The organism is Streptomyces sp. NPDC046909 (assembly GCF_040644695.1).
GTDB lineage: Bacteria > Actinomycetota > Actinomycetes > Streptomycetales > Streptomycetaceae > Streptomyces.
The window spans coordinates 735,703-789,929 of the sequence record NZ_JBEYXC010000003.1; the positions used below are offsets into that span (position 1 = coordinate 735,703).

The 54,227-nt window shown below is 70.9% G+C and carries 58 protein-coding genes and 2 tRNA genes (1 of these 60 running past the window's edge); 30 read left to right on the forward strand and 30 right to left on the reverse strand.

From position 1 onward, the window contains the following. From ABZ928_RS12160 to ABZ928_RS12175, 4 genes are all read right to left on the reverse strand, one after another. Window positions 1-1,094: S8/S53 family peptidase (locus ABZ928_RS12160; RefSeq protein ID WP_361517293.1), on the reverse strand; the 1,094-nt coding region annotated here is incomplete at its 3' end. Continuing rightward, window positions 1,091-2,014 carry a DUF692 family multinuclear iron-containing protein gene (locus ABZ928_RS12165; RefSeq protein ID WP_361517295.1) on the reverse strand — a complete coding sequence of 308 codons (924 nt, stop codon included), beginning with the start codon at window positions 2,012-2,014 and terminating at the stop codon, window positions 1,091-1,093. The genes ABZ928_RS12165 and ABZ928_RS12160, both read right to left, overlap by 4 nt. Window positions 2,015-2,025: 11 nt before the next feature. Beyond that, window positions 2,026-2,793 carry a hypothetical protein gene (locus tag ABZ928_RS12170; RefSeq protein WP_361517297.1) on the reverse strand — a complete coding sequence of 256 codons (768 nt, stop codon included), beginning with the start codon at window positions 2,791-2,793 and terminating at the stop codon, window positions 2,026-2,028. 90 nt (window positions 2,794-2,883) lie between these two features. Then, the gene (locus ABZ928_RS12175) at window positions 2,884-3,069 is read right to left on the reverse strand and encodes a hypothetical protein (RefSeq protein WP_361517299.1); all 186 of its coding nucleotides are present in this window, start codon (window positions 3,067-3,069) and stop codon (window positions 2,884-2,886) included. A gap of 178 nt (window positions 3,070-3,247) precedes the next feature. On the opposite strand from ABZ928_RS12175, the gene ABZ928_RS12180 reads away from it, so the two are divergent. Both ABZ928_RS12180 and ABZ928_RS12185 read left to right on the forward strand, forming a co-directional pair. After that, a complete protein-coding gene (locus tag ABZ928_RS12180) occupies window positions 3,248-4,195 on the forward strand; it encodes an intradiol ring-cleavage dioxygenase (protein ID WP_361517301.1) in 948 nt (315 codons plus the stop codon). Window positions 4,196-4,204: 9 nt separating this feature from the next. Beyond that, the gene (locus tag ABZ928_RS12185) at window positions 4,205-5,044 is read left to right on the forward strand and encodes a triphosphoribosyl-dephospho-CoA synthase (protein ID WP_361517303.1); all 840 of its coding nucleotides are present in this window, start codon (window positions 4,205-4,207) and stop codon (window positions 5,042-5,044) included. 123 nt (window positions 5,045-5,167) lie between these two features. On the opposite strand, the gene ABZ928_RS12190 is transcribed toward ABZ928_RS12185, so the two are convergent. From ABZ928_RS12190 to ABZ928_RS12205, 4 genes are all read right to left on the reverse strand, one after another. Further along, the gene (locus ABZ928_RS12190) at window positions 5,168-6,454 is read right to left on the reverse strand and encodes an MFS transporter (RefSeq protein WP_361517305.1); all 1,287 of its coding nucleotides are present in this window, start codon (window positions 6,452-6,454) and stop codon (window positions 5,168-5,170) included. 117 nt (window positions 6,455-6,571) lie between these two features. Beyond that, window positions 6,572-7,918: a PLP-dependent aminotransferase family protein gene (locus tag ABZ928_RS12195; protein ID WP_361517307.1), complete on the reverse strand. Its 1,347-nt coding sequence runs from the start codon at window positions 7,916-7,918 to the stop codon at window positions 6,572-6,574. Window positions 7,919-8,023: 105 nt separating this feature from the next. Next, the gene (locus ABZ928_RS12200; protein ID WP_361517309.1) at window positions 8,024-9,496 is read right to left on the reverse strand and encodes an aminopeptidase P family protein; all 1,473 of its coding nucleotides are present in this window, start codon (window positions 9,494-9,496) and stop codon (window positions 8,024-8,026) included. Window positions 9,497-9,590: 94 nt separating this feature from the next. Beyond that, the gene (locus ABZ928_RS12205) at window positions 9,591-11,111 is read right to left on the reverse strand and encodes a PP2C family protein-serine/threonine phosphatase (RefSeq protein ID WP_361517662.1); all 1,521 of its coding nucleotides are present in this window, start codon (window positions 11,109-11,111) and stop codon (window positions 9,591-9,593) included. Window positions 11,112-11,605: 494 nt separating this feature from the next. On the opposite strand from ABZ928_RS12205, the gene ABZ928_RS12210 reads away from it, so the two are divergent. Both ABZ928_RS12210 and ABZ928_RS12215 read left to right on the forward strand, forming a co-directional pair. Further along, complete coding sequence (locus ABZ928_RS12210; RefSeq protein ID WP_361517310.1) at window positions 11,606-12,271, forward strand: bifunctional DNA primase/polymerase; 666 nt, start codon at window positions 11,606-11,608, stop codon at window positions 12,269-12,271. Window positions 12,272-12,327: 56 nt separating this feature from the next. Next, window positions 12,328-12,858, forward strand: coding sequence for a hypothetical protein (locus tag ABZ928_RS12215; protein WP_361517312.1), 531 nt, complete (start codon window positions 12,328-12,330; stop codon window positions 12,856-12,858). A gap of 255 nt (window positions 12,859-13,113) precedes the next feature. Here ABZ928_RS12215 and ABZ928_RS12220 read toward each other — a convergent pair whose 3' ends face one another. The 3 genes from ABZ928_RS12220 to ABZ928_RS12230 all read right to left on the reverse strand — a co-directional run bounded on the left by ABZ928_RS12220 (window position 13,114) and on the right by ABZ928_RS12230 (window position 15,809). Then, the gene (locus tag ABZ928_RS12220) at window positions 13,114-14,079 is read right to left on the reverse strand and encodes a DUF5926 family protein (protein ID WP_361517314.1); all 966 of its coding nucleotides are present in this window, start codon (window positions 14,077-14,079) and stop codon (window positions 13,114-13,116) included. A gap of 128 nt (window positions 14,080-14,207) precedes the next feature. Then, window positions 14,208-14,846 (reverse strand): ATP-binding protein, encoded by a 639-nt coding sequence (locus ABZ928_RS12225; protein ID WP_361517316.1) that lies wholly within the window; start codon window positions 14,844-14,846, stop codon window positions 14,208-14,210. Window positions 14,847-14,999: 153 nt separating this feature from the next. Further along, window positions 15,000-15,809 carry a glycerophosphodiester phosphodiesterase gene (locus ABZ928_RS12230; protein ID WP_361517318.1) on the reverse strand — a complete coding sequence of 270 codons (810 nt, stop codon included), beginning with the start codon at window positions 15,807-15,809 and terminating at the stop codon, window positions 15,000-15,002. A 270-nt stretch (window positions 15,810-16,079) separates the two neighbouring features. Here ABZ928_RS12230 and ABZ928_RS12235 point away from each other — a divergent pair, with 270 nt between their 5' ends. Both ABZ928_RS12235 and ABZ928_RS12240 read left to right on the forward strand, forming a co-directional pair. Beyond that, window positions 16,080-17,594 (forward strand): trypsin-like peptidase domain-containing protein, encoded by a 1,515-nt coding sequence (locus ABZ928_RS12235; RefSeq protein ID WP_361517319.1) that lies wholly within the window; start codon window positions 16,080-16,082, stop codon window positions 17,592-17,594. Window positions 17,595-17,665: 71 nt separating this feature from the next. Beyond that, window positions 17,666-17,752: transfer RNA gene (locus ABZ928_RS12240), tRNA-Ser, on the forward strand. A gap of 11 nt (window positions 17,753-17,763) precedes the next feature. On the opposite strand, the gene ABZ928_RS12245 is transcribed toward ABZ928_RS12240, so the two are convergent. From ABZ928_RS12245 to ABZ928_RS12260, 4 genes are all read right to left on the reverse strand, one after another. Next, a complete protein-coding gene (locus ABZ928_RS12245; RefSeq protein ID WP_361517320.1) occupies window positions 17,764-21,012 on the reverse strand; it encodes a tetratricopeptide repeat protein in 3,249 nt (1,082 codons plus the stop codon). Beyond that, on the reverse strand, window positions 20,895-21,962 hold the full coding sequence (locus tag ABZ928_RS12250; RefSeq protein ID WP_361517322.1) for a toll/interleukin-1 receptor domain-containing protein: 1,068 nt from the start codon (window positions 21,960-21,962) through the stop codon (window positions 20,895-20,897). Before ABZ928_RS12250 ends, ABZ928_RS12245 begins: the two co-directional genes overlap by 118 nt. Before the next feature lie 284 nt (window positions 21,963-22,246). Continuing rightward, window positions 22,247-22,678, reverse strand: coding sequence for a hypothetical protein (locus ABZ928_RS12255; protein ID WP_361517324.1), 432 nt, complete (start codon window positions 22,676-22,678; stop codon window positions 22,247-22,249). A gap of 164 nt (window positions 22,679-22,842) precedes the next feature. After that, window positions 22,843-23,712 carry a bifunctional DNA primase/polymerase gene (locus ABZ928_RS12260; RefSeq protein ID WP_361517326.1) on the reverse strand — a complete coding sequence of 290 codons (870 nt, stop codon included), beginning with the start codon at window positions 23,710-23,712 and terminating at the stop codon, window positions 22,843-22,845. 346 nt (window positions 23,713-24,058) lie between these two features. Between ABZ928_RS12260 and ABZ928_RS12265 the strand changes: the two genes are divergently transcribed. The 6 genes from ABZ928_RS12265 to ABZ928_RS12290 all read left to right on the forward strand — a co-directional run bounded on the left by ABZ928_RS12265 (window position 24,059) and on the right by ABZ928_RS12290 (window position 29,886). After that, window positions 24,059-24,373 carry a hypothetical protein gene (locus ABZ928_RS12265; RefSeq protein WP_361517328.1) on the forward strand — a complete coding sequence of 105 codons (315 nt, stop codon included), beginning with the start codon at window positions 24,059-24,061 and terminating at the stop codon, window positions 24,371-24,373. A 275-nt stretch (window positions 24,374-24,648) separates the two neighbouring features. Further along, window positions 24,649-25,692 carry a bifunctional MaoC family dehydratase N-terminal/OB-fold nucleic acid binding domain-containing protein gene (locus ABZ928_RS12270; RefSeq protein WP_361517330.1) on the forward strand — a complete coding sequence of 348 codons (1,044 nt, stop codon included), beginning with the start codon at window positions 24,649-24,651 and terminating at the stop codon, window positions 25,690-25,692. Continuing rightward, complete coding sequence (locus tag ABZ928_RS12275) at window positions 25,679-26,167, forward strand: MaoC family dehydratase (protein WP_361517332.1); 489 nt, start codon at window positions 25,679-25,681, stop codon at window positions 26,165-26,167. Before ABZ928_RS12270 ends, ABZ928_RS12275 begins: the two co-directional genes overlap by 14 nt. After that, window positions 26,164-27,330, forward strand: a complete 1,167-nt coding sequence (locus ABZ928_RS12280; protein WP_361517334.1) for a lipid-transfer protein — start codon at window positions 26,164-26,166, stop codon at window positions 27,328-27,330. The genes ABZ928_RS12275 and ABZ928_RS12280 overlap by 4 nt, the downstream gene beginning before the upstream one ends. Before the next feature lie 184 nt (window positions 27,331-27,514). Then, complete coding sequence (locus ABZ928_RS12285; RefSeq protein ID WP_361517335.1) at window positions 27,515-28,087, forward strand: SigE family RNA polymerase sigma factor; 573 nt, start codon at window positions 27,515-27,517, stop codon at window positions 28,085-28,087. A 119-nt stretch (window positions 28,088-28,206) separates the two neighbouring features. Beyond that, window positions 28,207-29,886 (forward strand): long-chain fatty acid--CoA ligase, encoded by a 1,680-nt coding sequence (locus ABZ928_RS12290; RefSeq protein ID WP_361517337.1) that lies wholly within the window; start codon window positions 28,207-28,209, stop codon window positions 29,884-29,886. A gap of 37 nt (window positions 29,887-29,923) precedes the next feature. Here the strand turns inward: ABZ928_RS12290 and ABZ928_RS12295 are convergent, their stop codons facing one another. After that, window positions 29,924-34,291 carry a PAS domain-containing protein gene (locus tag ABZ928_RS12295; RefSeq protein ID WP_361517339.1) on the reverse strand — a complete coding sequence of 1,456 codons (4,368 nt, stop codon included), beginning with the start codon at window positions 34,289-34,291 and terminating at the stop codon, window positions 29,924-29,926. Between the two features lie 291 nt (window positions 34,292-34,582). Further along, the gene (locus ABZ928_RS12300) at window positions 34,583-35,062 is read right to left on the reverse strand and encodes an SSI family serine proteinase inhibitor (protein WP_361517341.1); all 480 of its coding nucleotides are present in this window, start codon (window positions 35,060-35,062) and stop codon (window positions 34,583-34,585) included. Between the two features lie 172 nt (window positions 35,063-35,234). Between ABZ928_RS12300 and ABZ928_RS12305 the strand changes: the two genes are divergently transcribed. After that, window positions 35,235-35,328, forward strand: a tRNA-Ser gene (locus ABZ928_RS12305). Between the two features lie 60 nt (window positions 35,329-35,388). Here ABZ928_RS12305 and ABZ928_RS12310 read toward each other — a convergent pair. Beyond that, window positions 35,389-36,897 carry a site-specific integrase gene (locus ABZ928_RS12310; protein ID WP_361517343.1) on the reverse strand — a complete coding sequence of 503 codons (1,509 nt, stop codon included), beginning with the start codon at window positions 36,895-36,897 and terminating at the stop codon, window positions 35,389-35,391. Next, window positions 36,894-37,691, reverse strand: a complete 798-nt coding sequence (locus ABZ928_RS12315; RefSeq protein ID WP_361517345.1) for a hypothetical protein — start codon at window positions 37,689-37,691, stop codon at window positions 36,894-36,896. The genes ABZ928_RS12310 and ABZ928_RS12315 overlap by 4 nt, the downstream gene beginning before the upstream one ends. A 107-nt stretch (window positions 37,692-37,798) precedes the next feature. Here ABZ928_RS12315 and ABZ928_RS12320 point away from each other — a divergent pair, with 107 nt between their 5' ends. From ABZ928_RS12320 to ABZ928_RS12380, 13 genes are all read left to right on the forward strand, one after another. Next, the gene (locus ABZ928_RS12320) at window positions 37,799-37,987 is read left to right on the forward strand and encodes a helix-turn-helix domain-containing protein (protein WP_361517347.1); all 189 of its coding nucleotides are present in this window, start codon (window positions 37,799-37,801) and stop codon (window positions 37,985-37,987) included. After that, entirely contained in the window at window positions 37,987-38,337 is a 351-nt protein-coding gene (locus ABZ928_RS12325; RefSeq protein WP_361517348.1) for a helix-turn-helix domain-containing protein, read from the forward strand. The genes ABZ928_RS12320 and ABZ928_RS12325 overlap by 1 nt, the downstream gene beginning before the upstream one ends. Window positions 38,338-38,484: 147 nt before the next feature. After that, window positions 38,485-38,742: a hypothetical protein gene (locus tag ABZ928_RS12330; protein WP_361517350.1), complete on the forward strand. Its 258-nt coding sequence runs from the start codon at window positions 38,485-38,487 to the stop codon at window positions 38,740-38,742. Next, window positions 38,739-39,089: a hypothetical protein gene (locus tag ABZ928_RS12335; protein WP_361517352.1), complete on the forward strand. Its 351-nt coding sequence runs from the start codon at window positions 38,739-38,741 to the stop codon at window positions 39,087-39,089. The genes ABZ928_RS12330 and ABZ928_RS12335 overlap by 4 nt, the downstream gene beginning before the upstream one ends. 46 nt (window positions 39,090-39,135) lie before the next feature. After that, window positions 39,136-41,838, forward strand: a complete 2,703-nt coding sequence (locus tag ABZ928_RS12340; RefSeq protein ID WP_361517354.1) for a hypothetical protein — start codon at window positions 39,136-39,138, stop codon at window positions 41,836-41,838. Between the two features lie 225 nt (window positions 41,839-42,063). Continuing rightward, entirely contained in the window at window positions 42,064-42,318 is a 255-nt protein-coding gene (locus tag ABZ928_RS12345) for a hypothetical protein (protein WP_361517356.1), read from the forward strand. A 185-nt stretch (window positions 42,319-42,503) separates the two neighbouring features. Continuing rightward, a complete protein-coding gene (locus ABZ928_RS12350; protein WP_361517358.1) occupies window positions 42,504-42,764 on the forward strand; it encodes a hypothetical protein in 261 nt (86 codons plus the stop codon). 14 nt (window positions 42,765-42,778) lie between these two features. Next, window positions 42,779-43,156, forward strand: a complete 378-nt coding sequence (locus ABZ928_RS12355; RefSeq protein WP_361517360.1) for a helix-turn-helix domain-containing protein — start codon at window positions 42,779-42,781, stop codon at window positions 43,154-43,156. Further along, complete coding sequence (locus tag ABZ928_RS12360) at window positions 43,153-43,347, forward strand: hypothetical protein (RefSeq protein ID WP_361517362.1); 195 nt, start codon at window positions 43,153-43,155, stop codon at window positions 43,345-43,347. The genes ABZ928_RS12355 and ABZ928_RS12360 overlap by 4 nt, the downstream gene beginning before the upstream one ends. 13 nt (window positions 43,348-43,360) lie before the next feature. Then, complete coding sequence (locus ABZ928_RS12365; RefSeq protein WP_361517364.1) at window positions 43,361-43,876, forward strand: hypothetical protein; 516 nt, start codon at window positions 43,361-43,363, stop codon at window positions 43,874-43,876. 18 nt (window positions 43,877-43,894) lie between these two features. After that, the gene (locus ABZ928_RS12370) at window positions 43,895-44,143 is read left to right on the forward strand and encodes a hypothetical protein (RefSeq protein WP_361517366.1); all 249 of its coding nucleotides are present in this window, start codon (window positions 43,895-43,897) and stop codon (window positions 44,141-44,143) included. 61 nt (window positions 44,144-44,204) lie between these two features. Further along, window positions 44,205-44,702, forward strand: a complete 498-nt coding sequence (locus ABZ928_RS12375) for a hypothetical protein (protein ID WP_361517368.1) — start codon at window positions 44,205-44,207, stop codon at window positions 44,700-44,702. A 396-nt stretch (window positions 44,703-45,098) separates the two neighbouring features. Further along, the gene (locus ABZ928_RS12380; protein WP_361517370.1) at window positions 45,099-45,314 is read left to right on the forward strand and encodes a hypothetical protein; all 216 of its coding nucleotides are present in this window, start codon (window positions 45,099-45,101) and stop codon (window positions 45,312-45,314) included. A gap of 295 nt (window positions 45,315-45,609) precedes the next feature. Here ABZ928_RS12380 and ABZ928_RS12385 read toward each other — a convergent pair whose 3' ends face one another. Genes ABZ928_RS12385 through ABZ928_RS12395 form a run of 3 tightly spaced genes read right to left on the reverse strand, consistent with a single transcriptional unit; the run spans window position 45,610 to window position 46,444 of the window. After that, window positions 45,610-45,822, reverse strand: coding sequence for a hypothetical protein (locus tag ABZ928_RS12385; RefSeq protein WP_361517372.1), 213 nt, complete (start codon window positions 45,820-45,822; stop codon window positions 45,610-45,612). After that, window positions 45,819-46,229: a DUF6415 family natural product biosynthesis protein gene (locus tag ABZ928_RS12390; protein WP_361517374.1), complete on the reverse strand. Its 411-nt coding sequence runs from the start codon at window positions 46,227-46,229 to the stop codon at window positions 45,819-45,821. The genes ABZ928_RS12385 and ABZ928_RS12390 overlap by 4 nt, the downstream gene beginning before the upstream one ends. After that, window positions 46,226-46,444, reverse strand: coding sequence for a hypothetical protein (locus tag ABZ928_RS12395; protein WP_361517376.1), 219 nt, complete (start codon window positions 46,442-46,444; stop codon window positions 46,226-46,228). The genes ABZ928_RS12390 and ABZ928_RS12395 overlap by 4 nt, the downstream gene beginning before the upstream one ends. A 172-nt stretch (window positions 46,445-46,616) precedes the next feature. On the opposite strand from ABZ928_RS12395, the gene ABZ928_RS12400 reads away from it, so the two are divergent. Next, window positions 46,617-47,366 (forward strand): DUF6879 family protein, encoded by a 750-nt coding sequence (locus ABZ928_RS12400; protein ID WP_361517378.1) that lies wholly within the window; start codon window positions 46,617-46,619, stop codon window positions 47,364-47,366. 10 nt (window positions 47,367-47,376) lie between these two features. Continuing rightward, on the forward strand, window positions 47,377-48,228 hold the full coding sequence (locus ABZ928_RS12405) for a helix-turn-helix transcriptional regulator (protein ID WP_361517379.1): 852 nt from the start codon (window positions 47,377-47,379) through the stop codon (window positions 48,226-48,228). A gap of 9 nt (window positions 48,229-48,237) precedes the next feature. Here ABZ928_RS12405 and ABZ928_RS12410 read toward each other — a convergent pair whose 3' ends face one another. Then, a complete protein-coding gene (locus ABZ928_RS12410) occupies window positions 48,238-48,816 on the reverse strand; it encodes a DUF4352 domain-containing protein (RefSeq protein ID WP_361517381.1) in 579 nt (192 codons plus the stop codon). Between the two features lie 249 nt (window positions 48,817-49,065). Between ABZ928_RS12410 and ABZ928_RS12415 the strand changes: the two genes are divergently transcribed. Then, a complete protein-coding gene (locus ABZ928_RS12415) occupies window positions 49,066-49,272 on the forward strand; it encodes a hypothetical protein (protein WP_361517382.1) in 207 nt (68 codons plus the stop codon). 76 nt (window positions 49,273-49,348) lie between these two features. After that, window positions 49,349-49,597 carry a hypothetical protein gene (locus ABZ928_RS12420; RefSeq protein ID WP_361517384.1) on the forward strand — a complete coding sequence of 83 codons (249 nt, stop codon included), beginning with the start codon at window positions 49,349-49,351 and terminating at the stop codon, window positions 49,595-49,597. A gap of 73 nt (window positions 49,598-49,670) precedes the next feature. Here ABZ928_RS12420 and ABZ928_RS12425 read toward each other — a convergent pair whose 3' ends face one another. The 7 genes from ABZ928_RS12425 to ABZ928_RS12455 all read right to left on the reverse strand — a co-directional run. Continuing rightward, a complete protein-coding gene (locus ABZ928_RS12425; RefSeq protein ID WP_361517385.1) occupies window positions 49,671-49,859 on the reverse strand; it encodes a hypothetical protein in 189 nt (62 codons plus the stop codon). A gap of 211 nt (window positions 49,860-50,070) precedes the next feature. Then, entirely contained in the window at window positions 50,071-52,236 is a 2,166-nt protein-coding gene (locus ABZ928_RS12430) for a cell division protein FtsK (RefSeq protein ID WP_361517387.1), read from the reverse strand. Window positions 52,237-52,334: 98 nt separating this feature from the next. After that, complete coding sequence (locus ABZ928_RS12435) at window positions 52,335-52,523, reverse strand: DUF6257 family protein (RefSeq protein ID WP_361517389.1); 189 nt, start codon at window positions 52,521-52,523, stop codon at window positions 52,335-52,337. Window positions 52,524-52,527: 4 nt separating this feature from the next. Next, complete coding sequence (locus ABZ928_RS12440; RefSeq protein WP_361517390.1) at window positions 52,528-52,743, reverse strand: hypothetical protein; 216 nt, start codon at window positions 52,741-52,743, stop codon at window positions 52,528-52,530. Window positions 52,744-52,837: 94 nt separating this feature from the next. Further along, window positions 52,838-53,269, reverse strand: coding sequence for a hypothetical protein (locus tag ABZ928_RS12445; protein WP_361517392.1), 432 nt, complete (start codon window positions 53,267-53,269; stop codon window positions 52,838-52,840). Next, window positions 53,266-53,439: a hypothetical protein gene (locus ABZ928_RS12450; protein WP_361517394.1), complete on the reverse strand. Its 174-nt coding sequence runs from the start codon at window positions 53,437-53,439 to the stop codon at window positions 53,266-53,268. The genes ABZ928_RS12445 and ABZ928_RS12450 overlap by 4 nt, the downstream gene beginning before the upstream one ends. Continuing rightward, window positions 53,439-54,227, reverse strand: the 3' portion of a protein-coding gene (locus tag ABZ928_RS12455; RefSeq protein WP_361517396.1) for a conjugal transfer protein. 345 nt of this gene lie beyond the right edge of the window; the window shows 789 of its 1,134 coding nt (coding positions 346-1,134); its start codon lies off the right edge, out of view; it ends in the stop codon at window positions 53,439-53,441. Before ABZ928_RS12455 ends, ABZ928_RS12450 begins: the two co-directional genes overlap by 1 nt.

The following is a 54,227-nucleotide window of genomic DNA, read 5'->3' on the forward strand; positions in this document are numbered from 1 at the left end:
TCCGAGACGGCAGCCTCCTCGGCGGTCACGGCGACGGCATCCCCGCCGACCGCCACCTGGGCCGCGCCCGAGCACTCGACGGTCGCCTCGCCCCGGGCCTCCGTCACCAGCCACCCGGTGCCGGACACCCGCTCCGTGCCCGTCACGGACACCTCGGCCGCGGGCGGCAGCCACAGGGGCCGCCCGGCACCGGATACGACCTCTTCGGGACTCTCCGCGACCACGGCCACCCGCGTCCGCTCGCCCTCGCCGACCCGCAGCCGCAACGCCCCACCGCTCAGGGCGAACACGCGGACGCCGGCGCCCTGCGCGGCCAGCGTCTCCAGATCCTCCGGCCCGCCCTCCAGCACGCCCCCCGGCCCGGCCGCGGCGAGCAGCACGGCCCGCAGCAGCCCCGAGGGAACGGGTTCCTCTTCGCCCCGCGCGACCCCCGGGGCGGCGCCCCCTTCCGCACCCCGCGGCAGCGCCGACGGCGGGACTCCCGCCGCCTCCCGCAACCGCCCCAACACCCGGGCCGCCCACCCCGCGACCACCCCCACCGCCGCGGACGTCCCGCGCATCGGCTCGAACCCCCCGGAGGCGGACTCCGTCGGATACGCCCCGTCCGGGACCAGCAGCTGCGGCTTGCGGCCGACCAGGTCCGTGCCGCAGTACGAGGTCGGTGTGCCGTCCGGTCCGGTGACGCCGACCGCCAGCACCGACGTACAGGAGGCGGGGAAGCGCAGTCGCCCCGGTCCGTCGTGACCGGCGGCGGCGACGAGCAGCGGCATGCCAGGGCCCCGCGCCGCCTCCTCGAAGGCGCGTCGCACGCCGAGGCGTTCGGCGTCCGGTTCCGGGGAGGACCAGGGCATGGCGAGGATGTCCCAGCCGTCGGCCATGCGGCGCAGGTCGGCGGCGAGCGTACGGGCCTTCAGGTCACCGGCGGAGGCGTACCCGATCTCCGCGTCGGGTGCGAGCCGCGCCGCGAGCCGGGCCACGCGTTCGGTGTGGGTGTCGGTCTCGGAGCCCGCCGCGGGCGGCACGGACCCGTCGCTCACGACGAGGAGCCGCACCCGCTGGGGCATCCGCTGGGGTATCCGCTGGGAGTCGCTCATGCCCCACCCGCCGTGGCGAGGCCAGCCGGCCGGGCGACCGACGGAGTCCAGTCGGCCTCCGCGAGCACCGCCTCCACGCGCCCGAAGTCGTCGTCGAGGTTCCCGGCGTCCAGGCCCACCCCGATCTCGTACGTCACCGCGCGCAGCCGGGACGAGGCGGTCACCGCCTCCTGGAGCAGGTCGATGACGGCCGGGGCCACCGCGTGGCTGTGCGTGTCCAGATAGCGGTTGTCGAACGTGGGGTCGATATAGCCGCCGGCCACATGGATCTCCACCACCCGGTCCAGGGGCAGCGAACGCAGCACCTGCTCGTAGGGGCGGCCCACGGCGACGGCGTACGAGAAGACATGGGCGACGTCGAGCAGCAGATCGCAGTCGGCGCCGTCGGTGACGCGGTGGAAGAACTCACCGAGGCTCAGCCGGCCGATCGCCAGGGTGCACGAGGGGATCTCCGGGACGAACGGACGGCTGCCCAGGGCGTGCAGCGTGCGGATGCCCTCGACGACGTGGTCGGCGATGTCGCGTTCGAAGAGGGGCGGGGTGAAGTACGGCAGCGGATACGGGCCGATCGACCACAGGCCGATGTCCTCGCAGGTCCACACCGCGTCCAGGATGTCGCTCACCGGTTCGAGACGCTGGTAGAGCTCAAGGTTGGGGCCGCCGGGCGCGGCCGGTGCCACGCCGGGCAGATGGTGCACCACGGGCAGCCCGCGGGCGCACTCGTCCATGAAGACCCGCGCGTCCGCGGCGCTGGGCAGGGACACGCACGAGAGATGGCTGAGCCGGCCGTCGTACTTCGTGCGCAGCTCGGCCATGCTCTGCGGATAGTTGTCGCGGTACTGCCAGTCGAGCCCGAAGCCGAGCCGGGCGACGGCATCCGTGCTCGCCGGCGTCCGCGCCGATGTCTTTGCTGATGTCATGCTGACCTGCTTCACAGCGGGAGGGCCGCGGCCGACACTCGGTGGCCGGGGAAGGCGGCTACGACGATTTGGTGGTCACCGGGTGCGAGCGCGCCGGGCTCGACGGACCGCGGCAGCCGGCCCCGCTCGTCCACCAGGCGCCAGGCGGAGCGGAACGACTCGACCTGGAGCGCGCCGGGCACGACCGGCGGCACGAGGCCCGAGTCGTCCCAGGGGGAGAAGGCCGACTTCGTCAGGTCCATGCCCTCGCCGGGGATCCCGGTGGTGCAGGCGCACACATCCTCGGGCGGGGCGACCAGTTCGGGCGCAGAGAACCGGCTCACCAGGCCGAACAGCTGGAAGACGTCCGCGAGCAGGGCGGACCGGGCGCCTACGACCCCGTGCGCGTACAGGCAGAAGTTCTCGAACAGGGTCCGGCCCGTGCTGCGCCAGAAGGCGTCGGCGTCCGCGTACCCCTCGACGAGCCCGGTGAGGGTCTCCTGGTCGAGGCACTCCCACAGTGCCGGGCAGGTGCGTTGCAGCTGACGGCCCAGGTTCCGCAGCCGTGCCGTGCGCTCCACGGTGAGGGCGTGGAAGTCGACGGTCGCGAGCACCGCGGCCGTCTCGGCGCTCACCCGCCCCGAGGGAGCCGCCAGCGCGTCGGCCACCACCGCGGCGGACGACTTCGAGTACAGCAGGCGGAGCAGCAGCTCCGTACGGGCCTCCCGGTCGTCGCGCAGCAGGAGCGCGCCGGTGGTACCGGACCCGACGGCACACGCGTCGGGAGTGAGGGTGGGCAAGACGATCACCGCCGTTTCGACGTCGACGAGGGCGTGGCAAAAAAGGGGCGGCCGGGTTCCCGCGAGGGGAACCCGGCCGGCACGGCCTGACTACTCCTGCCACTCCTTGTTGGAGTTGACGGCGCCCAGCGAAATGTCGTCGTTGCCGCCGAGCTCGGCGCGCAGCGGGTTGACGATCTCCTGCGCGTGGGTCGTGGCGAGGTGCTGGATGACCGCCGAACGCAGCGTCTTGTCACCGTCGAGGGCGGCGAGGATGGCGGTGGTCTTGTCGGACATGAGGTCTCCCGATCACAGTTGAGAGCGTCGTCTCTCTGGCGGATCAGAAGCTAGGAGCCCGAACTCGAGTCCTGTCGGAGCACGGCTTTTCAAGCCGTCTTCAGCTTCCTCAGCATTCACAGGCCACTCTCAGCCTCCCCCCACCTCCCTGACGGACACCGTCCATAAGTTCCCGATCATGACGGGAAACCACAAAAACAAGACGATCACCCGGCGCCGCGCGATCGCGGTGACGGGCGGGACGGTCGCCGCGGGCGGCCTCGCCATCGCCGGCTACCAGTCGGCCTTCGCCGACGACGCCACCACCACCGCGGACGCCACGGCCTCGGCGTCCGCCACGAGCACCAGCAGCGAGTGCATGACGCTCATGACGAGCGTCACCGAAGGCCCGTACTACCTCGACGGCGCCCTGGTGAGAAAGGACATCACCGAGGGCAAGAGCGGTGTCCCGCTCACCCTGCGCCTGACCGTCGTCGACGCCACCGACGGCTGCACACCGGTCCCCGGCGCGGCCGTGGAGATCTGGCACTGCGACGCCTGGGGCTACTACTCCGGCTACACCACCGCCAACCCCGGCGGCTCGGCCCCCGCCGAGAGCGAGGACGGCTCGACCGCCAACGACGCCACCTATCTGCGCGGTTACCAGATCGCCAACGCCAACGGGGTCGTCAAGTTCGAGACGATCTTCCCGGGCTGGTACACCCCGCGCACCTGCCACATCCACGTCAAGGTCCACACCGGCGGGGAGAAGGAGGACGGCACCTACGAGGGCGGCAAGGTCAACTACACCGGCCAGTTCTTCTTCGACGACGACATCGCCCAGGAGATCTTCACGCTGGAGCCCTACTCGAAGCACTCCGGCAGCTACACCACCCTCGACAACGACATGGTGTACGACGGCGGCGGCGCGTCCAGCGGTCTGCTCACCCTCAAGGCCGTCCACAAGAAGGACCCGTCCAAGGGCTACAAGGGCTTCCTGACCCTCGGCATCGACCCCGACGCCGAGAGCACCGGCGCGGGCAGCGGCGGCGGTGGCGGCACGCCCCCGAGCGACGCGCCGACCGGCGAACCGCCGTCCGACGCTCCGTCCGAAAGCGCCACTGCCTCGGCCTCGGCGTCCTCGTAGGGTACGGCCATGAGCAGCCGCGAGGACGAAGCGCTGGCGCAGGCCGCCGTGACCGCGCTGACCGGGCAACTGGCCCTGGCTCCCAAGCCGGGGCTGCCCGATCCGCGTGACCTCGACGCCCGCGTCACCCGCAGGGACCACAGTGCCCTGCGCTGGTCGGCCAAGGCACTCGTGCCCGGCCTCGCGGCGATGGCCGCCGCCGCCCGCCGCACCGGCGAGCCGACGCCCGGACTCCGCGCGGAGCTCGGCGCGATCGGCCGCTGCACCGAACACTCGGTCCACCTGGCGGGCGGCGGCCACCGCGGCGCCACCTGGGCCCTCGGCCTGCTCGTCGCCGCGGCCGCGCTCGACCCCCGGGCCCCGGCGACCGACATCGCCGCGACCGCCAAGAGCATCGCCCGCCACACCGACAAGCGCGCCCCGCGCAGGCCCTCGCACGGCTCGTCGGTCTCGGCGAAGTACGGTGCCGCCGGCGCGCGCGGCGAGGCCCGGGCCGGATTCCCGCACGTACGGCGGGCGTTGGACGCCCTGGCCGCGGCCCGCATGGCGGGCGCCACCGAGGGCCAGGCCCGCCTCGACGCCCTCCTCACCGTGATGTCCACCCTCCAGGACACCGAACTCCTCTACTCCGCGGGCCCGTTGGGCCTGCGCCACGTCCAGGCGGGCGCCCGCGGCATCCTGGAGGCGGGCGGCACCTCCACCGAGGCCGGCGCCGCGGCCCTGACCGCCTTCGACAAGGACCTCCACACACGCGCGTGGAGCCCCCGAGGCAGCGCCGGCCTCCTCGCGGGCGCCCTGTTCCTGGACTCGCTCCCGGTGACGAGGGGTTCACTGGTACGGGCCGCTTGAGCGGACCGCGCTCCGGGGGCGAGGCGTTCACCGGTTGGGTTGTTCAGCGGTACGAGGCCTCCTGTGTGGACCGGCGTTCCGGTGACGGCCGGTCCACGCGCGCGGCGTGCTGTGCGGCGGCGGTCACTTCACGAGCACCGGCCGCGACCGCACCTCCACCCGGGGCACGTCGGACCCCCGCCGCGCCACCGCCCCCATGGCGTACGACGCCACCAGCGTCGCCCCGCCCAGCAGCAGCCACCCCGCCGCACCCCACCCGAGCAACAGGGTGGTCAGGACCAGCGGGCCCAGCGTCCGCGCCACCGTCACGCCCGTTCCGAAGAACCCCTGGTACTCGCCGACCCGGTCGGCCGGGGCCAGATCGAAGGACAGCTGCCATGACCCGGCCGACTGCCCCATCTCCGCGACGACCTGGAGGACCGCTCCGGCCACCAGCACCCCGGCGGCCACCCACGGCGACGCACCGGCCGACAGCGCGAACACCCCGCACGCCGCGAGCATGACCCACCCCGACCGCCGCACCGCACCCACCGCCGACCCGATCCCCCCGACCCCGCGCGCCATCCGCACCTGGAACACCATCACGGCCCCGGTGTTGAGCACGAACAGCGCGGACACCAGCCACGCGGGCGCGGCGGTCCGCTCCGCGATCCACAGCGGCAGCGCGAGGCTCAGCAACGGCATCCGCAGCAGCAGAACGGTGTTGAGGAGCGTCAGACCGACATAGCGGCGGTCCCGCACGACCCCGAGCCGCCGCCGAGCCCTCCGTACGCCCGCCGAGGCCACCGTCGACCCAGGTGCCTCAGGCACCCCCGGCACCCCCCGCACTCCCGGCATGCCAGAAGGCAGCCGCAGCAGCACCCCCGCACACCCCACGAACGTCACCGCGTCCATCGCGAACACCCCGAGATACGCCCCCCGCGTCCCGGCCTGGATCGCCAGCCCGCCCAGCCCCGCCCCCACCGCGAGCCCCGCGTTGAACGCCGACTGCAGATACGCCAGCGCCCCGGTCCGCTCCCCGGCGGACACCAGCCCCGCCAGCAGCGACTGCCGGGCCGCCGCCAGCCCCGACTGCGCGGCGGCGTACGCGCACGCGGCCAGCACGAACGGCAGGAACCCCCGGACGAAGAGAAACGCCGCCACCGCGACCCCCGCCGCCGACGCCAGCAGCACCGCCGTACCCCGTGCCCCGCGCCGGTCCGCGAGCCGGCCCAACGGCACTCCCGCCACCGACCCGACCGCCCACCCCACGGTCAGCCCGAGCCCCACGCGCGCGGGGGCGAGCCCGACGACCTCGGTGAAGTAGAACGCGGAGGTCACGAGGTAGGCCCCGTCACCGACGGCGTTGGTCAACTGGGCGAGGGCGAGGACACGTTGCGGCCCCGAGGGCGGGACGAGGGAGTTCGTCATGCCTACGACGCTAGAAGCGAACTGGACCCTGAAACAGACCCAATGGCCAGCACTTCCATTGGCCCAATTCCACGCGACTTGCGCACCTGCGCGACCTGGGCGACCCACGCGCCCCCCTCAGCCCAACCCGTCCAGCACCTTCCCCAACACCTCCAGCGCCTCCGGATACACCCGCTCCCGAGGCGTCCCGTACCCCACCACGAGCCCCTGAGGCCGCCCAGGAGCGTCCGGCGCGTGCCAGTGGTCCCCGAGGTGCCCGACGGCGAGCCCGGCCGCCTCCGCCCGCGTCAGGGCCTCCTTCTCGTCGGCGACCTCCACCAGCGCGTGCAGCCCGGCCGCGATCCCCCGCACCGCCCGCCGCGCCCCGAGCCGATGCAGCAGCTGGTCGCGCCGCCGCCGGTACCGCAGCCGACAGGCCCGCACATGACGGTCGTACGCGTGACTCTCGATGAGCTCGGCGAGCGCCAACTGCCCGATGGACTCGGTGTGGTGATCGCTGTGCAGCTTGGCGTCGGCGACCGCGTCGACGAGCTGCGGCGGCAGCACCATCCAGCCGAGCCGCAGTGCGGGCCCCAGCGTCTTGGAGGCGGTCCCGAGATACACGACATGCCCCGGCGCCATCCCTTGGAGCGCGCCGACGGGCTGCCGGTCGTAACGGAACTCCCCGTCGTAGTCGTCCTCGACGATCAGCCCGCCCCGCGCGCGTGCCCAGTCGGTGAACGCCCGCCGCCGCTCGGGACGCAAGGTCACCCCGGTCGGGTACTGATGCGCGGGAGTGAGGACGACGGCTCGCGCGTCCCCCAACTCCTCGGCGCGGGCGCCCTTCTCGTCGACGCCCACGGGCACGACGTTCCCGCCGCCCCGCCGCACGACCTCCCGGTGGAAGCCGAGCCCCGGATCCTCCATGGCGATCTCGCCGCCGTCCAGCACGCGCGTGAGCAACGCGAGCCCCTGCACATACCCGGAGGTGATCACGATCCGCTCGGGCGGCGCGATGACCCCACGCGCACGCCCCAGATACCCGGACAGCGCGGTCCGCAGCTCGATGCGCCCCCGCGGATCCCCGTAGTCGTACGCCAACGAGGGCGCCGTGGCGATGGCCCTGCGCAGCGCCCGCAGCCAGGCCGCGGCCGGGAACGCCCCGACGTCCGGGCTACCGGGCCGCAGATCGAATCGCGGCGCACGCGCGCGTGCGGCCGCTTCCGGCGCGTCCTGACTCATCGACGGCAGGGAGGCGACCTCGGTGCCCGACCCCTGCCGAGCGGTCAGATACCCCTCGGCGACGAGCTGGTCGTAAGCCGACTTCACGGTCCCGCGCGATACCCCCAGTTCGGCAGCCAGCCGCCGAGTCGCAGGCAACCGAGCCCCAGGAGCAAGCCGCCCGTCCCGCACGGCATCCCGAAGAGCACGCTCAACCCCGGCCCGCCGCCCCTCAAGAGAGCCCAACTCAATATGCAGGTCCACACCAACCCCCCAGGGGCGCGGGGAACTGCGCGACAAGCCCCCACAACCCGCAGACCGCAACGAAAGGCCGGGCACCCCACCGGTACCCGGCCATCAATCCAACCGTCAGCCCTTAAGACCCTTAAGAGAGGCCATCCAAGCCTCGACCTCATCCGACCGCCGAGGCAGCCCAGCGCTGAGGTTCCGGTTCCCGTCCTCCGTCACCAGGATGTCGTCCTCGATCCGCACACCGATACCCCGGTACTCCTCGGGCACGGTCAGATCGTCGGCCTGGAAGTACAGACCCGGCTCAACCGTGAGCACCATCCCCGGCTCCAGCGTCCCCTCGACATACGTCTCGGTCCGCGCGGCAGCGCAGTCGTGCACGTCCATCCCGAGCATGTGCCCGGTCCCGTGCAGCGTCCACCGCCGCTGAAGCCCCAGCTCCAGCACCCGCTCGACGGGCCCCTCGACCAGACCCCACTCGACGAGCCGCTCGGCCAGCACATGTTGCGCCGCGTCATGGAAGTCGCGGTACTTGCCGCCCGGCTGCACGGCCGCGATACCGGCCTCCTGGGCGTCGTACACGGCGTCGTAGATCTTCTTCTGGATCTCGCTGAAGCGCCCGTTGACCGGCAGCGTGCGCGTGACGTCCGCGGTGTACAGCGTGTGCGTCTCGACACCGGCGTCGAGGAGCAGCAGGTCCCCGGAGCGCACGGGTCCGTCGTTGCGCACCCAGTGCAGCGTGCACGCGTGCGGTCCGGCCGCGCAGATGGAGCCGTAGCCGACGTCGTTGCCCTCGACCCGCGCGCGCAGGAAGAACGTGCCCTCGATGTAGCGCTCGGAGGTCGCCTCGGCCTTGTCGAGCACGCGTACGACGTCCTCGAACCCACGGACCGTGGAGTCGACCGCCTTCTGGAGCTCGCCGATCTCGAACTCGTCCTTGACCAGCCGCGCCTCGGACAGGAAGACCCGCAGCTCCTCGTCCCGCTCGGCGGTGACCTTGTCGGTCAGCGCGGCCTCGACGCCGGCGTCGTAGCCCCGTACGACCCGCACCGGGCCGGTCGCCTCGCGCAGCGCGTCGGCCAGCTCGCGGACGTCGGAGGCGGGGATGCCGTAGAGCTTCTCCGCCTCGGTGAGGGAGTGCCGGCGGCCCACCCACAGCTCGCCCTGCCCGGACAGCCAGAACTCGCCGTTCTCGCGGTCGGAACGCGGCAGCAGGTAGATCGTGGCCTTGTGGCCGTCGGCGGCCGGCTCCAGGACGAGCACGCCGTCCTCGGTCAGGTTGCCGGTGAGGTACGCGTACTCGACGGAGGCCCGGAAGGGGTACTCGGTGTCGTTCGAGCGGGTCTTCAGGTTGCCCGCGGGGATCACCAGCCGCTCGCCCGGGAAACGCGCCGACAGCGCCGCACGGCGGGCCGCGGTCTCGGCGGCCTGGGGGATCGGCCGCAGGTCGTGCAGCTCGGTGTCGGCCCAGCCGGACTTCATGCTCTCGGCGAGCTCGTCGGACACCCCCGGGTACAGCCCGTTCTTGCGCTGCTTGATCGGCTCTTCGGTCTCTTCCGGGGTCTCCGGGTTGAGCTCCTCGGCCACGGTCATCCTCCTAGATACGGCACTGGACCCCCTCCATCGTACGGTCGTACGGAAGGGGGCCCAGGGCCGGAAGACCTGTTACCGAGCGCTCATCGAGGGGCTACTCGAAGTGCGCGGCGAGCAGCACGACGTCCTCGTCGGAGTCCGCCGCGTCGAGCCCGTCCGGCAGCACGGTCCGCAGGACGTGGTCGGCGACCGCGTCCGGGTCGCGCCGCAGCGCCTTGGGGACACCGGCCGCGGCCGCGTGCAGCCGCGCGAAGGCCCGGTCGGTGGGGTCGCCGGTACGGTGCAGCAGTCCGTCGGTGTACAGCAGAACCGTCTCTCCCGGCTCGGCCTGGAGCTCCACGCTGGGCGCCTCCCAGCAGGCGAGCATCCCGAGCGGCGCCGACACGGACGTCTCCACGAACTCGGTGCGCCGCTCCCCGACCAGCAGCGGCGGGCAGTGACCGGCACCGGCCAGGGTGATCTTGCGCAGCGCGGGTTCGCAGTAGGCGAACAGGGCGGTCGCGGAACGGGCCGGCTCGGTGAGCCGCAGCAGCAGTTCCAGGTCGGACAGGACGGCGACAGGGTCCTCGCCCTCCATCACGGCGTACGCGCGCAGGGAGGCTCTCAGTCGTCCCATCGCGGCGACCGCGCTCGGCCCCGAGCCGGTCACCGAGCCCACCGCGAGTCCGAGCGCGGCGTCCGGCAGCGGCAGCGCGTCGTACCAGTCGCCGCCCCCGCGCGGGCCGGTGCGGTGCCGGGCGGCGAGCTGGACGCCGGCGACGCGGGGGAGCCGGGACGGCAGCAGCTCCTCGGACATCGTCGCCATGCACGCGCGCGTGCGCTCGACTTCGACCAGGCGCGCGAGGTACTCGGTCGCGTAGCGCGCGTACAGGCCGACGAGGTGGCGCTGGCGCTCCGCGGGTTCGGCGGGCTCGTCGTACAGCCACACCGCGGCGCCGATCCGGCCGGCGGCCTCGGAGGCGAGCGGGAGCGCGTAGCAGGCCGCGTAGCCGAGGCGGGCGGCCACTTCGCGGTGGCGGGGGTCGAGGCCGTCCTCGGCGAAGAGGTCGGGTTCGGCGATCTCGCCGTCGGCGCCCGGCAGTCCGTCGAGGATCTTGCCGTACGACATGGCGCTGCGCGGCACGGTCTCGATGTGACCGAGATCGGCCCGGGCCAGGCCGAGGCCGATGGTGGTGTCGGGGCCGAGTCCGTCGCCGGGTTCCAGTACGACGAGACCGCGCCGGGCGCCCACCAGGGCGGCTCCGGCGCGCAGCAGCTCCGTGAGGGCGTCCTGGAGCGCGTCTGTGCGGGCCAGGCGTTCCGTGAGTTCGTGGAGGGTCGTGAGGTCGGAGACCCAGCCTGCGAGCCGGTCCTGGAGCAGGGCCCCCGGTGCGTTCGACGCGTCGGGTGGAGGGACCGGAGAGGCGTCCGGGGCGGCGGGCGCGGGCGCGACAGTGTGTGCGGGCGAGGGAACCGTTGAATCGATTCCGGCCACTTTCGGAGGGTGAGGGGCGTTCATGGCGTCCGGCTTTCCGACCGGTGCGTATTGCTCAAAAGCATCGCAAACCCCCATGTCATTCTGCGCCGCTAGCAGTGTCTCCACATGTACACGCACTCGTGAGGGGATGTCCAGCATTGTCCTGCCGGGATTCCTGGTGTCCATGGGTCACCGGTGCCCCTCTTGCCGAAAAGCAAAGTTGGCTTAAAACTGACTCGGGTAACGGCCTATTGCGGTCGACTGGCCTTGCTCCACTGAGCGTCACAGCGGTCGTGATGGGTACGTACTCGGAGAAGGCCAGGGGTGGTTGACAACCACCCGGAACCTGGTGGCGGACCCGGGCGTCTTAGCCACCGACGACCGAGCCCCATCCTCCGTGGCGGAGGCGAAGAGAAACACGCGGGACGGCAAAAACGCCAGACTTCGCCACCCCCACGCCACGCCCATGCTTTTGATAGACGCAGTGTGGGTCAGGCTGCCGCGGACGCAGCCAACGCTCGGCCCATATGGGGTTCCCCTTGTCTCGGACAAGGGTGTGATGCGCCAACAGGTACGCACAGTGCAGTGATCGACACATGGTGTGATGTGGCCCACGGTGTTGCCAGCGGTGCAACGGAAAGGAACGAGCGCTCATGCGCGAGATCCTCGGAAAGGCACGCAGGCTCCTGTCCAAGCGGAACGACGGGGGGCCTGAGTTGATCAGCGCGGCCCTGACCTTCGCGACGGAATGGCAGTGGCCCGTACTCCCCGGCGCGGCACCGGACCCGCAGGGCCGGGCCCGCTGCAGCTGTCCGGACCCCGAGTGCACGGTGCCAGGCGCGCACCCGTTCGACCCCGGGCTCCTCGCGGCCACCACCGACGAGCGCATGGTGCGCTGGTGGTGGACCAACCGGCCCGCCGCGCCGATCGTCCTCGCCACCGGCGGCAAGGCCCCCTGCGCGGTCTCCCTGCCCGCCCTCGCGGCCTCCCGCGCGCTGACCGCCCTCGACCGTCAGGGCATGCGCCTGGGCCCGGTGATCGCCACGCCCAACCGCTGGGCGATCCTCGTCAAGCCGTACTCCATGGAGCAGTTGGGCGAACTGCTGTACGCCAAGGACTTCGTCCCCGGCTCCCTCCGCTTCCACGGCGAGGGCGGCTACATCGCGCTGCCCCCGTCCGAGACGGGCCACGGCGCCCTCCGCTGGGAGCGCGCCCCCCTGCCCGGCTCGGCCTCCCCCTGGGTGCCCGATGTCGAGGCCGTGGTGGACGCGGTGGTGGACGCCCTCACTCGTACGGGTGTGAGCGCGCCCGAGTTGTAAGGGTGTCGGGCGCGGGCGGAACCAGCCGCCCGCGCGCGCTCGTTATCGTCCCCTTCATGAACCTTCGTCTGCTCGCCCTCGCGGGCGTCGCGGCATGCGCCGTCGCGCTTCCTCTGGCCGTGGCCTCCGCGGGACAGGTGGGCGACGAGGTCGTACGGGCTCTGCCGCACGACGACCACAAGGCACCCGTCGCCTCCGCCGAGCCCTCCCGCTCCCCCTTGCTGCTCGGCCTGGGCCTGGCCACCGCCGCCCGCTGCGGCCCCGAACTCACCTCCCCCGAGGGCATCGAGGCGCAGACCTGTGTGCTGACGCAGGGCGAGGAGACGTGGGCCCGCACCTACTACCGCAATGTCACCGGCGGCGGGCTTGACTCCGTGCTCAGCCTCATGGGTCCCGGCGGCCGCACTGTGCAGATGCACTGCGCGGTGGGCGCGGACGACGAGCCGGGGACCTGTGAGACGCCCAGGGAGCGCACCTTGGGCGAGCCCGCCGCGTACACGGCGATCGCGGAGTTCGCGGGGCAGGGCGGTCAGGGGCCGCTTCTGCTGCGCTCCGGCAGCAACTCCGGGGCGGCTACGGGCAGTTGACGCCCGGCGGCAATCCGTAAAGCTGAGCGGGCACAGAAAGACCCGGTTGCTGGCGACGGGGGATGCACCAGCAACCGGGCTACTCGAACGGTAACAAGAGATCGGCTGTTCGCAAATTCGATCTCGGTTTTTCATCGGCTTTCCGGACACCGACTCACTTGATCCCGAAGGGAGTTGTGAGCGGATCCGGCCGCTCCGTCAGCCCGGGGTCGACTGACCGACCGGTCAGCCCACCCCGGGACTCGAATCTGTGTTTCAGCTGAGCGTGACCTGTCGGTTGGTCAGGCCCCCACGCGCGCGCCGCTCGTCCGCGGTGAGCGGAGCGTCCGAGGCCAGCGCGGCGGAGAGCCGCTCGGCGAACTCGGCGGCCGGCTTCTCCACGTCGTCCGCGGTGACCCCGCTCGGCAGGTCCCAGACCGGCACGGTGAGCCCGTGAGCGCGGAAGGAACCCACCAGCCGGGTGCCCTCGCCGAGGCTCGACTTCCCGGCCGCGTGCAGCCGCGCGAGCGCGTCCAGAAGCTGCTCCTCGGGATACGGCATGACCCAGCGCAGGTGGTTCTTGTCCGGGGTCTCGCACCAGTAGGCGGCGTCCACGCCCTGGAGCTTGGCGGTCGGGATGGCCGCGGCGTTGGCCCGCTCCAGGGAGGCGGTCACCTCCGGGGTGGCGTTCTCCGCGTCCGGCACCCAGAACTCGAAGCCCGCGTGCACGACTGGCTCGAACACGCCTTCGGGGTCGAGCAGATCCTGGAGCCGCGGGCCCTCGGCGGGCGCGCGGCGGCCCTGGACGGGGGTGCCCGGGTCGGCGGTGAGGGCGCGCTGGAGGGTGTCGGCGAGGTCGCGGCTGATGTCGCCCGAGGCCGTGTCGTTCTGTAGGCCCAGCAGCACCGAGCCGTCGTCGCGGCGCAGGGCCGGCCAGGCCATCGGCAGCACGGTGGCCAGCGTGACCGACGGGACGCCCTCGGGGAGGCCGCCCTTCAGGGGCAGTTCGACCGTGGCGGCCGGGACCAGCTCGCGCAGGGCCACCCAGTCGCCCTCGCCCGGCAGCCCCTCGAAGGGGCGCTGCACCAGCTCGGTCACCGCGTGCGCGGCGGCCCGGCCGTGGCAGGCCTTGTAGCGGCGGCCGCTGCCGCACGGGCAGGGCTCGCGGGCACCGACGACCGGGACCTCCCCGTCGGTGATCTGCGGGCGCTTGGCCTTCGTCTGGGGTCGCTTCTTGGCCATCGTGAGGTCTCCCGGTTACGGCTGGTCTCGTACGGCGGGAGCCTAGCCGTTCACGGGGTGCGCGACGGGAGCCTGTGGACAACGTGGGGGTGTGTGCCGACCTGCGGTCGACGTGGGCGCGCCGGCCGTCAGTCGAGGTCGGTGAACGCCTCCGCGAAGTCCAGATCGGCGATCGCCGACACCGAGGGGGCCGTCACGCGCGCGGCGAAGTCCTCGCGGCGGTGACCGGCGTCCGGATCATGGACGTCGTCGTGGACGACGACCCACACCGTGACCTCGCCGCGGGCGTCGTTGCGTACGCCCCAGTCGTCGGAGAGCGCGCTGACGATGTTCAGCCCGCGGCCGCCGTGCGCGGTGACCGAGGGTGTGGCCGGAGCCGGGCGGGTGGGCCCGCCGCCGTCCGTCACCTCGACCGTGAGTCTGCCGCCGGTGTCCACCCGCCAGGCGGCGCGGACATCGCCGTCCCCGGCCAGGGCGTCGCCCAGCGGCCGGCCGTGCTTGCACGCATTGCTCAAGAGTTCGGAAAGAATCAGTACGGCGTCGTCGATGACCGCTTCCGACACGCCACCCGTGCGCAGCTGAGAACGCATCCGGTGTCTTGCTTCCCCCACGCCCGCAGGGCCATGGGGTACGGCCATGCTCGACGACGTGGGCACCTCCTGTGCCACCACCAACGCCACCCCCGAGACCTCCTTTGCCCCACGCCACGGTGTGGATGCCCCATTGGCCTGTACCGGAAACCGGCCAATCGCGGTCCGCTGACGCATTCGTAACGATCGAATACGGTCCGAACGCGCCGGAGCACTCCCTGTAACCGTGTGGCTGGATTTCGACGCTATGGCCGGGTTGGGAGAATGCGGGTGGTGAAGGTGCCGGGTCAAGACACCTTCACAGGTCTTTACCAGTTGTGTCCGTTTTGGTTATCTGCCCAGCTGGCGCAGGACCGCGCGCGGGCGGTTGGTGATGATCGCGTCGATGCCGAGCTCGACGCAGAGGTCGACGTCCTCGGGCTCGTTCACCGTCCAGACGTGCACCTGGTGACCGGCTCGTTTCAGCCGCTCGATGAACGCCGGGTGATTGCGCACGATCCGGATCGAGGGCCCCGCGATCCGTACGCCCGCCGGGAGTCGACCGTCCCTCAGGCGGGGCGAGACGAACTGCATCAGATAGACCGTCGGAAGCGCCGGCGAGGCGGCACGCACGCGATGCAGCGAGCGCGCCGAGAAGCTCATGATCCGGACCGGGGAGTCGGCCGCCGTGGCGGGCGCGTCCAGGCCGAACCGCTTCAGCAGCACCAGCAGCCGCTCCTCCACCTGCCCCGCCCACCGCGTGGGGTGCTTGGTCTCGATGGCCAGCTCCACCCGCCGCCCCGCGTCCGCGACCAGCTCCAGGAGCCGCTCCAGCGTCAGTACGGAGGTGTCCTCCCGGTCCTCCGGACGGTGCTCCCAGTCGGGCTCCTCGTCGCGGTTCTTCCAGGAGCCGAAGTCCAGGGCGGCCAGCTCGGCCAGCTCCAGGGCGGAGACCGCCCCGCGCCCGTTGGACGTACGGTTGACGCGCCGGTCGTGGACGCAGACGAGATGGCCGTCGGCGGTCAGGCGTACATCGCACTCGAGGGCGTCGGCGCCGTCCTCGATCGCCTTCTTGTACGCGGCCAGGGTGTGCTCGGGGGCCTCCTCGGAGGCTCCGCGGTGGGCGACGACCTGAATGCTTTGCTGCCGTACGTGGGTCACCGCGTCATGGTGCCACCGCGCGCGGGTACGCGTCGCACGAGGAGGGCACAGAGAGGACGCCGAGATGCGTCTGGTTTGCCGGAAAGGTCCCATATAAAGGAAAGTCCTGGACCCACAGCCACCGCTTATGGTGCTCTGACGGCCTGTGGGAAAAGCTGACGGCATACAAAAGCACATGCACAGCTGCATCGCGCCGGACCGTCGGCAAGCGTGAACGAGCGTGACCGAGTGCGACCTTAGGACAACAGCCGTGGATCGAGGAGAAAAGCTGTGAGCACCGAGAACGAGGGCACTGCGGTACCCCCGGCCCCGTCCGCACCTCCCGTGCCGGTGGATTCCCCCGCAGCCTCCCCGCAGGCCACCGCGCCCGACAGCGGCGCCCCGACGACCCCGCTGCCCGCGACGCCGCCGAGCGCCCCCGGCGCACCGGAGCAGGAACTGGCCTACGCGGGCCAGGCACCGGCGTACGCCGCGGCGGGCGCGAGCGGTCCGCAGGGCGGCGGCCCGGAGGGCATCAGCGGCGGAGCGCCGGGGCAGCCGGGCGGTCAGGCGCCGGACGCCTCCTGGCCGCCCCCGCCCCCCGCGACCCCGACGTACGCCGACAGCGGTGCGGGCGGCGCGGGTGCCGGCGGCTGGGGCGCCTCCTACCAGCCCCCCGCGCCGAAGTCCCGCGGCCGTGGCGGCCTGATGGCGGCGGTCCTGATCGCCGCGCTGGTCGCGGGCGGCCTGGGCGGCGGCCTCGGCTACACCCTGGCCAAGAACGACGACAACACCTCGTCGACCACCGTCTCCGCCTCCGACAGCGGCGGCTCCGTCAAGCGGGAGGCGGGTACGGTCGCGGGCGTGGCCGCCAAGGCGCTGCCGAGCACCGTCACCATCGAGGCCGAGTCCAGCAGCGGCGAGGGCGGCACCGGTACCGGCTTCGTCTTCGACACCGAGGGCCACATCGTCACCAACAACCACGTGGTGGCGGACGCGGTGGACGGCGGCAAGCTGACCGCGACCTTCCCGAGCGGCAAGAAGTACGACGCCGAGGTCGTGGGCCACGCGCAGGGTTACGACGTGGCCGTGATCAAGCTCAAGAACGCCCCGAGCGACCTCAAGCCGCTGACCCTGGGCGACTCGGACAAGGTGGCGGTGGGCGACTCCACGATCGCCATCGGCGCGCCTTTCGGCCTCTCGAACACGGTCACGACGGGCATCATCAGCGCCAAGAACCGCCCGGTCGCGTCGAGCGACGGCAGCGGTTCGAACGCCTCCTACATGAGCGCCCTCCAGACGGACGCGTCGATCAACCCGGGCAACTCGGGCGGACCGCTCCTGGACGCCCAGGGCAACGTGATCGGCATCAACTCCGCGATCCAGTCCACCAGCAGCGGCGGCCTCGGCGGCACCAGCCAGTCCGGCTCGATCGGCCTCGGCTTCGCCATCCCGATCAACCAGGCCAAGTATGTCGCCCAGCAGCTGATCCAGACCGGCAAGCCCGTCTACGCCAAGATCGGAGCCTCGGTCTCCCTGGAGGACTCCACGGGCGGCGCGAAGATCACCGAACAGGGCGCCAGCGGCTCCGACCCCGTCGAGGCGGGCGGCCCGGCGGCCAAGGCGGGCCTCAAGCCCGGCGACGTCATCACCAAGCTCGACGACACGGTCATCGACTCCGGGCCCACCCTCATCGGGGAGATCTGGACCCACCAGCCCGGCGACAAGGTCAAGATCACCTACGAGCGCGACGGCAAGACCAACACCGTCGAACTCACCCTGGGCTCCCGCGAGGGCGACAGCTGACCCCACGCGCGCGTGGGCACCGGTTACTCTTGTCCCCGCGCCGCCGGGCTCCGGCCCTCCAGGCGGCGCGGGGAAGCGTGCCCGAGCGGCCTAAGGGAACGGTCTTGAAAACCGTCGTGGCAGCGATGTCACCGTGGGTTCAAATCCCACCGCTTCCGCGGTGAGCGTTTCAGTGCGGTGCGAATGGCCCCTGACCTGGGTTTGGGTCGGGGGTCGTTTGTGTTGGTGGGGGGTGTTTCTCGGTCTGGGTGGCGTTCATGATCGTTGTTGTCGAGGCCTCATCCGCCATCATGCCGTTGACGAGCGAGCGGAAGACATCGTCGCCGAGACGGGTCCTCTGCTGGCTGAGCCCGGAAAGGATCGAGCCGATCGGCCTTCCGATCTCCAGCTGGAGTGACAGAGCCTGGAGCAGCCAAGGCACGCCTTCCCTGGGACGCTGTTGCTTGGTGCGGATGATGCCCAACTGGTAGTAGCAACTGGCTATGCCGGCACGGTCGCCGAGTTCTTCCCTGATGGTGAGGGCGGCGTGGTAGCGCTCTTCGGCCTGTTGGAAGTGCCCTTGCTCCCGCGCGATGATGCCGAGGTGGTGGTAGCAGGTGGCGATGTTGGCGCGGCTGCCTAGCTGCGCGTAGATGGTGAGGGAGGCGCGGCAGCGCTCTTCGGCCTGCTGCAAGTCCCCCCGCAGCTGGGCGATGATGCCCAACTGGTAGTAGCTGCCGGCTATGCCGGCTTGATCGTCGAGCTCCTCGTTGATGGTGAGGGCGGCGTGGTAGCGCTCTTCGGCCTGTTGGTAGTCTCCCCGATCCTGGGCGATGATGCCGAGCTGGTGGTAGCCGGTGGAGATGTTGGCCCGGTTGCCGAGTTCCTCGTTGATGGTGAGGGCGGCGTGGTAGCGCTCCTCGGCCTGCTGCAAGTCCCCGCGCAGCTGGGCGATGATGCCGAGTTGGTGGTAGCCGGTGGAGATGTTGACGCGGTTGCCGAGCTCTTCGTTGATGGTCAAGGAGGCGTGGTAGCGCTCTTCGGCTTGTTGGTAGTCCCCCCGTTCCTGGGCGATGATGCCGAGCTGGTGGATGTGGGCGGCGGCAGAGCGGGATCGGGGCGGGACCCAGGTCAGGGTTTCCTCGATGAGGTGTCGTTCCCAGTCCCAGGCTCCCCAGGTCTGTAGCTGCGAGCACACCCTCTGGGTGATCGAGTCGGCCTGGTCGAGGTCCCCTGCCTGATGATGATGGTGACGCGCCTCGATGAGCTGGGTGATGTCCTCGACCTCAGATTGCGGCCATACGTTGACTCGCCATTCCCAGTAGGCCGCGGCCCGGCGATGAGCGGCTCTGAGGGCGTCGGGGTGGGTGCGTCGGCGAAGAGCGTCGGCTGTCCAGTGATGAACCGTCAAACCGGGGACCGAACCACCCCGCTCGTCTTGGGGTGCGGGTGCCGGAGAGAGCAGCCCGAGGTCCAGTAGCTGATTCAACGCGTCCGTGGCTTGGACGTCCATGTCGACCGGGGGGCGCTGGAGTTCCTCCATGATGGCTGTGTATTCCGCGAACATCTCGGGCCCGGAGGCATCACTGTCGTCCAATGCCACTCCGGCATCCCTTGCTTGGCTGATGCGCGCGGTGAGGTTCGTGGCACGTAACAGAAGGTCGTGGTCGAGTTCGGGGACCTTGGTCAGCTGGGACAGCTGCCATGCGGCTCCGATCCGGTCGACCGAAGCCCGATACACGGCCATGCCGTACAGGAGCTGTCGCGCTCCGGGTACGGCGTCGAGCTGACCGAGCAGGCTGTCGAGCAGGACGTCGTCCACGGCGAGAGTGACGGTCTCGGCCAATGCTCTGTTCAGGTCGCCTTGTGTGCCTGTCAGCCAGCGCTTGTGATCGTGGATGCCGCGATCCTTCAGGGCGGTTTCCATACGGCGGGCGATGTCGGGGAACCGGGCTTCGCCGCCGCGAAGTAGGGCGTCGAGGTATTCCAGGGCCCGCGGGTGGCCGCCGACATCGGTGTATGCGCGCCGTTGGTCGGCCGGGCTGAGGGCGGCCAGGCCGTCCAGGCGCCAGATCAGCTTGCGGGTCTCGGCCAGAGTCAGAGGCCCTAGATGATGAGCGAGAAGCTGTTGGTCGGCTTGCCGGGGGAGTCGGATCGGGTAACGGCTGGTGACCAGCAACCGGGTGCGGGGGCTCTCCTCGGTCCACGCGGCCAGCAGTTCCGCGAGCTCGGGGTCCGTGATGTGGAGTTCGTCTCCGGACAATGAGGACAGAAGGTCTTCGGCGTTGTCCACGACCATCAGCACGCGCAGCCGGGGCAGCACGAATTGACGGATCAGTTGCCACCGCGCCCGCCAAGGTGAACTTGCATCGGCCAGAGCCGCCGACAGCCGGCGCAACGGGTCCGTCGCCGGCAGATCCCCTTCCACCAAGCAGTACGCCACAAGACGTTGCCGCAACGTCTCCAGGACCGCGTCGACGGTCCGGGTCGTGGCCGCCGAGACCGGCACGATCAACCGGTCATGAGTCTCGTAGTGATGCAGCAGCTCGGCGGCCAGCGTCGACTTCCCGACACCCCCGATGCCGTGCACCAACACCCCCGCGCACTGGGAATCGCGCAGCGCACCCAGCAGTCTGCGCAGCTCGGCACGGCGTCCCACGAAATCGCCGACCTTGCGTACGACCATGCCCTCGTCCAGCACCGCCTCCGGCATCATCGGCATCTGATCGGCACTGTGGGTGCGGTCGAAGAGCGGCAAGGGAGGCCCGGCCAGGAACAGCGCCGGGGTGGCCCACTCCGGCCAGGCGGCGCGAGGGTCCTGGTCCGGCAGCCGTCGGCGTCGGGTCTCCAGGGTGCGCCGGGCCTGGGAGAGGGCGGTCAGCGGGTTGGGGTGCTCGGCGCGGGCCAGCGTCTGGTACATCTCCGCGGTCAGTTCGGTGGCGTAGTGGTCGGTGACGGAGTCGGTCATCGCCAGCACCGCCGGGACTCCGTGCGCCAACAACTCGCGGGCCAGACCGGTCCGTACCCGGCCTTCCCCACTCGCGGCGGCGGCAGCGGCATTGATGTCGGCGTCGTCCTGCTGTTGCGTCGCCTTCGAAGGCAACGGAGCACGCGCGGTGGAGCAGCCCGACAACACCACCAACGGAACACCACGATCGTTGGGCAGACCCTCCGCCAGGAACCGCTCCGCGTCGACCTCGTCAGCCTGTCCCCGCGCGTCCTCCAACAGCAGGGCCCCCGGCTTGGCATGACAGGACAGATGCAGGATGTGAAACCGCTCCTGCTCCAAGGCCGTACGGATCTCAGCCAGGCTCCCCCAGTTCAGCACCCGCACATACGCACCCTGTCGAGATCGGGCCGGATCCACCGCATCCAGAATCCGCCCCAACTCCCGCTCGTAATCCAGCAGCTCACCCCCGCCCGACTCCGGACTGGCCACCACCGCCAGAATCCGCAGCGGTCCCGGAACCGCACTGCGACCGGTGAGCACTCCCCACGCAGCGTCCGGTACAGCTCCACCTGTTCGGACAGCACCAACGGCCCCGCCATCCCCGGCACGACCAGCGTCTCCCACGGCAGATCCACGCACGCCGGGTCATCCACCGCGAGCCCGATCCGTAACGACGTATGCCGCGCCCGAGCCAGTCGCTCCTGCTCGGCCACCGCCGCCGCGACCGCACCGCTCGCGAACCGCTCCCCGAGGGCCTCCCCGACCACTGCCAGCGCCCCCGACGGCCCTCCGAGGGCGGCCGTCTCCTGGAGCAGCCGTCGCGTGGGGACGCCTTCCAAGGCCGCGGCGCGGGCACGGTGCAGCATCCCCAAGCGCTGCTCCAGGTCGTCGTCGACTTCGCCGGGCGGGCAGGAGAGATCCCGTCCCGCGGCGCTGAAGATCACCGAGTCCGTGCCGACTCGTAACTCCGCGCGCGTGGGCCCGTCCAGGCGGTAGGTCACCGGTTCGGGCACCACCAGCGGCTCGCCCCGTCTCGGGCGTTGCGCCGGAGGCTTCCTGAGTACCGCCTGCTTCAAGTCCCGTACGAGATCCAGGTACTGCTCGGAGGAGGCCACCTCGCGGAAGTCGACGTACAGCCGGGAGGCGATGAAGACCGGCAAGTCCACGTCGCCGACCACGACCGGTATCAGGCGCTTGCCCTGCTCCACCGCGCCGGTCATGGCGGCGGCGAACTCCTCCCCGCACCAACCGGAGTCCACCCAGTGCTGACTGACCACCGCCACCACGGCGTCGGCGTTCGTCAGCCCTTCCTGCAGCTGTGACGCCACAAGTCGGCCCCCGGCCATCTCCCACTGGTCCAGCCATACGTCGAGGCCCAGTCGATGAAGGTTCTCAGCCAACGTCTTTGCCCACACACCGTCCTTGTGCGCGTAGGACAAGAACAGATCGAATCGCCCGACACCAGCCACACCGCACCCCCGAACCGGGCACCCCGTACAACGTGCGCGCCCCCGGCCACCGCTCCTCAAGCTGGCCACACAGTAGGGCACGGCATGGGCCCGTACGCCTGGAATGACGTGATTGCCCGTTGGGGGCTCGCGTAAACGAACCCCTCAGGGAATCAGGAAGCCGACCAGCAGACGATGATGACGCCCGCGCCCCAAGTTCCCCTGCCGCCCATGCCCGCCTCCATGGGCGACCTGCCCCTTACGAACTTCCTCCCCTACAGCTCGAAGTCCTCCGCCAGTTCGTCCCACGCCACATCCCGCAGGTCGTCCTCCGCGTCGCAGCCCGACGGCACCCGGGTCGTGGGCTGGAACCAGACGACCGTCAGGAACGACCGGTACAGGACCGGGTCGTGGGTCGGGTTCAGGGCGTGGGAGCGGAAGTTGCCGACGCAGGCGACGGACGGGATGACCTCCACCGGACCGAACGCTCCCGCGTACTGGTCGGGATACTCACGCGGGGGCGGGACGAGGTGGACCGGCGACTTGGGGAACTCCCGCGCGGCGAAGCGCAACAGGCCTTTGATCTTCATCTCGTTGACCACCCGGCACGGGTAACCCTCCAGCATCCCGCCGTACGTGGAGGAGAGCCGCAGCTCGGAGAGGTCGACGCTGCGGCCGGAGGCGAGGACGAGGCGGGCCAGTGACATGGTCGGCACTCTAGGGCGGTGGTGCATCGAGCTCCCCTGAATTTCACGGCCGACGCCAGTTCGTACGTGCCTTGCTCATGGGTCTTGCTTTCGGGCCTTGCTCACGTGGCTTGCTCACGTGTCTTACGTGCCTTCGTGCGCGCCTCACGCGCGCGTGCCGTGCCCTACGACGGCCGGTGCCCCGTCATCCGCGCCGCCGACGCGATCGTCGCGCGGGCCTCCCGTTCGGTGAGGCCGGTGTTGAGGGCCGCGTCGACGAGGGGGTCGACGAGGGTGGGACCGATGCCGTCCTCGTAGGCGCGGCAGGCCGCCCAGAAGAGGCGGGTGTTGCGCTGGCCCTCGTGCGCGGCGAGGACGAACTGGACCAGGCCCTGACCGTGGTCGCCGGCCGACGGAGGCGTGGGGTGATGGGTGCGGGGCGGGGGGAGCAGGAGCCGGAGCAGGGCCGGTGGACAGGCCGCCGGGGCGAGGTGGGCGGTGCCGGGCGCCGTTTCGTAGACGCCGTGGTCGGTGCGGGAGCCGGGGCCGACCAGGTAGCCGCCGGCGCCTCGGATGTCGATGCCGGGGGCGAGGCGGCCGGCGGAGTTGGGGACGACGACGTCGGGCGGGCCGCTCAGCCAGAGGTGGCGGCCGCCGGACGGCGTCAGTACGACGACCGTGGCGGGGATCGTGAACAGATGGCGTAGGGCCAGCTCGCGCAGGGCCGCCGAGGAGTCCGTGTCGGATTTCGTGTCGAGGTCGACGCCGATCAGGTGGTGGGGTGGGAGGCCGCAGGCGATGCCGTAGCCCGTGGCCCAGGGGGCGGCGGCGAACAGTGCGCGGATCCGGGCGGGGTCGGTGGCGGCGTCGTAGACCCCGTGGCCGAAGCGGCCGCACTCGCCGTGGCAGGGGGCCGGGTCGGGGGTGTCGCGGTGCGGGGAGCGCAGGGCCGGGAGCTTCGTCCGGGACAGAGGGATGACGGCCAGGCCGCGCTCGGCGGCTGACAGGGCGTGGGCTAGGGCCAGCGTCGTGGCCTGCCGGTCTGTGGTGGCCATACCTCTATGTTCGTACGAGTGTTCGAAAAAGGGAAGTGTATTCCAGGGCGACTCGCCGGGCGGGGCTGGTTGGCCGGAAAAGCGCCGGAACGCTTCACCTCTTGGGGCGCTTGGTCCGTTCTGTCAGCACCATCCTGACCTGCTGATCAAGGTCGGGAAAGGGGTTTATCGACTTGTCCTCACGCTTCAGGGGGAATAGCCGCTTCCGGGCTGGTTCGCCGGGGATTCGGTGGGCAACTCTGGTCTCGCGACGTCGTGAACGACTCCGAGGCGGTCGGCCAACTGCCTTGGAAACAGCCTTACTTGACGTACTTCCGGCAAGAAGCCGGGTTCTGGAGGAAGAAACATGGCAAGCATCCGTACCGCCCGCGTCATCGCCGCCGTCTCCGCCCTCCCGCTCGCCGCCGCGCTCTTCACCGGCGTCGCGACGGCGGACAACGGCGGCTTCGCGGACGACGGATCGAACGCGGGTGTCGCGAGCATCGTCGGCAGCGGCGTCGGTGGCACCAACAACGGCAACTCGTCCACCACGCAGCAGAACGCGGTCGGCTCCGGCGCCTCGAACCAGAGCAACACCGCGCAGGTCAACGGCTCCGCGTTCACGGCCATCAACCAGGGGAACGACAACACGTCCATCACCTTCACGCCGCTGTGGTGGTGAGCTGAGGGGCCACTGCTCCGGCAACGGCCCCGGTCTCCGAGCGGGTGTGCTTCATGGGGTGTGAGGCGTCTGCGCGGCGGTGCTCCGGCATCGCCGCGCAGGCGTTTGTGCGGGGGCCGGCTGTCTTGACAGTGCACAGGATCTGACGGACAGTCAGAAATCTTCGTGGAGAGAGTGGGAACCTCGGCGGCGGCTGCGGTGTACCAGAAGTGTCGATACGCAACGGGCGGGGCGACAGGGACGACGAGGGCGAGAGAGGGGACTTGGGGGAGGCCATGGACGACGACGAACTGGAGAAGCGACTCAAGGCGTACGAGGGGCGGCCCGCCGCCGTCTCCGGCACCGGCAAGGACCCCGTCAACGCGCCCATGATCCGGCACTGGTGCGAGGCCATGGGCGACACCAACCCGGCCTACACCGGCCCGGACGCCATCGCCCCGCCCACCATGCTCCAGGCCTGGACCATGGGCGGCCTCTCCGGACATACGGGCCGCTCGTCCGCCTACGACGAACTCCTCACCCTCCTCGACGAGTCGGGCTGCACCTCGGTCGTCGCCACCGACTGCGAGCAGGAGTACGTCCGTCCCCTGCGCCCCGGTGACGAGATCACCTTCGACGCGGTGATCGAGTCCGTCTCCTCCCGCAAGACGACCAAGCTCGGCACCGGATACTTCGTCACCAGCCGCATGGACATCCGCGTCGGCCCCGACCTCGCGGGCACCCACCGCTTCCGCATCCTCAAGTACGCCCCCGCGCGACGGGAACAGCAACATCGACAGGAAGGGCGGCAACGTCAGGAAGGACAGGAACACCAGGAAGGACGGGAACGGCCGGGAGGGCAGGAACGGCCGGGATTGCAGGACCGGCAGCAACAGCAATCGGACACGGCACCCCGCCGCCCCCGCCCCGTCATCAACCGCGACAACGCCGGCTTCTGGGAAGGCGTACGCCGACACCGCCTCCTCATCCAGCGCTGCACCGCCTGTTCGACGCTCCGCCACCCCTGGCTGCCCGGCTGCAACACCTGCGGCCACCCGGAATGGGACACCGTCGAGGCGTGCGGCACCGGCACGGTCCATTCGTACGTCGTCATGCACCACCCGCCCTTCCCGGCCTTCGAACCCCCTTATGCCGTGGGCCTGATAGAGCTCACGGAGGGCGTGCGGATGATCAGCAACGTGACCGGGGTGCCGTACGACAAGGTGCGGATCGGCATGCCGGTGCGGCTCGAATTCAAGGAGTACGACGAGGAGTTGGTGCTCCCCGTCTTCCGCGCCGAGGATGCTTCGCACGAGGAGGGGTCCCATGGAGCTCGGTGAGCAACTCCCGCCGCTGGAGATCCCGGTGACCCGCACGCTGATCGTCGCCGGCGCCGTCGCCTCCCGCGATTACCAGGACGTCCATCACGATGCCGAACTGGCCCGGCAGAAGGGCTCGCCGGACATCTTCATGAACATCCTGACGACCAACGGGCTCGTCGGCCGGTACATCACGGACCACTTCGGACCGACGGCGGAGCTGCGCCGCGTCGCCATCCGGCTCGGCGCCCCCAACTACCCGGGAGACACCATGGTGTTGAGGGGCACGGTCGAGGAGGTCGACGGCGAGACGGCGACGGTCCGGGTGATCGGGGAGAACGGCATCGGCAGACACGTCACGGGCACGGTGACGGTCACGCTGCCCTCGGACGCCGGACGCCTGTCCGATGCCGCGAGCTTCTCCGATGCCCCGCACCTCTCCGACACCCCCCGCCCCTCCAACGCGCCCCACTCCTCCGAAGGAGGCCCCGCATGAGCGTGCGTGCCCGGGACTCCCTCGGCGGTCGTGCGGCGATCGTCGGTATCGGGGCCACCGAGTTCTCGAAGGACTCCGGCCGCAGTGAGCTGAAGCTGGCCGTGGAAGCGGTGCGGGCCGCGTTGGACGACGCGGGGCTGGCGCCGGGAGACGTGGACGGGATGGTGACGTTCACGATGGACACCAACCCGGAGATCACGGTGGCCCAGGCCTGCGGGATGGGCGAGCTGTCCTTCTTCTCCCGCGTCCACTACGGCGGCGGCGCGGCCTGCGCGACGCTCCAGCAGGCGGCGCTGGCCGTGGCGACGGGCGTGGCCGAGGTGGTGGTCTGCTACCGCGCCTTCAACGAACGGTCGGGGCGGCGCTTCGGCTCCGGAGTGCAGCACCGGGAGCCCTCGGCGGAGGGGGCCGCGCTCGGCTGGTCGCTGCCGTTCGGGCTGCTCACCCCGGCGTCCTGGGTGGCGATGGCGGCGCAGCGCTATCTCCACACCCACGGCCTGACTCCGGAGGCGTTCGGGCAGGTGGCGGTCACCGCACGCAGACACGCGGCGACCAATCCGGCGGCGTACTTCCACGGCCGCCCGATCACCCTCGCCGACCACGCGGCCTCCCGCTGGATCGTCGAGCCGCTCCGTCTTCTGGACTGCTGCCAGGAGACGGACGGGGGACAGGCCCTGGTCGTCACCACTCCCGAGCGGGCCCGCGACCTGCCGAACCCACCGGCGCTCGTGGCCGCCGCGGCCCAGGGGGCGGGCCGGGCCCAGGAGCAGATGACCAGCTTCTACCGCGACGACCTGGCAGGCCTGCCGGAGATGGGCGTGGTGGCCCGCCAGCTGTGGCGCACGTCGGGGCTCGGGCCGGCCGACATCGACGTGGGGATTCTGTACGACCACTTCACGCCGTTCGTGCTGATGCAACTGGAGGAGTTCGGGTTCTGCGGGAAGGGGGAGGCGGCGGAGTTCGTGGCGGGGGATCGGCTGCCGCTCAATACGCACGGGGGGCAGCTCGGGGAGGCGTATCTGCACGGGATGAACGGCATCGCGGAGGGAGTGCGTCAGATAAGGGGGACGGCGGTGAACCAGATATCCGGCGCGGCCCGGGTGCTGGTGACGGCGGGCACGGGGGTGCCGACGTCGGGGCTGGTGCTCAGCGAGGACGGCTGAGGCGCCGGGGGCGGACTTGGTCGTGCGCGGGGGCGTACCCCTCAGGGGTCATCCCGTAGTAGTCGCCCCTCCCTCGTCCACCCTCAGGAGGTGGAGCCACCCCCACCCCTACAACCTGAGGCGGAGTCGTCTTCGGGACCTGCGGCCGATGAGCCGGAGGCACCCTCGCTCCTAGCGTGGAGCCATGACCACACCCGTCTGCACCAGCGCTTCGGAGGCCGCGGTAACGGCGAGGCCGACCCGCCCGTATGCGACGTACCCCTCCTTCTCGTCGTATGTGAGGGCCCGCCAGCCGGTGCTGCTGCGTACCGCCCGGTCGCTGACCGCGAACCCGAGCGACGCGGAGGACCTGCTGCAGACCGCGCTCACCAAGACCTATGTCGCCTGGGAGCGGATCGAGGACCACCGGGCGCTGGACGGCTATGTGCGCAGGGCGCTGCTGAACACGCGCACCTCGCAGTGGCGCAAGCGCAAGGTGGACGAGTTCGCGACCGACGAGATCCCGGAGCCCGAGCCGGTGCCCGGTGGGGACGACCCCGCCGAGCAGCAGGCGCTGCATGACGCGATGTGGCGGGCGATCATGAAGCTGCCGGCCCGGCAGCGGGCGATGGTCGTCCTCAGGTACTACGAGGATCTGAGCGAGATCCAGACGGCCGAGGTGCTCGGGGTCTCGGTGGGCACGGTGAAGTCGGCGGTGTCACGGGCGTTGGGCAAGCTGCGCGAGGACCCGGAGCTGGGGCTCGCCCGGCAGACCTAGGATCTGTCCTCGCGGTCGGCGGATGTGAACGCAACGTGACGTGATCGATCACCCGGCCCTAGTGACATACCACGCGGTATGTGCGCAGAATCAGCCCAACCCTTACTACCGCGTAGGCAATGTCGCCCCGGGAGGACGCCGTGCTGAGCACCATGCAGGACGTACCGCTGCTGATCTCGAGGATCCTGGCCCACGGGTCCACGATCCACGGCACATCGCAGGTGACCACCTGGACCGGTGAGGGCGAGCCGCACCGGCGGTCGTTCGCCGGGATCGGTGCCCGTGCGGCTCAGTTGGCGCACGCGCTGCGGGACGACCTGGGCGTGGCCGGGGACGAGCGGGTCGCGACGCTGATGTGGAACAACGCCGAGCACGTGGAGGCGTACTTCGCGATCCCGTCCATGGGCGCGGTGCTGCACACGCTCAACCTCCGGCTGCCTCCGGAGCAGTTGGCGTGGATCGTCAACCACGCGGCCGACCGGGTCGTGATCGCCAACGGTTCGCTGCTGCCGCTGCTCGTCCCGCTGCTCCCGCATCTCAAGACGGTCGAGCACGTGGTGGTGAGCGGGCCGGGTGACCGTTCCGGGCTCGCGGGCGCCGCCGGCGTTCAGGTGCACGAGTACGAGGAACTGATCGCCGGGAAGCCGACGGCGTACGAGTGGCCGGAGCTGGACGAGCGGCAGGCCGCCGCCATGTGTTACACCTCCGGCACCACGGGCGACCCCAAGGGCGTGGTGTACAGCCACCGTTCGATCTATCTGCACTCCATGCAGGTCAACATGGCCCAGTCGATGGGCCTCACCGACCAGGACATCTCCCTGGTGGTCGTCCCGCAGTTCCACGTCAACGCGTGGGGCCTGCCGCACGCCACCTTCATGACCGGCGTGAACCTGCTGATGCCGGACCGGTTCCTCCAGCCCGCGCCGCTCGCCGAGATGATCGAGAGCGAGAAGCCGACGCACGCGGCCGCCGTCCCGACCATCTGGCAGGGCCTGCTCGCCGAGCTGACCGCCAAGCCGCGGGACGTCTCCTCCCTCGGCCAGGTCACCATCGGTGGCTCGGCCTGCCCGCCCTCCCTCATGGAGGCCTTCGACAAGCTGGGCATGCGGGTCTGCCACGCCTGGGGCATGACCGAGACCTCCCCGCTCGGCACCATCGCCCGTCCGCCGGCCCATGTGGTGGGCACGGAGGAGGAGTTCGCGTACCGCCTGACCCAGGGCCGTTTCCCGGCGAGCGTCGAGGCCCGCCTCAGCGGCCCCGGCGGCGAGCGCCTCCCCTGGGACGGCGAGTCCGCGGGCGAGCTGGAGGTCCGCGGCCCCTGGATCGCCGGCGCCTACTACAACGGCCCGGACGCCGAACCCCTGCGCCCCGCCGACAAGTTCAGCGAGGACGGCTGGCTGAAGACCGGCGACGTCGGCACCATCTCCGCCGACGGTTTCCTCACCCTCACCGACCGCGCCAAGGACGTCATCAAGTCCGGCGGCGAGTGGATCTCCTCGGTCGAGCTGGAGAACGCGCTGATGTCCCACCCGGACGTCGCCGAGGCCGCCGTGGTCGCCGTACCCGACGAGAAGTGGGGCGAGCGCCCCCTCGCCACGGTCGTCCTCAAGGAGGGCTCCGCCGCGACCTTCGAGACCCTGCGCGCCTTCCTCGCCGACGAGGGCCACATCGCCAAGTGGCAGCTCCCGGAGCGCTGGACGGTCATCGAGTCGGTCCCGAAGACGAGCGTGGGCAAGTTCGACAAGAAGGTGCTCCGCAAGCAGTACGCGGAAGGAACGCTGGACGTCACCAAGCTCTAGCAGACCCTCATCGGCACCAACTGAACCTCATCAGGCTTCAGTTGGTGCCGATCCGCGCCAGCAGATCCACGATCCGTGCCTGCACCTCGGCGCTGGTCGACCGTTCCGCCAGGAACAGCACCGTCTCGCCGGAGGCCAGCCGCGGCAGGTCCGCCTGGTCGACGGCGGCGGTGTAGACGACGAGCGGGGTGCGGTTGAGCTGCCCGTTCGCGCGCAGCCAGTCCACGATTCCGGCCTGTCGCCGATGCACCTGGAGCAGATCCATCACGACCAGGTTCGGCCGGAACTGCCCCGCCAGCGTCACCGCGTCCGCGTCGCTCGCGGCCCGCGCCACCTGCATCCCGCGCCGCTCCAGCGTCGCGGTCAGCGCCAGCGCGATCTCCGCGTGCTCCTCGATCAGCAGCACCCGCGGCGGATGCTGCTCACTGTCCCGCGGCGCCAGCGCCTTCAGGAGTACGGCGGGGTCGGCGCCGTACGCCGCCTCGCGCGTCGCCTGTCCGAGCCCCGCCGTCACCATCACGGGCACCGAGGCCGCCACCGCCGCCTGCCGCAGCGACTGGAGCGCGGTCCGGGTGATGGGCCCGGTCAGCGGGTCCACGAACAGCGCGGCGGGGAAGGCGGCGATCTGCGCGTCGACCTCCTCGCGGGAGTGCACGATGACCGGCCGGTAGCCGCGGTCGCTGAGCGCCTGCTGCGTGGTGACGTCCGGCGCGGGCCACACCAGCAGCCGCCGCGGGTTGTCCAGCGGCTCCGGCGGCAGCTCGTCGTCCATCGGCTGCGGACGCGGCGGGTCGGCCACCTCGACGGCCCCACCGGGACCGTCCAGCGGCTCGGGCCCCTCGTCGGCGTTCTCGTCCGGGGCGCCTATGGCGTACGACCGTCCGGTGCCCTCCGTCATCTGCGCGAGCCGGGACTGCCCGGCCAGGGACGGCTGTGCCTGTGCCTGTGCCGGTGTCTGCTCGCCCGTCGGATGCGGGCGCCCGGCGGCCGGGTCGGGCGGCGTGCCGAGCTTGCGGCGACGGCCGCCACCGCCCGGCTGATGCGGCGCGGGCGTCGCCGTCGGCTGCGGCTGCTGCACCTGCGCGGCCTGCCGGGTGAACGGCACCCCCTGCCCCAGCGTCCGCACGCTGATCGCCCGCCCCTGCGTCGAGTTCGGGTCGACGGGCGCGGCTGCGGCGGCCGAGGCCTCCGCGGGCAACGGCTGCGCCGCCCGCGCGGCCGCCGCCGGAGGCAACGGCGTGCCGGGCACCGGAGTGCCCACGGGCTGCGCCGAGTTCGCCGGTACGGGGCCGACGCCCTCGGCGGTCGGCCACGGCTGCGCGGCCGGTGCCTGCTGCGGTGTCCCCTGCGGGACTTGCTGCGGCGCCTGACCGGGAGCCGCCTCGGCCGGAAGCGGCTGACCGGCGGCGGTCAGACCGGACGAGGGGGTCGAGGCCTGTGCCTGAGCGGGCAGCGCGGTCTGGCCGGTGCCCTGCTGCGGGTTCTGCGGGTTCTGCGGGTGCTGCGCGGCGACGGTCGCGGGGGGCGAAGCCTGGGACGGAATCCCCTGCCCGGCCGTCCCCCCGGCCTCGGCCGGCTGCGCCACGGCCCGTCGACGGCGGCCCGTGGGCGCGTTCGCCGGATGCGGCTGCGGCGGCGTGTGATCGTCGGCCTGGTCGTGCGGCACGGCGTCGTGCCGCCCGTCGTCGACGAGCCCGGCCGCGGCCGCGGCCTGCCCCGGAAGCGGTACGGCGGGCTGAGCACCGGGCACCTGCGCCGGTACGGCAACGGGAGCGCCGGCCGCCTGCCCGGGCACAGCCACCTGGCCCGGAACCTGCCCGGCGATCTGTCCTGCAACCTGCGGGGGCACCTGCGGGGGCACTTGCGCGGGAACCTGAGCCGGTACGCCGACCTGCCCCGCCCCCTGTCCTGCCTGCCCCACCTGCCCCGCGACGGCGACCTGTCCGGCCGTACCGTCGTCGCCCCGGTCCGCCTCGGCGGGCGGCAGGGCGAACACCGAGCGGGGCGCGGCCTCCTGCGCGGCGGCGCGTTCGTTGGCGGCGGCCAGGGCACGGCGCCGGCGCCCGGTCGGCTGGGCACCGTCGTTCTCGCCGACGGGCTCGCCGGACGCCACCGCGGGCAGCGCGGGCGGCAGCGCGTGCTGTTCGACAGCGCCGGGCGCGCCGGATGCGGCGGAGTCATCGTCACGGCGGGCGCGACGCCCTCCGCCGGGTGCGGGCATGCCCTGCGGCGGTACGGTCCCGCCCAGTCCGCTCCCCACGGCCGCGGTGCCCGCGGCATACTCGGCGGCGGTGACGACGGCCCCCTCGGAGACCCCCTCGCCCCCTCCGGCACCGTCCACCCCGGCACCCTCGGCAGGCCGCCCGCGCCGCCGCCCAGTACCGCCGGACCCGGATGCCGACGAGTTCCCGTCCCCGTTCCCGAGCCCGTTGTTCCCGAGCCCGTTCCCGGACTCGACGGAGGCCTGCGCCGGAACAGGCGCCGCCTCCACCGCCGTATGCCTTCTGCGGCGACCGGTGGGTACACCCTCGGCCCCGTCGGACTCACCGAAGCCGGAATCCGACCCGGAAGCGGAACCGGGACCCGCACCCGAACCGGGGTCACCCGCACCGTGCTCCGGCTCGTCCCCGCTCTCCAGGAACGCGTCGACGGACGACTGCCGCGCCCGCCGTCGGCCGCCCCCGCCGTCGGTTCCGGCGGGCGGTGCCTCGATCGCGGCCGGGCCGGGTGCCGGAACGGCCCCCGCCCCGCCGCCGATGGGCACTTCGAGGACGTACGCGTTGCCGCTCATCCCCGGCACTTCGTGCGTCTGGAGCACACCGCCGTGGGCGCGCACGATCCCGCGCACGATCGGCTCGTGCACCGGGTCGCCACCGGCGTACGGCCCGCGCACCTCGATGCGTACGACCTCGCCGCGCTGCGCCGCCGCCACGACGACGGTGTTGTCCATGTACCCGCCCGCGGACACGGGCGAGTTGCCGGTCGCGTCGACGCCGGCGACGTCCGCGACGAGATGGGCGAGGGCACGGGCGAGGAGCTGCGGGTCGACCTCGGCCTCGATGGGCGGGGCGTGCACGGCGAACTGGACGCGCCCGGGCCCGATGAGCTCCACGGCCCCGTCGACGCCCGCGGCGACGACCGCGTCGAGCATCACCTTCGTACGGGTGATGCCGTCGGTGCCGGAGTCGAGGCGCTGGTAGGCGAGGACGTTGTCGATGAGCTGGGTGATCCGCGAATAGCCCGCGGACAGGTGGTGGAGCACCTGGTTGGCCTCGGGCCACAGCTGTCCGGCGTCGTCGGCGGCGAGGGCGGCGAGTTCGCGGCGGAGTTCGTCGAGGGGGCCGCGCAGGGAGGCACCGAGGAGCGTCAGGAGCTGCTCGTGCCGGCCGGCGAGAGCCTCGTAGCGGTCCTTCTCGCGCTCGCCCAGGGCGGCGTACCGCTCCTCACCCGCGGCGAGTTCCTCCTCGTGCTGCTCCTGGAGTTCCTCGACCTCGCGGACGTGCTGCTGGCGCAGGGCGGTCAGCTCGGAGGCGTGGTCCTCGGCGAGCCGCTCCAGCTCCTCCGCGTGCCGCTTGTCGGAGGCGTCCTTCTCCTCGGCGAGCTGGTCGTACGGCCGCCGGTCGGTGAAGGTCATGACGGCACCGACGAGCTGGTCGCCGTCCCGCACCGGCGCGGTCGTCAGGTCGACGGAGACCTTCTCGCCCTTCTTCGACCACACCACCTGCCCGCGCACCCGGTGCTTGCGCCCGGAGCGCAGGGTGTCGGCGAGCGGGGACTCCTCGTACGGGAACGGCGTACCGTCCGCGCGGGAGTGCAGCATGAGGTCGTGCAGCTCGCGGCCGCCGAGGTCGCTGGCCCGGTAGCCCAGTATCTGCGCGGCGGCGGGGTTGACGAGCACGATCCGCCCGTCGGTGTCGGTGCCCACGACCCCTTCCGCGGCCGCACGCAGGATCATCTCGGTCTGCCGCTGCGAACGCGCCAGCTCGGCCTCGGTGTCGACGGTCCCGGTGAGGTCCCGTACGACGAGCATCAGCAGCTCGTCGCCGCCGTAGCCGTAGCTGTCGTAGGCCTGCTGGCCGTTCTCGAGGTTGGCGCTGGTGACCTCGACGGGGAACTCGATGCCGTCGGTCCGGCGCGCGATCATCCGCGTCGGCTTGGTCTGCCCGCGCGGATCCATGTGATCGGGCCGCCGCATGGACCCCGGGATCAGCCTGGAGTCGAACTCGGGCAGCAGATCGAGCAGCCCGCGCCCGACCAATGCCGTACCCGGCGCCTCGAACGCTTCGAGCGCGATGGTGTTGGCGTTCACGACGGTCCCGTTGGCGTTGACCAGGACCAACGCGTCGGGCAGCGCGTCGAGTATGGCTGCGAGGCGAGCAGCGCCTCGGGATGGCCTGCTGCTCACGAGACGCTTCCTCCCTGTTACCGCACCTTGCCGACCGCTCGGGCCATCTTGCCAACCGGCCCGCGACGTGTCACGCGAGGGAGTCTAAGGGCAGCGGTTGTGCCGGGGGCCCCGGATGAGAGGGAGGTCGCACGACGAAGTGAAGTAGAACGTGTGCCCGTATGCGCGACCACCTGCGTGCCCACCTGCATGGCTGTCTGTGCGCCCGCCCGCGTGCCCATGTGTGTGCCCGCCCGCGCGGGGCTCATACGGACGCCCTGTTTCCGCCAGCTTCCGCCAGCTTCCGCCTGCTTACCGGCCCATGTCGGGCAGAAGCGGTACGAGCCGGTCCCAGCGCCCGATCTGGCAGCCGTCGCTGCGGTCGTACGACGCGTTGACCGGCCGCCCGGCCCAGGTGCCGGTGACATGCGCGGTGGCGGGCCCGCCGTACTGCATCGTGCACATGCTCCCGTCCGGTACCGGGGCGAAGGTGTCCTTGCCCCACCGTGTGCCCCGGTCGAGCGCGGCACACGCGCTGCCGGCGTCGGGGTGGGTGCCGCCGCCGGGATGGCAGTACAGCTCGAAGGTCCCGTCCTTGCCGCCGCCCGCGTTCCGCACGGTGACGGTGAGGTGGTCGCCGGTGCGGTCGTCGTCGCGGGCGGGCGGAGGCATACGGGTGTGGCCGGTGGCCGAGGCCGCGGCGGCCGCGGGTACGGCGGTGACGGAACCGGCGGCGGCGAGCGTGGACGCGCCGAGGACGAGGAGCCGGGCGAGCCGGGAGGACTGGAGCATGACCTGACTAACGCGCCCCGCTCCGACCGGTTGCGGCACCAGGCCCGGGGGCGGGGGAAGGGCTTTGCCCTGCGGCCCGCCTGCCTAGTACCGTGGGAGGCGATTGGTGACACCACGCTCGACTGTGTCATCATCTGCACGCACCACTCGCGCTCGCGCGGGCGGCTGTGCTGGAGGCGTCGCCTAGTCCGGTCTATGGCGCCGCACTGCTAATGCGGTTTGGGACTTAAATCCCATCGAGGGTTCAAATCCCTCCGCCTCCGCCACCTGACCAGGGAGTTCGGCCCAATGAGGCTGGGCTCCCTGAGTCGCGTTCAGGGGCAGTTTCAGCCCCCAGATGGCACCGTGATGGCACCAACCGCTGAAGGGCGATTCTGGCGGGGAATGAACGCCGCGATCCGGCGCGTAGCGTCGGCCGCCATCTCCTCCGCGACGACCGCGTACACGTCCTTCGTGAAGGACACCGACGCGTGGCCGAGCACCTCCGATACGAACTTGTCGTCCACGCCAGCCGCGAGCAACATCGTGGCCGCACCGTGACGCAGATCATGGAAGCGGACCGGGGGCAGCGGCAGCAGGAGGGCCACCTCGACGGCCGCCTCGGTCGTCCGGTACTTGCGGGCGATCCGCTCGACCGGCCAGTTCTCGGCCGCCCTCGCGCGGATGTTGCCGTGCCGCTCGATCAGGATGCTGAAGCGGCTGGAGAGGTACTCAGGCTTCAGCTCCTTGCCGTCCTCGTAGCAGTAGACGCGCCCCGAGTCCTCGTACAGCTCACCCCACCGGAGACGCTCCTCCAGCTTCCGCTTGTGCCACGCCCGATGGACGCGCACCGTCTCCGGGTCGAGGGGCACCTGACGCCAGCCGGCCTCGCTCTTGGTGTCGTCCAGCTCGTCATCCGACTGCGACTGAAGGATGTGCAGCCGGCCCCGCTCAAGACTGAGGTGCTGCTCCTCGGCACCGACCAACTCGCCGCGGCGCGGGCCGTAGTACGCGGTGAGATGGAACGCCGGGTACAGCCGCTCCTCGGAGGCGTCGGCGAAGTCGAGGAAGTTGCCGGTCTGTGCGGCCGTCCAGACCATCACCTTCGCCGGGACGACGCTGGTCTTCAGCCACTGCTCGACGCGCTCGTCGGTCCACAGCAGCGGCTTGATGCGGCCCTTCTTCTTCTTGCCGCCCTTCGACCGCCACACCCCGTCAGCTGGGTTGTCTGGCCGGATCTTGGACAGCTTCACCGCGTCGGTCAGCGCGCCGTGCAGGACCGCGTGAACCCGCCGGATGCGGCTCTCGGAGATCGGCCGGGTGTGCAGCCTCTTGCCGTGCCGGACGGCCCGCACCTCCTTCAGCCGGCGCAGCATCTCCGTGCGGTCGCCCTTCTCCTCGGGCCGGTTGAGCTTCCGCATGGCCGCGTACAGCTCACGGAAGTGCTCGTCGGTGAGGTCGACGACCTTGATGTGTCCGAGCCCCGGCTTCCCGTACAGGTCGATCGCCTCGCGCTCGGCTTCCAGCGTCGACTTCGCCAGGCCCTCGCCGGTCTCCGCCTCGGATACCCGCCAGGCGTACCGGCGTTCGAGGTAGGCCGCGAGCGTGGTGTTCCGCTCGTCGTGCGCCTTCGGGCTGACCGCGGTGCCGAGCACCTTCGCCAGCTCCTTCTTGCACTCCGTCTCGGTGGTGTACGGGCCGATGCGCGGCTGCCGCCGCTTCCCCTCTCCGGTCTTCGGCGCCTCGTACCGGGCGTACCAGCCGCCGTGTCCCTTCTTGCTGAGGTGCGGGCACTTCTTGCCGAGGAGTCGTTTCGTTTCCGGGTCGCGGCATGAACAGGCCTTGTACGGCTTCACTCGTTATCCCCCTCTGTGTGATCCGGTGACTTCTTCGCCTTGGGCTCCGTCGTCTCAGACGGCAGCGGCTCCATGGGAATAGAGGAGACCTGGAACCCTGGTGCGCTGGGCGACGGCAAATCGGCCAGGAACGAGGTCGCCGAGGTGAGCGCCGGCGGCTTCAGACCCCTGTCGGTCATCTCGCGGCGGAGCGCGCGCATCTCATCCTCGATCTCGTGCAGTCGATCAGTGGCGAGCCGCATCATGTGATCGTCGACGGCCCCGGGGTCCGGCTCGGTTCGGTATCGATGCAGGGACTCGGACCGCGTTGCCGAGATGGTGGCCAGTCGGTCGCGCTGGGTCCACCAATCGTCAGTCAGTCGATCGTGTCTCCGGAACAGCTCCACAATCTCGTTGTCCTGGCGCTTGGCCTCGTTGTCGTAGGGCGACTGCGGAATCATCTCCGTCTCACCCGTGAACCACCGCACGGCGGACCAGGTGTCTACGACCTCGCTGGGAAAGACCTCGGTGTTCTCCTGGCGTCCGATGGGGAACAGCAGCTCGACGGGTGGGATCTGTAGGGCGCGAGCGAGAACGAGCACCTCGCCGACGGTGATGGTCTGCCGCGTCCCCTTCTCCAGCTTGGCGATGACCGTTCGGTCCATGGGAAGGCCGAGGGCGGCGCAGCGGTCGGCCAGGGCCTGCGCCGTGAGTTTGCGCCCCTGGACGTCCCTGGCTTGCAGCCGGTAGTGCGCGATCCCTTGGCCGACCTGCCTGGCGATCTGCGCCGCCCACTCATTCGCGGAAAGTGCCATGACAGCACATTAATCCGTCACGGCGCGACTTGACCACCCACAACGCGACACCCATACTGAGCCTCAGCGATCGACCATGACGGACGATCGGAAGGGGTTTGTCGACCGTGACAGCACAATTTCTGACCAGGGCCCAGACCGCGGAGCTCGTGGGCGTCAGCGTGCGGACCCTGGAGCGGTGGGCGCGTGCAGGCATCGGCCCCACCCCTCGCAAGCACGGGCCCCGGCTCGTGCGCTACGACCGGGATGAGGCGCTGGCCTATCTCCAGATCGGCGAGCGACGGGAGTCAGCCTGATGACGGCATGGACCCGCGAGGCGATCGAGGCACTCGGCCCGGTCACCGACGTCCCGACGGTGGCGTCGATCTTCGGCGTCAACAAGGACACCGTGTACGCACAGATTCGGCGCGGCGAGTGGCAGGCGACCCGAGTGCTCACCCTCGGCCGGAAGCTGAAGGTGCCGACGCGGGACCTGCTCGACCTGCTCTACGCGGCCGAGACCGCGCCCGCTCCCTCGAAATCCGAGGCTGAGCAGCAATGTGCATCAGGTCCACATAGTCCCAGCTCAGACGCCATGCCATCGCATATCCAATGCGGTTGCAGGGTTGGGGAATCGGCGGTGATCCGCCCTCTCCGGGGCGCATGAAACGACCCCTCGCGTATGCGCCGGTGATTCCAGCACCGACGACCGCGAGGGGCCCCGCCCCAACCACCAGACGACGAAACCCCCGGGCCTGCTTTTGCCGGCTGGGTCCCGAGGGCGACGTCTCACAAGATGAAAGGAGCTACCGCCATGGTAGCCATCACCTCCGTCGGTGGGCAGTTCGCCGCGATGCACAACCGTCTGACTGCGATGGGACAGAGCTGGCGGGCGCCGCTGGCTGCCTACGTCGACGAGGTTCATCGACAGTTCGCCGACCAGGTTGCCGCCTCCGTTCGCCGCATGGTCGCTGAGACCTGCGATGCGAGGAGGGCCACGCTTCCCCGGTTTCTCCCGGACACGCCACCCGAGGCGCCGTTCGTCGTCCACATCACCGTGAGCCTCGGGTGACCTCCCGCCACGGTAACGGCCGCCCTCGTCTGGTCGCTTCGACGGCCGGGCGGGGCCCCGCCGTGCGCGGCGTCGTCCACATCCGGCTCCGCGTCTTTTACGGCTCCGTGGAACTGCCGAGTCCTACGCAGCAGTACGGCGGCGTTGAGCGGCTCTCGCCCGGCACGGTGGCGCGCGTCGACATCGGCGCCGCCCAACGCTGCAGCAGCTGGACCGCGTGCCTCCTCGTCGGAGCGCTCCACGACTGCGACGAGGTCGAGGTCGTCGGCACGGATGCGCACGGGGTCGCCGAGACCCGCAACGCCCTGGCCCGAGCGCTGAACGCGGGGGTCTCTTCCGCGTGCTGAACGAACTTTCCCGCCGCTGCTCCCGCCTTCGGGTGGGGAATGCGGCATGGCCCCCGGAGCGCGACGAGTGAACGACCAGCAGCCTCCGTTGACCGCGGACCCGGAGACGATCCGGGCGTGGTTCGACACCGCGTTCGCCCACGCGGACGGGCAACTCAGCGTCGTAGCCAGCTTTGGCAAGAAGCTCGAATACGACTTCTTCCCCACGACGGAGGACGGCATCGCGGCTGCGGTGCGCTATGCCGTCACCCTCGACCGTCGCAAGCCTCAGGGGATCTACTACCAGAGCACCACCCTGCGCGAGCGCCCGCCCAAGGGGCGCGGCGGGGAGGCCGACGCTTACTGCCTGACTCACCTGTGGGCTGACGGCGACTACGGCACGATCGGACACAAGCCCGGCCTCGACGACCTGGACGCACCCCCGAACGCCGAGGCGGCGCACAAGGTCTACGCCGAGTCGGGACTGCCGGAGCCGACGGGGTATGCGAAGTCGGGCGGTGGGCTCAACGGCGTCTGGCTGCTGGCCGAGGCGTACATCATCGGCGACGAGGACGACCGGGCCCGAGTCAAGGAACTCACGACCGGGCTCCAGACGATCCTTGAGGCGCAGGCATACCGGTACGGCTGGTCGTGGGACAGCGGGGTCAGCAACCTCGACCGCCTCATGAAGCTTCCCGGCACAGTCAACCGAAAAGCGGATTGCCCGGAACGGGCAACCGGGATGCTGCCTGGCAGCGGGGTTGTGTACGGCCTCGCCGAACTGAACGCGGTGGTCGCCGAGCTGCTCCCCGCGGCGCAAGAGGCAGTTGCCGAGGCCGAGGCCGAGAAGCAGGCCCGCAAGGCGCAGCGCACGGGTAACCCGATCCCGCCGCCGCGGCGCGAGCGTCCCTCCGGACTCCACAGTGGTGACGGCCCCCTCGACGTCTTCGCCGACATGCTGGAGTTCCGCGACATCCTCGAACCTGAGGGCTGGACGTACGCCGGGCAGTCCGGAGAGTGGCATCAGTGGCTGCGCCCCACCGCTGGCGGCGACGCCCCGAGCAGTGCCTACAGCCTTAAGCACAACGACCACGTGGCGGTGAACTGGTCCGAGCGCTCAGACCTCCCCGTCGGCGCGCTCCCCCGGGGGCAGAAGCTCACGGTCGGCACCCTCTACGCCCACCTTCACTACGGCGGGAACACCTCGGAGGCCGCGCGCGACATCATGCGTGCCGCTGCTGGGAAAGCGGCGCGCGGTCACGCTGGCCGACTCCCTGCGCCCGTCCTCGCGGAGGTGAAGCGTCGGTGCCTCGACGACGGCGAGCGCACCGGCACGAGCCCGCAGGCTCCCACCGAAGACCCGTGGGATGGGCCGCAGGATGAACCGCCGGAGGGCACGGACGAGACGCCTGACGCTCCCGAGGACCGGCTTCCTGAGACCTTCTGGAACGCCACCCCCACCCTCGGACAGATCCAGCAGATGGCCCGCGCGCGGCGCACCTCGCCCGACGCAGTCATTCACGCCAGCCTCGCTCGTACGGCAGCCATGGCCGACCCCACCGTCCGCGTCGACAGCGGCATCCACCAGCCCGCAACCCTCGGTTGGTACTGCGGACTGTTCGGCCCCTCTGGCGCAGGCAAGGGACAGGCGGAGAAGACCGCCCGCGAACTCACCCCCTTCCCGGCCGTCGACATCGCGTACATCGACATCTCCACCGGACAGGGCATCATCGCCGCCTACCTGGAACTGGAGGCCGACCCCGAGGACGACAACGGGAAGAAGAAGGTCCTCGTGCAGAAGAGGACCCGCGGCTACGCGCTGGCCACGGAGGGCAGCGTCCTCGACGGCATGGCGCAGATGTCCGCCGCGGCCACGTTGAACGCCGTCCTGTGCAAGGCATGGATGAGCGAACGCCAGGGCACCTCCAACGCCGAGGTCGAGCGCCGCCGGGCGCTACCGGAGGACGCCTACACCCTGTCGATGTCGCTCGGCGTGCAGGAAGAACCCGCAGCAAAGCTGCTGGAGATGGGCTCCATCGGCCTCCCCCAGCGCCTCGCCTGGGCACACGCCACCCTCGGGCCCGACACCCCGAAGCAGCGGCCGGCGACGACCGGGCCCGTCATGGTCGCCACGAGAGACGGCGGGGAGACACCCGTTACGACATGGGTGTCCGGGCTGCGGAATGTCACCATCTCCGTTCCCGAGCACGTCACGGAGGAGCTCGACGAACTCGCGCTGGAGATCTCGTTCGGGCGCGGTGTCGAGGCCCCGCTCAACACACACGAACCGCTCTGGCGGCTGAAGTGCGCCGCCCTCCTCGCCCTGCTGCACGGGCGCACCAGGGTCACGGACGAGGACTGGGATATGGCCGGCGTGATGTGGCGGACCTCCTGCAAGGTTCGTGACCGCGTCACGGAGGCGGCGAAGCGGCGCACGCAGGCCGAGTTGGACGCGCGGCGCGCGGAGGCCGTCCAGACGGCTGTGGAGTCCCAGGCTGCGGTGTACGAGGTCATGAACGGCGTGCACCCGTCCGTCGAGAACGTCGCCAAGCGGGCCCACCGCTACCTCACCCGGCACGGCGGCGAGACCCCTGTGCGCGACGTGAACCGCAGCTGCATCAAGACGGCCGATCGAGACAAGTACCGGGCGTCGGGGGCGACGGATTCGTTGTGGTCCGCGGCGCTTCAGTACGGCAGCGAGCAGGGGTGGCTTGTGCAGTTGGGCGGCGGCTTGCTGGCTGCTGGTGCAGCGGCTCCGGAGCAGTCGTGATGACGGGGCGTGTTGTCGGACCGTCGGACCTGTCGGACCCCGTGGTCCGACAGTCCCTCGCCCTAATAACAGGCATAACTAGACAAAACGCTTCAGATGAGAGTCGCGATACGCGCGAACCCGCAGGTCGCATCGAGACCCTCTGTCGGACCTTCCGGGTCCGACAGCTGAAGGTCCGACACCACACAGCGTCACCGGGCCGACCAGGAGCAGCAGGAGGTTGGCATGCCGGACACCACGACGGCGGACCACGACGATTCCGAGTGCTACCGGGATGTCGCCGAGGCCCTGATAGCCGAGCACGGCTGGGAGCGCGCCACCTTCGTAGCGACGGCGGTCCGCGGCTTCGTCTACGGCCTCCCCGCCCCGAGCCCCTACCGCGACACGGCGGAAGCCATCTACGAGCGCCTCGGCTGGGAACAGGCCGCCCTACTCGCCTCCTGGTTCCGGGACGCCCGCAGCCGACCCGGCCGCCACTGACTCCCGGCCGCCGCCTGGCGGCTGAACATCGAAAGGACTCCGACGTGACCGAAGCACCTTCCATGGGTTCGCTCGGAAACGGACCTTCCATGGGTCGGGTCTCTGCGGAATCCGTTTCACCTTCTCCGTTGCGATGGCCGTCCCAACGGGGTGGCCCATATCCGCGGTTGCGTCTGGACTTCGGGGTGAAGGCGCAGCAGGGGTTCGAGGTCTACGAGCTGGTGCTCGGGAAGGGCTTCACCTTCCGCCAGGCCGCCGGTGAGCTCGGGCTCTCCCTTACGACCGCGTGGCGCCGCTACCACTTCTTCGCGGACTGGTCGCTGCCCGAGTTCTACGGCCGTCCGCCCGGGCCGCTTCCGCCGCAGCGCGGTACTCGGGCGTGTCCTCGGGGCCGGCCGTATCTGCCGACTGTCGATGGCCCGGGTGGGCCGCTTCACCGACCTTGAGGAGGAACCCTGAGATGAGCACTACACACCCCCGGGATAAGGCGTCTGCGGTGCTGTGGCTCGCGGCCGGACGGTCCCAGCGAGCGGCGGCCGAGGCGGCGGGCGTCTCGCCGGGCACCGTGGCCCAGTGGCGGAGGGACCCGGTGTTCGCGGCCGAGGTCGAGCGGATCCGCCGCATCTGGGAGCAGGACTCCAAGGACTGGCCTGGCCTGCTCGCCGAGTTGGACGAGGTGGAGCGGCGGTTGACGCCGACGCCTGCTGTGGCGGTCGAGGGCGACCGTTGGCGGGTGACGGTGACGGTGCCGCCGGGTGCCTCGGCCAGGAAGGTCGAGCAGCTCACTGCGCGGGCGATCGCCAGGGGCCTGCGGGCAGCGAGGGGGGCCCGGTCGTGACCTCGTATGTGGAGCAGCAGATAGCGGCCCGGATCGCGGCCGCGCGCCGTAAGGCCGAGGAGGACAAGCGGCGGCGTGCGGATCTCGCTGCTGCTCGCCGTCGGGGTCTCGCTGCACGGCCCGCCCGGAAGCTCTTCAACCTCGCTCAATCCCCTTACGACAACACCAGCTTGGCGCCGTCCGGCGCCTGAACCGGAGGTACGCGTGTCGAAGATCGAACTGTCCATTCTGCGGAAGATGAGCACCCCGCTCACCATCAACCTCGAAGACCAGCATCTGCCCGCCCCGGTGCGGCAGAGCCTGCACGACCTTGTGGGCAAGCGGGCCGGACTCGCCGAGGCCGAGCAGGCCCTGGCGAGCGCGAAGGGCGCGGCGTGGGCCGAGGCGAACGAGCGGGCCGGGACGGCTCGTACGGAGGCCGAGCAGGCGCTCGTCGACTACGCCGGCGTCAGTGCCGCGTCCTCGTCGGCCATCAGGGACAGTGCCGCCGCGGCGTTCGAGGAGGCGGTGGGCGTGGCCCATGCCCGGCTGCGGGAGGCCCTTGATGCGCTCGCCGACGCCGATCGTGCGGCCCTGTTGTGGCACGCGACCCGTCCGGGCAAGCCGGTCTTCCGCTACGAGTCGACGACCGGTCTGGAGAGCCGGGTGCACAAGCAGTTCGGGGTGGTGCGGTCGGCGTTGCGCGACGTGCTGCCTGACGTTCCCGACAGCCTCGACTGATCCCGAAGGAGACGAACGATGGCAGAGAAGCAGCCGAGTGCGTGGCAGCGAGTGATGGCCGCGCGGGCGATGGGTCAGGAACCGGACCCGCAGGACATCGAGGAGGCGCGCGCGGCGTCCCGCCCGGGCACGGTCGGCTGGGCGGTGCGGGTTGCAGCCCGCGCGGTTCCGGAACGGGAGCCGGTGCCGGAGGGCCCGGACCGCTTCCGCAGGGCGGTCCTCGGCCGCCTCGGCCGCGACAACGACGACGGCCCGTCGGCCGCCTGACCAACCACCAGCGAGGGCGGGCGCAGTGCTCACCTCGCGGCACCCACAGAGGAGAAAGCACATGCTCGACACCAAGGGGACGCCCTGCTCGTTCGTCGTCGCCGGCGACCGCGCCCACAACTTCGCACTGCCGCGTGACCTGAACGTCATGCCGCCGAAGCTGGTGAAGGCGCTGGAAAAGCTTCAGGCCGCGGCCCGCGCGGAGCAGGAGTCGTCCGGGAAGAACGCGAACAACTACGTGGCGATGAAGGAGGCCAACGACAAGGTTCGGGACTCGCTGAACGAGGTCTACGACACAGCGGCGGCGACGTCGAAGGCGGCGCGGCAGCAGTACGGGGAGGCCTACGAGTACGGGGTGCGCCGGTATCTGCGGGCGATCGAGGACGCGCGGGCCGCGCTTCAGGATGTCGTGACCGCGTCGCTGCTGTACGACCAGGCGGCGCACGGGTCTGCGGTGGGGCTGAGCAGCATCAACGGCGTGAAGCCTGCGATGGGCGCGCACCACATCTATCAGGCGCTGGAGACGCTGCCTGCGATTCCGGCGCTGGAGGAAGCGTGATGGAGCGGCTGACGAGGAGCAGGCGGGCGACGCCGGCGGAGCGGCATGCGGCTCGCGCGTTGGGCCGACCGGAGCCGGAGGAGGTCGAGGTCGAGGTGACCGCAACGGCCGCCCTGCATGCGGCGCGGCTGTCGGACCCGCGGCCGTCGGCCAAGCCGGCGGGGATGCAGACTGCGGCTTGGTACGCGCTGCGTGCTCGGGGTGAGGCAGGGGCGCCCGCAGCCTGAATTCACCGCGTGTGGAATTGTGCCCGGCTGCTCTTACGGCGGCCGGGCGCAGTCATGTCCGGGGCGTGCTACCTTCGGCCTCGTACATGGCATGGACGTGGCTAGGCGAGGCATGGTCAGGCACGGCTCGGCGAAGTGAATCACTCGCTCAAGCCGAAGGTGAGAAACCATGTCCGAATCGCAGATCATCAAAGTCCGCACCGTCTACCGAGAGCCCTCGGAGCCGTCGACCACGGTCATCCGCATGAGGGTCGTCTCCAGTGACTCCATTCCGGTCGACCTTCACTCCGCTCGCGAGCAGGCTGCCGCTGAGCGCCGTAAGCGGCCGCGCGGGGAGACGGTGTTCGAGCAGGCCGAGCGGGAACGAGCTGCTGGCGCTCGGTAGGCAGGCGCGATGCCCCGCCGGTGGTGCTGTCCATCGGCGGGGCATCGGGGTATCCAGCGCAAGCAGCCAGCGAGCACGGATGGATTTGGCCGCAGCGTACGACATGGCACTGACAACCGCCCGATGCGGATAAGTCGAAGGCGTGAACGTTATTTCACCTTCGATTCGAAGGTGAGGGGCCGCCAGGGCGGCGGACCTGTCATGGAGCGGCCCCGGCCGGGATGCGATGGCCGGCCGGGGCCTGCCTGACCCGCCCGCCCCTTAATCGCCTGGGGTGCTCGGAGCGGGCGGGAGCTCAGGAACCGGCGCCCAGGGCGCGTGCGACCAGGACGCGGGCCAGCGCGTGGATAGCGACGGGGTCGGGGCCGAGTAGATCGGCGTGCGCGCGGTGTGCCCAGATGTCCCAGCCGGGGCCGGAGTTGCCCGGCTCGTGTCCGATGTAGAGGGCGTCGTCCGGGTCGGTGATCGGCTCGTCGCAGTGGCGGCACACCGGCGGGAGCGCGGTCATGGCGTGCCCCCTGTGAGGGCCTCCCAGTGGTCGAGCAGGGCGTTGAGGGTGCGGGCGAGGCGCCGGGCGTGCCCGGGGGGCCCACCGAACCTAGAGCTCGGTCCGGTACGGAGTCTCTCGCGGGCCTCGCCGGCACACGCCAGGGCGCAGTACCGCGGGACGCTCGACCGGGGCAGCCGGTCCGCGGTCTCCTCGACCTCGGGGAGGAGGAGTTCGAGGTGTCCGCGCAGCTGGAGGGTGAGGGTCTCGATCTCGTCGGGGGCCGGCGGGAGCGTCTCCGGTACGGCGTCGGGGTCGAGGAGACGGTCCACGACCTCGCGCATCGTCTCGATGTCCAGGGGGTCCCGATCCTCCGGGCAGGCCGCGGCTCTTGACGCGATGGGAGCCTCTCCCCTGGTGCCGCTCATGCTGCCTGCCCCCGCTGAAGGGCGTCGGCCAGGCGCATGGCGACGTCCGGGCGGACGCGGCCGAGTTCGACGAGGCGAACCCGAGGGGTGCCTTGAGGGTCGACGGCGAGCGACGGAAAGACGATGCCGGCACGGTCGAGCGCGGCGCGCAGGGACTCCACCGCCGTGAACGGGTCAACGCTGGCCGCGTCTTGCATTTCGGGTGCAGAGGTCATGAACGGGACGGTAGGGAGCGCCTGTTGACAGCCTCCAGGCAATGTTCTCGAATGTTCTCGTGGCTTGCCCAGATGTTCTCGTATGGTCGCAAACGGCGGCCCTCGGGCAGTAGATCGGCACGACCGCCGTGGCGATGCTGATGGCGACCAATCCCACACCGAGGGAGGCACCGTGGCACGACGGCTCATCTTCACCGGCACGGACAGCAAGAACGGCGGCTGCCCAGCGCTCCACACCGACACCGAAACCGGCGAGATCATCGTCCAGGGCCCGCCGGTCACCGACCCCGACGACCTCGCCCGCCTCCAGCACTTCGGACCCGACGACGTGGCGGTCGTCGTACCGGCCGAACTGCTCGTGAACCACGGCCCCAAGGAGCTGCACCGCGTGCCGGAGATCATCGACCTGGACGCGTTCGGCCAGCTCTTCCATACCTTCGAGCACACGGCCTGGCGGCTGGAGACCCGCCGCGGCTACGCCTCGGACCGCGAGGACCCGACGTACGCGGAGTTCGTCGAGACGGGCTCCATCACCCTGGACTACGACGACGACTGGTCGCAGAACATCCGCCGCCAGGTCCTCGCCGGGAAGACCATCGGCCGCGTCCGGATCGTCGACGAGCCGCCGACCGAGGGCCAGCTGTTCCTCCTCGCCGACTCCCCGCGCAACACCGCGGCCGGCGAAGACATCCGCGTCCTGCCCCGCAGCGACGCCGAGGCGCGTCTGCTGCCCGCAGAGGACTTCTGGATCTTCGACAGTCGGCTCGTCGCCCGCCTCAACTTCGACGACGAGGACGTGTTCCACGACGTCGAGATCATCACCGAGCCGGCGGAGGTGCTGCGCTACTGCCAGTTGCGGGACGTCGCCACGCACGGGGCCATTCCGTGCGGCGAGTTCGCCGCCGGCCTGCGCACGACCTGACGAGCCGCCAGTGAGCACGGACTACCAGCAGGCCCGGGAAGCCCTCGGTGCGCGCCTTCGCGACCTTCGGCTGACCGGGCCCGCAGGACGGCTCACCGGCCCCCAACTCGCCGCCCGCCTCGGCTGGCCCCACTCGAAGGTCTACAAGCTGGAGAACGGCCGTCAGACCGCCACTTCGGACGACCTGCGCGTGTGGGCCGCGGCCGCGGGCCAGCCCGACGTGTTCGCCGAACTCGACGCGCGTCTCAAGGGCTTCGAGTCGCACATCCGCTCCTGGCGTCGCCAGCTCGCCGCCGGCCATCGTCCGGTGCAGGACGTGTGGAACCTTGAGGTCGACCGCTCCCGCACCATCTACGCCTGGGAGGAGTCCGTCATCCCCGGCATGCTCCAGACCGCCGACTACGCCCGCGCGATGTTCCTGCGCTACGCCGACCTGTACGGCTCCGTGAGGGACACCGAGGAGGCCGTCCGCACCCGCATTCTGCGCCAGCAGTGGCTGCACCAGGGCGGCCACACGTTCCATGCGCTGGTGTGGGAGGCGGCGCTCCATGCCCTGGTCTGCTCGCCTGCGGTTCTCGCCGCGCAGCTTGACCGGCTCGCGGGCATGGTCGGGATGGACACGGTGGAGCTCGGTGTCGTCCCGCTCGGGGCGTCGTTGAAGATCCCGGCGGCGAACGGGTTCTGGATCCTCGACGACCGGCTCGTGATCGCCGAGGACTGGCATGCGGAGATCTGGCTGGACGACGCGGACAGCGTGGCCACCTACTCGAAGGTGTGGCACACCCTGGGGGAGTCCGCGGTGTACGGGGCCGACGCGCAGAACGTGATCAGCAGGGTGCAGCGGACAGTGCGGCCGCGCTGAGGGCTCGGGCTATGCCTTCGGGATCGCCCACTCGGTGGGCTCGCCGCCCTCCGGCTCGTACACGAGACGCTCGGGCCTCTTGCCGCCAGGCACGGGAAAGGCGATGAGGCCGCGGGCGCAGCGTCCGGGCGTGAGGGTCTTGTCCATCGGATACTCCGGCTTCGGCATGTCACCGCCGGAGGAGCCGGTCACCTCGATGCTGGTGCCGTCCTTGTAAGCCAGCGACCAGGGGAACTGGCTGACGCTGAGGTTGTCGCCCTTCTTGTTGCAGACCTTGACTTCGGCAGTGGCCCAAGTGTCGCCGCCCTGGAAGTCCTCCGGGGGTTGAGGCTGCGGGCCCTTGTAGGGCTGCTGGTATTCGAGGGCTTGCACGGTGGCGTGGAGGTTGCTTTCGGCATCGATGACGTCCTTCTCGGCACCCATCTTGAGAACGCCGCTGCTTGCGTCTGCATCAGCCTCGGCGCTCGGTGTGGCGGTCACGGTCTGCGTGACGGTGACGCGGATGGTCTCGGGCTCGCTACTACTGGCGCAAGCGGTAGAAGCGGTGCCGAGCAGCAGCGCGACGGCGATGGCAGTGCGGGTGCGCATGGTCCCCCCAGGGTCGTGCGGGTCAGAGAGGGCATCATGCGCCGCGTGAAGGCGGCGCGTGGGTGGTGTGTCCGTGCTGTGACCCCGAGAGAGTGACCTCCAACCGCATAGATGATGCGGTGTGTTGGCTGTGACCTGCGGGTTTACCCGGTAGATGGCACGCGCTTGGCACACGTCTCGCAGCCGGATTGAGGCGCGCGCCGCCGCCTCCGGGGTGCCACTGTCGGTGCCGTGCGTCACTCTGGCCTCATGCCCGCTGTGATCGTGTACCCGCCGGACGAAGAAGGCGGCCGTCGTGTCCGTGTCGACGGGACCATCCTCGGCCGGGCGTTCCGGCTGCGGGACGTCGTGGCGTTCCTGGAGACAGCCGGCCTGCAAGGCATCGACGAACTCGACGTCGCCGGCGCGGGCTGGATCGAGTGGCGCGGCGGCGGCCCGGGCACGTGGGAGCACTGACCCGGCCGGCCATCAACGCGCGGCACTACGACCCCGGGGCGAACCTGGAGAAAGATCACTCCGCGAGGAGGCAGTCATGGCTGTGCGGACATGGGTCTCGATGAGCGTGCGCAGGGATCGCCTCGACGAGGCTCGCCTACTGCTGGGCAGCCTGGACCCGGGGCCACTTGGTCCGGTGGAGATCTACACGCCGGACGCCCCCGATGCTCTCAGGGCGGTATCGGTGTCGCTTCCGGGCGACGTCCGCGAGGCCGTAGAGCAACACCTTCGTGGGCGGACAGACCTGGAGTTCCAGACGGAGCTGCGCGACGTAGACGCGGAGTAGCGCGGGTGCGGAGTCACGCCGGCCCCTGCGCGGTCGCGGTGACCATGCAGGGGGCCGGACAACGGGTCGGTCGTTACACCTTGAGCCGGTAGACGACGCGCTCTATGCCGTCCACGACCACGGTCTCCGTGGTCCGCTCGTACAGCTCCTCGGGCTCAAACGCCGCGTCGAAGAGGAGGTTCGACTCCGCGTCGAGGTTGTCGTAGTCGGCGGTGGAGCCGTCCTTCGTGCCGCCCTGAAAGGCGACGTGCGTTGTCTTCATGGCGGGGCACTCTGCGCCACCGGTACGAAATCCGCAAATCGTTCGGGGAGGGAAGCGCGGCGGGGGAGGCCGAAGTGCCCGTTTCCCGTTTCCCCGGGGTGCGCCTCCCCGTCCTCCCTGGCCTCCCTGAATGGCCATTCGTGCAGGTCATGTACAGGGAGGCATAGCAGGGAGGCGGTCAGGGAGAACTCCCCGAGAATCGGGCGCCTCCCTACTCGTCGTCGAAGTCCTCCTCGTCCTCCGCGAGGCGCTCCAGAACGGCGTCCTGGACACGATCGCGGGCGACAACCTGCACCCCGTTCGACTTGTACGGCGCCGCCCCATAGGGCTCCAGGGCGCTCTTCAGGTCGCCGAACGTCCAGCCGCCGTAGTGGACGTCGTTGCGGTCCTGGAGGCGGTACAGAACGTCCTGCGTCCGCACGCGGGCCTCGTCGCCGAGGACGGCGAGGATGTCGGCGAGCTCGTCGACGGGCGTGAACGTGGCCGTGACGGGGATCTCGACACCGCCCTCGTACACCGTCATCGCCCGCTCGACGACCGGGGTCACCTCGTCGATGCCCTTGTCCGGGTCACGGGCCACGTAGTGGGCGCGGACCACCTCGAACGGCTTGGCGCTGAACCCGACGGTCACGGCCGTGCCGACGTCCTCGCCGGGGATCAGCGTGGTCGCGGTGACGCCGGCCTTGTGCTTGCCGGAGCCGAGCAGGCCGTCGTTCGCGACGTGGTCGCCGACCGCGAACGCCACCCGGTGGGAGGTGTTGCGGGTAACGTCGCGCGGCAGGCTGTCCGCGGTCGGGGACACGGTGACCCACACCAGGGTGATGGCCGTCTTACGGGCCTTCTTCATCACCTTGATGGCCAGCTCGGCGGCCTCCTTGCCGTAGTCCTTGTGCATGAACAGCTCGTGGCACTCGTCGAAGACGACGACCTTCGGCCGCATCCGCGGGTCCTTCAGCGCCAGCTCCCGCGTCACCTTCGTCGCGCCGTCGCCGAGTTCCTCCAGCAACTTGCCGCGGAGGGTGACCTCGTCTCGGAGGGCGCGCAGGGCGTCGAGGGCGGCCTTGATGTCCTCGTCGTCGTCGCCCTTGACCAGGGTCCGCAGGCGCGGCTTGAGCGGGTCGTAGTCGGTGTTGTAGGCCATGACGTAGGCCTCGACGATGACGAGCGGGTCGAGGATCGCCCCCAGCAGCAGGGCGATGACAAGCGAGGACTTCCCGGAGCCCATGATGCCGCCGACCATGTAGTTGGCGGCCATGAGCTTGCCGATGATGGCGTCGCCGCGCTGGGAGACGGCGACGGGTACGCCCTTGAAGTAGTCGGTGGTGCCCTCGGTGAGGAGGGGCCAGGGCGGTACGGCGCCGGACAGTGAGCCTTGGTCGGCGACCCACAGGTCGAGGACGCCGGGCTGTTTCGGGGGCTCGGTCGGCCACACCTCGACGGGCTTGCGCAGCAGGTTGTGGGCGAGGACGGACTTCTTCCCGCAGATCATCTCGACGGTGACGCCCATGGGCAGCTGCAACTGTGTGTGCCAGCCGTTCCCGGAGCGGGTGGTGGGCTGCTCCCAACGGGGCTGCCACCCGTCCTTGATGGCCTTGTTCAGCGGTGCGATGCCGAGGTTGCCGAGGGCGCGGATGATGGCGCCCTCGTCGGGGATGACGTCCCGGCCGTCGCCGCCGACAGGGAGCGCCCAGGTGGGGGCGGTCTGCCGGTGCCGGCCGACGGCCCACAACCCGGCGAGGGCGAGCCAGGGCAGGGCGGTCAGGAGCGGGTCCCAGATGACTCCGGCGAGGAAGGCGAGCCAGGCGACGAAGGAGACGGTCGCGGCGAGCGGGGTGATGACGTCATGGACGTCGTGGTTGGCCCACGCGAGCATGATGCCGATCATCAGCAGGGCGCCGGTTCCGGCGACGCCCCCCATGAACAGGGCTTTCGGGGCGTTGATGGCGAGCTGGAGGAGCTCCATACGGCGGCGGTGGCGGGACTGCCGGAAGATGTAGGCGCGCTGTTCCCAGTCGCGGGCCACGTCCTCTTGCCCGGCGGCCTCGGCGGCGCGCATGAACCGTTCGTGGCGGGCGGTGGTACGGGCGTCCCAGGCGCGGCGCGTGAGGATGCGGGCGCCCCCGACCAGGTACGAGCCGTGCCGGACGATGACGCGGTAGGTGTCGTGTTCGCGGGCCTCGACGACGATGCGGCGCAGGTGGTCGATGCGCACTCGGCGGCGGCCCGGGCGGGCGATGTCTACCACGGTGGACACGGCCTCGGCGGCGGGCATGGGCACGGCGCCCTCGGTCGGCAGGGCGTCTTCGGGGGCGAGCTTGAGCAGGTCAACGGCGGGTGCGGTGTGCCCGTTGACCCGCTCGGGGGCGGTGTCGGTCATGCTGGTGTCTCCGGGTTTCGTGACGTGCTGCGTGACGGAACTTCAGGGGCCCGGGGACGGCCGTTGTCTTGGCGGATTGGGGCCGTCCCCGGGCGTTGCTACTGGCCGGCGTCCTTACGGCGCTGCGCCCTCTGCTCGATGCGGGCGACCTTGTCCTGCAAGTCCTTCAGGACGCGTCCGGAGCCGTCGTCGGCGATGCTGCGCTTGGCCATGCGGGCGACCAGCGTGACGACGCGGATCTTCTCGCCGGTGGTGAAGTCGCTGAAGCGGACGTCTTTGCTGGCCATGGGCTCAGGCCTCCGTGTTCTCGTTGACGGTCTCAGGCAGGACGGCGGCGAGCGCTGAGTAGGAGCGGCTCACGTCCGCCCATACGGCGCCGGCCGCCGCGAGCAGCGGCACCTTGGACCGCTGGTCGGTGTGGTTGACGGCGGTCTCAGCTCGACCGGCCAGGGCGGCGGCGCTGCGGGCCGCCTCGCGGGCCTTCTCAATGGCTTCGTCTCGGGTCACGGGGTTCCTCCTGGTGACGGGCCGGGCTGTCCGGCCCCACCGCACCCCCGCAGATGTTCAGTTCTGAACACCTGACGGAGGACGGAAGGGCAGGTCAGCGGCCCTTCTTCCGGGCGGGCGTTGCCGCGGGCCGGATCTTCGAGGCGGCCCATCCGGCGGCGACGATGACGCCGACCAGGGCCATGGCGATGCTGGTGAGGTTCTGGCCGACGGCGCCGATGATCCCCATCAACGTGCCGCCCATGACGACGACGACCGCGCAGACTGCGCCCGTGCAGACGACGACCACGGCGAGGATCAGGAACGTGACGATGATCAGTCGTTGCAGGGCCGGGTCCATGCCCTCGCGGACGGGGGCCTGCACGATGATCGGGAGCGGCGGCATCGGCTGGCCGAGGGTGAAGTGGACGGGGCGTCCGCGGTCGTCGTAGAGGACGTTCGGGGGCCGGTGGTGGGCGGGCGCCTGCTCGCTCGGCGGGACGGCGTACTGCCGGTAGGGATCGGGCAGGTTGGACGGCTCGGTCATCGTGCCCACCTACGGCTGCGGGGCAGGTACGGGCGGGCGGCGAGGCCGAGGCCGAAGGCGACCAGGATGGGCTTGGCGAGGATCGCGGCGGCGATGGTGATGACGGCCGAGAGGAGGGACGGGTACAGGAGCAGCAGCCCGAGCAGGGCGCCGAGGATGAGGTAGCGCATCAGGCGTAGCCGCCTTCCATGTCGGTGTTGCGGGACGTTGCGCCCGACTCCGGGTCGGGCTTCTTCGAGGCCCTGGAGAGGGCGGCGCGGATGTGGTTCTCGGGCACGACCAGTCGCCGGTGACGGGCCAGGTGCTCGGCGATCTCGCGGGCCGATGCGTCCTCGCCGAGGGCTGTTGCGGCTTCCTCGACAGCGCCCTGCACGCCGACCGCGGGCAACTCGCTGAGCTGCGGCGCAACAGGCGCAGCAGGCCGCTCGACGGTGTACTCCGGGGGCCGCTGTCCGAGGACCAGGGCGACCGCCACGGGGTCCACGGCGAGGCCGTAGGTGCCGAGGAGCGCAGCGAGTTCCGCAGGGGGTGCATCAGGTCGCGCATCGTGGGCGAGGCGGATCGCGTCGGCCGGGTCCATCTCAGCGAACCGGGCGCGCAATACCTCCGTGGCGGAGGCCGGTACGGCAGTGCTCGCGGCCGGTGCGGGGTCCGGGGTGCTGGTGGTGCCGTACATCCCGGCGAGGGCTGCATCGGCCCCGTCGCGGACGCGGACTCGCTGGACGTCGACGAGGCCGGCGCCGAGCTCGGCGTCATCCGCGCCGACGTATCGGGCGAGGCGCCAGTACCGGCGCACAGCCCGCTTGCGCTTGCCCTCGTCGGGGTGGCTGTCGGCGACGGCACGGTGGAACGCCAGCTGTCGGGCGGCGTCCGCGTTGCGGCGCATCACCTCGGCGTCCACCCCCGTCCGGTAGACGACGATGCTGCGGGCGATGAACCCCAACCCCTCGGCCGCGCC

What these genes read in the sequence shown, in the direction of transcription:
- ABZ928_RS12165 (WP_361517295.1), bottom strand. Translation starts at nt 2,014, where the DNA reads ATGACATCAGCAAAGACATCGGCGCGGACGCCGGCGAGCACGGATGCC.
- ABZ928_RS12175 (WP_361517299.1), bottom strand. Translation starts at nt 3,069, where the DNA reads ATGTCCGACAAGACCACCGCCATCCTCGCCGCCCTCGACGGTGACAAG.
- ABZ928_RS12180 (WP_361517301.1), top strand. Translation starts at nt 3,248, where the DNA reads ATGACGGGAAACCACAAAAACAAGACGATCACCCGGCGCCGCGCGATC.
- ABZ928_RS12185 (WP_361517303.1), top strand. Translation starts at nt 4,205, where the DNA reads ATGAGCAGCCGCGAGGACGAAGCGCTGGCGCAGGCCGCCGTGACCGCG.
- ABZ928_RS12190 (WP_361517305.1), bottom strand. Translation starts at nt 6,454, where the DNA reads ATGACGAACTCCCTCGTCCCGCCCTCGGGGCCGCAACGTGTCCTCGCC.
- ABZ928_RS12200 (WP_361517309.1), bottom strand. Translation starts at nt 9,496, where the DNA reads ATGACCGTGGCCGAGGAGCTCAACCCGGAGACCCCGGAAGAGACCGAA.
- ABZ928_RS12205 (WP_361517662.1), bottom strand. Translation starts at nt 11,111, where the DNA reads ATGCTGGACATCCCCTCACGAGTGCGTGTACATGTGGAGACACTGCTA.
- ABZ928_RS12210 (WP_361517310.1), top strand. Translation starts at nt 11,606, where the DNA reads ATGCGCGAGATCCTCGGAAAGGCACGCAGGCTCCTGTCCAAGCGGAAC.
- ABZ928_RS12215 (WP_361517312.1), top strand. Translation starts at nt 12,328, where the DNA reads ATGAACCTTCGTCTGCTCGCCCTCGCGGGCGTCGCGGCATGCGCCGTC.
- ABZ928_RS12220 (WP_361517314.1), bottom strand. Translation starts at nt 14,079, where the DNA reads ATGGCCAAGAAGCGACCCCAGACGAAGGCCAAGCGCCCGCAGATCACC.
- ABZ928_RS12225 (WP_361517316.1), bottom strand. Translation starts at nt 14,846, where the DNA reads ATGCGTCAGCGGACCGCGATTGGCCGGTTTCCGGTACAGGCCAATGGG.
- ABZ928_RS12255 (WP_361517324.1), bottom strand. Translation starts at nt 22,678, where the DNA reads ATGTCACTGGCCCGCCTCGTCCTCGCCTCCGGCCGCAGCGTCGACCTC.
- ABZ928_RS12260 (WP_361517326.1), bottom strand. Translation starts at nt 23,712, where the DNA reads ATGGCCACCACAGACCGGCAGGCCACGACGCTGGCCCTAGCCCACGCC.
- ABZ928_RS12265 (WP_361517328.1), top strand. Translation starts at nt 24,059, where the DNA reads ATGGCAAGCATCCGTACCGCCCGCGTCATCGCCGCCGTCTCCGCCCTC.
- ABZ928_RS12270 (WP_361517330.1), top strand. Translation starts at nt 24,649, where the DNA reads ATGGACGACGACGAACTGGAGAAGCGACTCAAGGCGTACGAGGGGCGG.
- ABZ928_RS12275 (WP_361517332.1), top strand. Translation starts at nt 25,679, where the DNA reads ATGGAGCTCGGTGAGCAACTCCCGCCGCTGGAGATCCCGGTGACCCGC.
- ABZ928_RS12280 (WP_361517334.1), top strand. Translation starts at nt 26,164, where the DNA reads ATGAGCGTGCGTGCCCGGGACTCCCTCGGCGGTCGTGCGGCGATCGTC.
- ABZ928_RS12285 (WP_361517335.1), top strand. Translation starts at nt 27,515, where the DNA reads ATGACCACACCCGTCTGCACCAGCGCTTCGGAGGCCGCGGTAACGGCG.
- ABZ928_RS12290 (WP_361517337.1), top strand. Translation starts at nt 28,207, where the DNA reads ATGTCGCCCCGGGAGGACGCCGTGCTGAGCACCATGCAGGACGTACCG.
- ABZ928_RS12300 (WP_361517341.1), bottom strand. Translation starts at nt 35,062, where the DNA reads ATGCTCCAGTCCTCCCGGCTCGCCCGGCTCCTCGTCCTCGGCGCGTCC.
- ABZ928_RS12315 (WP_361517345.1), bottom strand. Translation starts at nt 37,691, where the DNA reads ATGGCACTTTCCGCGAATGAGTGGGCGGCGCAGATCGCCAGGCAGGTC.
- ABZ928_RS12325 (WP_361517348.1), top strand. Translation starts at nt 37,987, where the DNA reads ATGACGGCATGGACCCGCGAGGCGATCGAGGCACTCGGCCCGGTCACC.
- ABZ928_RS12330 (WP_361517350.1), top strand. Translation starts at nt 38,485, where the DNA reads ATGGTAGCCATCACCTCCGTCGGTGGGCAGTTCGCCGCGATGCACAAC.
- ABZ928_RS12340 (WP_361517354.1), top strand. Translation starts at nt 39,136, where the DNA reads ATGGCCCCCGGAGCGCGACGAGTGAACGACCAGCAGCCTCCGTTGACC.
- ABZ928_RS12345 (WP_361517356.1), top strand. Translation starts at nt 42,064, where the DNA reads ATGCCGGACACCACGACGGCGGACCACGACGATTCCGAGTGCTACCGG.
- ABZ928_RS12355 (WP_361517360.1), top strand. Translation starts at nt 42,779, where the DNA reads ATGAGCACTACACACCCCCGGGATAAGGCGTCTGCGGTGCTGTGGCTC.
- ABZ928_RS12370 (WP_361517366.1), top strand. Translation starts at nt 43,895, where the DNA reads ATGGCAGAGAAGCAGCCGAGTGCGTGGCAGCGAGTGATGGCCGCGCGG.
- ABZ928_RS12375 (WP_361517368.1), top strand. Translation starts at nt 44,205, where the DNA reads ATGCTCGACACCAAGGGGACGCCCTGCTCGTTCGTCGTCGCCGGCGAC.
- ABZ928_RS12380 (WP_361517370.1), top strand. Translation starts at nt 45,099, where the DNA reads ATGTCCGAATCGCAGATCATCAAAGTCCGCACCGTCTACCGAGAGCCC.
- ABZ928_RS12385 (WP_361517372.1), bottom strand. Translation starts at nt 45,822, where the DNA reads ATGACCGCGCTCCCGCCGGTGTGCCGCCACTGCGACGAGCCGATCACC.
- ABZ928_RS12390 (WP_361517374.1), bottom strand. Translation starts at nt 46,229, where the DNA reads ATGAGCGGCACCAGGGGAGAGGCTCCCATCGCGTCAAGAGCCGCGGCC.
- ABZ928_RS12395 (WP_361517376.1), bottom strand. Translation starts at nt 46,444, where the DNA reads ATGACCTCTGCACCCGAAATGCAAGACGCGGCCAGCGTTGACCCGTTC.
- ABZ928_RS12410 (WP_361517381.1), bottom strand. Translation starts at nt 48,816, where the DNA reads ATGCGCACCCGCACTGCCATCGCCGTCGCGCTGCTGCTCGGCACCGCT.
- ABZ928_RS12415 (WP_361517382.1), top strand. Translation starts at nt 49,066, where the DNA reads ATGCCCGCTGTGATCGTGTACCCGCCGGACGAAGAAGGCGGCCGTCGT.
- ABZ928_RS12420 (WP_361517384.1), top strand. Translation starts at nt 49,349, where the DNA reads ATGGCTGTGCGGACATGGGTCTCGATGAGCGTGCGCAGGGATCGCCTC.
- ABZ928_RS12425 (WP_361517385.1), bottom strand. Translation starts at nt 49,859, where the DNA reads ATGAAGACAACGCACGTCGCCTTTCAGGGCGGCACGAAGGACGGCTCC.
- ABZ928_RS12430 (WP_361517387.1), bottom strand. Translation starts at nt 52,236, where the DNA reads ATGACCGACACCGCCCCCGAGCGGGTCAACGGGCACACCGCACCCGCC.
- ABZ928_RS12435 (WP_361517389.1), bottom strand. Translation starts at nt 52,523, where the DNA reads ATGGCCAGCAAAGACGTCCGCTTCAGCGACTTCACCACCGGCGAGAAG.
- ABZ928_RS12445 (WP_361517392.1), bottom strand. Translation starts at nt 53,269, where the DNA reads ATGACCGAGCCGTCCAACCTGCCCGATCCCTACCGGCAGTACGCCGTC.
- ABZ928_RS12450 (WP_361517394.1), bottom strand. Translation starts at nt 53,439, where the DNA reads ATGCGCTACCTCATCCTCGGCGCCCTGCTCGGGCTGCTGCTCCTGTAC.